Raw genomic sequence first — 56,559 nt, 5'->3', positions numbered from 1 at the left:
AGGTCTGGGGCAAGTCCGCGATCGTCGACGCCCACCAGGACGAGCTCAACCGTCAACTCGAGCAGCAGTGGGCCCAGCAGCCGACGGTCGGCCCCAGCGCCGCCGCGACGGCCGCGCCGATCAAGCCGGCCAACGGCGACGTCATCGCCTCCGTCCACATTCCAAGGCTGAAGAAGAAGTGGGCCGTCGTGCAGGGCGTGACCCCGGCCGACATCCGCTACGCGCCCGGACACTACCCCGACACGGCGCTGCCCGGGCAGATCGGCAACTTCTCCATGGCCGGCCACCGCACGCCCGCCATCTGGTGGGACCTCGACCAGCTCAAGGCCGGCGACGTGGTGGCGATCAAGACCGCCGAGACCTGGTACGTCTACACCGTCACCGGCCACGAGATCGTGCTGCCCACCGCCGTGCAGGTGGTCGCGCCCGTGCCCGACAAGCCGGGCGAGCAGCCGACCAAGGCCATGCTGACCATGACCACCTGCAACCCGAAGTTCAACAACTACCAGCGGCTCGTCGTGCACGCTGAGATGTCCCGGCAACAGCCCGTCACCGACGGCGATCCCGCCGAGCTGAAGGGCTGAGCGCGTGTACTCCTGGATCTGGCAGCACATCCCGTTTCGGCAGTGGCAGCTCAAGGCCCTCGTCTCCGGCGTGCTCGTCCTCGGCGTCGGCGCCCTGCTCTGGTATCAGGTGTTCCCCGCCGTCGAGCCGATCCTGCCGTTCGACGACGTGCAGGTGGAGACCAACGACCCCGGCGCCGACATCACGGTCGAGAGCCCGGCCCCGTCCCGCCCGCCGGCGGCCACCAGCGTCCCGACCGGCACCGCGCCCGCGGGGGTCCTGCCCAGCTAGCATGGGTCGGTGCGCGTACTCGTGATCGACAACTACGACTCGTTCGTCTTCAACCTCGTGCAATACCTCGGCCAGCTCGGCGTGGAGTGCGACGTGCGGCGCAACGACGAGATCAGCGTCGACGAGGTGGGCCGGATCGCGCCCGCGGGCGTGCTGCTCTCCCCCGGCCCGGGCACGCCCGAGCGGGCCGGGATCTGCATGGCGGTCATCGAACGCTACGCCGGCAAGCTGCCCATGTTCGGCGTGTGCCTGGGCCATCAGGCGTTCGGCGCGGTCTTCGGGGCCACCGTGACGCGCGCACCGGAGCTGCTGCACGGCAAGACGTCGCTGGTGACGCACGGCGGCCAGGGCGTGCTGGCCGGGCTGCCGGACCCGTTCATCGCGACGCGATACCACTCGCTCGCGGTGATCGAGGAGACGCTCCCGCCGGAGATCGAGGTGACGGGCCGCACCACCGAGTCGGGCGTCGTGATGGCCATGCGCCACCGCGAGCTGGCCATCGAGGGCGTCCAGTTCCACCCGGAGTCGGTGCTGACCCAGGGCGGCCACCAGATGCTGGCCAACTGGCTCGCCGTCTGCGGCCAGACCGAAGCTCTCGAACGCGCCCCAGAACTCGTCGCCGAAGTGGAAGCCCGGCGAATCGCCGCATTTGCCTAAAAAGCCAAAAACCGGCGAAAGCTCCAAAGCGCGGACTCGGGTCCGCCGTGGGCACGACCGTCGCTCCCGCCAGACACCGGTCGGCCCTGGCGGGCCTCCCTTCGGCGTCCGTATCAACAACGGTTCAAAGCCAAAAAGCCAAGACGCCGTGAACGGCGCCTAACCAATCGCGCCTAACGGCACGAAAAGGACAAAGACCTTGTGCACAACCCTGTGGATAACGACCAAGTTATCCACAGGGCACGGAGCAGCGTACGGAAAGTAGCGTCAGCCGCCGGCGCTCTTGCTCGGGTTGGCCGAGGCCGGGTTGGACGGCGTCGTGTCTTGCTGGCCGACGTTCAGCACGATCTTCTCGTTCTTGCTGTAGACCCGGCCGACCGCCTGCTTCGAGCTGACCACCAGCCCGACCTTCGAGTCGTCGGTGACCGTCACGGCCTGCTGCGAGATGTTGGTGAACCCGAGCGCCTGCAGCAGCCCCTGGGCCTCCGCGAAGCTCTTGTCCGCGACCGGCGGCATCACCGCCTGGTTGAACTTGGACACGAAGATGGTGACCGTCGACTTGGGGTTGACCTGCGTGTTGGCCGGCGGGTCGGACGACTGCACCTGGTCCTTGGGCTCGGTGCCGTCCTTCTCCGTCACCTGCACCGTCAGCCCGAGCTTCTGCAGCGTCGTGGTCGCGTCGGCCTTCGTCAGGTTGGTCACCGCCGGAACGGTGACCAGGGTCGGCGCTCCGCAGAGCACGTAGTCGACCTGCGAGCCCTTTTTGACCTCGACCCCGGGCGTCGGGTTCTGCTGGATGACCACGCCGGCCTGGCAGTTGTCCGAGGAGCCGGTCCGCGGGTCGCCGGTCAGGCCGAACTGCCGCAGCGTGGTGTCGGCCTCGTTCTGGCTGCGCCCGGCCAGCGACGGCACCCGCACCGGCGGGTCCTGGTTGGCCAGGTAGAGCCCGATCGACAGGGCCGCCACCGCGATCAGGCTCAGCACCGTGATCAGCACGATGATGCCGGTGGAGCTCTTCTTCTGCCGCTGGTTGGCCCGGGCCGGCTGCCGCGAGGCCGGCGGCGGACGGTAGGCGGTGGTCTGCTGGGCCATGACCGCGGCCATCTCGTCCTCGGTCATCACCGGCGGCGCGGAGACCGGACGGCCGGCCGCGGCGCGCATGACGTCGGCCCGCATCTCGCCGGCGGACTGGTATCGATTCAGCGGGTTCTTCGCCAGGGCCTTGAGCACCACCGCGTCGATCTCGGGGGTGACGTCGCGGTTGCTGGCGCTCGGCGGCCGCGGGTCCTCCCGCACGTGCTGGTAGGCCACCGAGACCGGGTTGTCGCCGACGAACGGCGGGTGGCCGCAGACCAGCTCGAACAGCACACAGCCGGACGCGTAGACGTCGCTGCGGGCGTCGACCGGCTCACCGCGGGCCTGCTCCGGCGACAGATACTGGGCCGTGCCGATGACCGCCGACGTCTGCGTCATCGTGGTCGCCCCGCTGGCCAGGGCCCGCGCGATGCCGAAGTCCATCACCTTGACCTGGCCGGTCTGGGTGAGCATCACGTTGCCGGGCTTGATGTCGCGGTGGATGATCCCGTGCCGGTGGCTGAACTCGAGGGCCGCGCAGATGTCGGCCGTGATCTCCAGCGCCCGCCGCGGGGTGAGCCGCCCCTCGGCCGCCAGCACCTCTTTGAGGGTGCGGCCGTTGACGAACTCCATGACGATGTACGGCAGTTCCTCGCCCGCCGGCCCCCGCTCCTCGCCGGTGTCGTAGACGGCGACGATCGCGGGGTGGTTGAGGGAGGCCGCGTTCTGGGCCTCCCGGCGGAACCGGAGCTGGAATGTGGCGTCCCGGGCGAGGTCCGTCCGCAGCGTCTTGATGGCGACGTCACGGCCGAGCCGCAGGTCACGACCCCGATGCACCTCGGCCATGCCGCCATAGCCGAGCAGCTCCCCGACCTGGTAACGGCCGCCGAGGAGGCGTGGCTGGGCGGTCATGTCGTGTCGTCCTTCGGTCATCGACTATCTACCTTGCCACGTCATGCGACGCGAGCACATTCCAGCTGCTTGCGGCGTATCGCCCATCACGCCCCGAGGCACTGACCGGCGACGATCACCTTCGGCGGCTCACAGGTCTGGCTGGCCTTCGGCGCGCCCGAGGACGGCGCCCCGGTCGTGGGGCCGGCCGTGGTCGGCGCCGGCTCGTCGTCGATCTGGCCCTGGTTGACCGTCACGTTGATGGTGCTGCCGGCCGGGATGTCCTTGCCGCACGGGTCGACCTTGGTCACCGCGTTGGGGAAGGCGCCCTTCTTCGGCTCCGGGATGATGTTGACCTTCATGCCGGCCCGCTCGAGGTCGCGCTTGAAGAAGTCGCCAGTGGTCCCCAGCCCCGGGTTGCAGGGCACGTTGACCGCCTTGCCGGTGGCCTTGGCCGTGGTCGGGGCGACCGAGGGAGCCGAGGACGTCGGGTTGTCGCCGACCGGATTCGGGGTCTCGTCGTTGCCCTTGGTCGCCAGGTAGATGCCGCCGATGCCGACCAGCACCAGCAGGACGACCGCGGCGATGCCGACGAGGACCAGGTTGTTGTTGCGCTTGCCGCCCGAGCCCGAGCCCGAGCCGCCGGGGCGCGGCCCCGGGGGCTCCGGCTGGTAGCCGCCGGTCGAGCCGAGGTAGGTCGCGGTGTCGTTGGACGGCGGCGGGGGCACGCCGGCCGCGCCGCGCGCCTGGTGGCCGCCGAGGCCCGCGGCCGCACCGCCGGCCGCACCGGGCACGGCGCCCGGCATGATCCGGGTGCCGCCCGCGCCCGAGGTAGGCGGGCCGGACATCGGCGAGCCGGACATCGGCTGGTTGCCGTAGCCGGGCGAGACGGGCGAGGCCGAGACCGGGCCGCCGGACACGGGGTTGCGCCCCGTCGGCGAGCCGGGCGGGCCCATCGGGGCCCCCAGCGGCGGGACGGCCGGGCCGGTGGCGGTGCCGCCGGAGAGCTGGGCCGAGACCCGCCGGGCGGCCTGGGCCATCGCCGCGGCGCTGGGCCAGCGGGCGCCCGGGTCCTTGGCCATGGCCCGCTCGACGAGCTGGGCCACCGGCGGCGGGATGTCGGCCGGAAGCGGCGGCGGCAGGTCGCGGACGTGGCGCATGGCGATCTCGAGCGGGTTGTCCCCCTCGAACGGCCGCGCGCCGGAGAGGCACTGGTAGGCCACGACGCCGAGCGCGTAGACGTCGGACAGCGGGGTGGCCTGGGAGCCGGAAGCCTGCTCCGGGGAGATGTAGGAGGCGGTGCCGAGCACCGAGCCGGCCGCGGTGAGCTGCGCGACGGCGGCCGAGCGGGCGATGCCGAAGTCGGTGAGCACCAGCGTGCCGTTGGGGCGCACCAGCAGGTTGCCCGGCTTGACGTCGCGGTGGATGACGCCCTTCTCGTGGGCGGCGTGCAGCGCGTCGGCGGCCTGGGCGATGAGGGCCATGGCGCGGGCCGGGGTGAGCCGGCCGACGCGCGACAGGGTGCGGGAGAGCGCGTCGCCCTCCACATACTCCATGATCAGGAAGGCGGTGCCGTTCTCGCTGCCGTAGTCGTAGATGTCGACGACGCCAGGGTGGTTGATGGTGGCCATGGTGCGGGCCTCGCCCCGGAACCGCTCGGCGAAGCCGGGCTCCTCCATCAGGGCGGAGAGCAGCACCTTGATCGCGACCGTGCGGCCGAGCACCTCGTCGGTGCCACGCCACACGTCACCCATACCGCCGCCGGCGATGCGCTCGTCCAGGCGGTAGCGACCGCCGAGGGTGGTGCCGGCGCTCAACATGTCGCGCACCTCATTATCGAATGCCCTTTTCGTCCGCGTATGCCTTCATGATCAGGCCGGCAATCCGAGCCGCCTCGCCGCTGCCACCCTTGCCAGCGTTCTCGAGGAAGACCGCGACCGAGACGATCGGCTTGCCGTCCTTGAGCGCGAAGCCGATGAACCAGCCGTGGTCCTCCGACTCCTCGCCGTTCTCCGCCGTACCGGTCTTACCACCCACTTCCAAACCCGAGATGCGGGCGCTGCGGCCGGTGCCGTCGCTCGACGTCACGACGCTGAGCATCAGGGTCTGCAGCTCTTGCGCGACACCCTCACTGACGGGCGTGCGCAGCAGCTTGGGTTCGGTGTGGTCGGCGATCGACAGGTCGGAGTTCTGCAGACGGTCGACAATGTAGGGGCGCATCTGCTTGCCGTTGTTGGCAACCGTCGCCGCAATCATGGCGCCTTGCAGCGGGGACATCTTCACCTCGCGCTGTCCGATGCTCGACTGAGCGACGGCGGGCGGGTCGACGCGGTTGTCGGTGCCGGCGGTCATCGGGCCGGTGTGGCTGGCCACGATGCCGCAGTAGTTCTTCTCCTGGTCCTCGATCAGGCGGGGCTCCTGCTCGAAGCCGAAGGCCTGGGCCATCGACTTGAGCTTGTCGGCACCCACCTTCTCGACGCCCATCCGGGCGAACACGGTGTTGCAGGAGACGGTCAGTGCCTGCTTGATCGTGATGTTGTCCGGGCAGACGCCCTCGTGCGAGTTCTTGATGCGGAACGACGAGGTCTCCGGCGGCTGGTAGAACTCGCCACCCTGCACGTTCGAGTCCGGCGTGAGGGATGAGTCGGCGGTGAAGGCCGCGGCCGAAGTGATGAGCTTGAAGGTCGAGCCGGGCGGGTAGATCTCCGAGGTCGCCCGGTTGAGCAGCGGCTTGTTGGTGTCCTTGTCCAGCGTGTTGTAGTTGGCCAGGGCGCCCTTGGTGTCGTGCGTGCTCAGCAGGTTGGGGTCGTAGCTGGGCATCGAGACCTCGGCCAGGATCTGGCCGTTGGTCGGGTCGAGCGCGATCGCCGCGCCCTTCTTGATGCCGAGCTTGTTGGCTCCCAACTCCTTGTAGGCGGAGTCCTGGGCCGCCTTGGAGAGCGTCAGCAGCACGTTGCCGCCGGCCGGCTCCTTGCCTGTGAACATTCCGGCGATCCGGTCGGCGGCCTGCTTGTCGGAAGTACCCACCAGGAAGTCGTTGTTGAGCTTCTCCAACTTCGTGGAGGCCAGGTTGACCGGCTTGTAGCCGAGCACCGAGGCGTATTCCGCATTGAGCGGGTAGGTCCGCAGGTACTTCAGCGAGTCGCCGGTGGCCTGCGCGTCGGCCAGCACGTTGCCCTTGGCGTCGACGATCTTGCCGCGCGGCCGCTCGTATTCGGTGGCCTGCACCCGGTTGTTGCGCGGGTTGGTGCGGTAGTCGTCCGCCTTGACCACCTGACGGTAGTTCAGGTTCAGGAACAGCATGGCGAACAGCACCATGACCGCGACACCGACCCGGCGCAGCGGGGCGTTCATCGCACGACCTCCGTGGGCATCTCTTTGATCTGGACCGGTGCGCCGCCGCCCCCGCCGGGTGCGCTGCCACCGGACGCCGAATTGCCGACGGCCGGCCGGCGGGCCGCGTCGGAGATGCGCAGCAGCAGGCCGATCAGCAGCCAGTTGGCCACCAGCGACGAGCCACCGGCCGAGAGGAACGGCGTGGTCTGCCCGGTCAGCGGGATGAGCTGGCTGATGCCACCCACAATGACGAACACCTGCAACCCCAGCGTGAACGACAGGCCACCGGCGAACACCTTGCCGAAGAGGTCCCGGACGTTGATCGCGCTGCGCAGGCCCCGCTCGACCAGCAGCAGGTAGGTGACCAGCAGCGCGGTCAGCCCGAACAGGCCGATCTCCTCGCCGAGGCCGGAGAAGATGAAGTCGGTCCAGACCTCGGGCACCTTGGTCGGCTGCCCCGCGCCCGGGCCGGTGCCGGTGAGGCCGCCCGTGCCGAGCCCGAACAGCGACTGCACCAGCTGGTAGCCCTTGTCGTCGGCGTCGCCGAACGGGTCGAGCCAGGTGGTCGCGCGCTCGGAGAAGTTGAGGAAGGGCCCGCCGACCGACTTGCCGAGGAAGTAGGCCAGGAAGACGCCGCCGAGGAAGAAGGTGAGGCCGATGATCAGCCAGCTGGCCCGCTCGGTGGCGACATACAGGGTCACGATGAAGAGCCCGAAGTACATCAGCGAGGTGCCGAGGTCCTTCTCGAACACGAGGACCATCAGCGACATCAGCCAGACGGCCACGACCGGGCCGAGGTCACGCGGGCGCGGGAACTCCAGGCCCAGGAAGCGCGGGCCGGCCAGGCCGAGCACTTCGCGCTTGCGGACCAGGTAGACGGCGAAGAAGACCAGCAGAAAGATCTTGGCGAACTCGCCCGGCTGGATCGTGAAGCCCGGCAGGATGATCCACAACTTGGCGCCGTGGATGGCCGAGTACTTCGCCGGCAGCACCGCCGGAATGAGCACCAGCACGATACCGGCCAGGCCGAACACGTATGGGTAGCGCGACAGCGACCGGTGGTCCCGCACGATGATCAGCAGCGCGACCGCGCCGACCACGGCCACGGCGGTCCAGCCCAGCTGGCGGAAGCCGAAGCCGGCGAAGACGCTGAAGTCGGCCCGGTCGGCCGCCGGCAGCTTCGAGTTGGCGTAGTCGAGGCGGCGCAGGAAGCCGACGCCGATGCCGTTGATCAGCGCGACGCCGGGCAGGATCACCGGGTCGGCGTAGGGCGCCAGGAACCGGATCGCCATGTGGGCCGCGCCGAAGAGGATCGCGACCATCGCGGGCTGGACCCAGAAGTCGCCCGTGACCTCGCCGACCGCGTTGCCCTCGACGACCGCCGCGTAGATGGTGAGGATGGCGACCACGAAGATCAGGAGGCCCAGCTCGACATTGCGCCGGGTGGGCATGCGGGCACCCGCTCCGCCACCCGAGGGCGGCGGAGCCGGAATGGCGGTGGCGGTCACGATCGGCTTCCTTTACGCCTCAGCACGTCAGCAGCTGGCGCCGGCGGTCGGGGTCGACGTCGCGGACAACGTCGGCGCGGTAGTAGGCGAAGGTGGAGAGGCGGGATCGCCGCCGACCGGTGGAGTCGTCGCGGTGACACTCGGGTCCGTCGTGGCCGACACGGTAAGAGACGCCGAGGCGGTGTCCGAAGGTTGCCCCGTCGGGCACACCTGCTTGCGCGCGGGGTTGGCCGGGTTCTCGAGCTGCTCCAGCTTGTCCTTGGCCTGCTGCAGCGTGTCGACCGTGATGCCCTGGCGGACCGTGCTCTGCGCGGCCGGCGTCAGGTCGTCGATGGTGAGCGTCGAGCTCTCCATGTAGACCTCGCCCAGCTTCAGCCAGGCGATCTTGCCGGGCGAGCCCTTGAAGATCGCGACCCGGCCGGCGTCCGTGACGCCCACGAAGTAGCGCGACTGCGTGTAGGACCAGCCGTACCAGAGCGCGCCGCCGAGCAGGCCGAGCAGGACCACGAGGAGGATCGTGGTGCGCACCGGGTGGCGGGAGCGCCGCCGCCCCTCGTCCTCGTCGCGCGTGTCGGCGTGGCCGCGGGCCGGCACCTCGTCCTCGGGCACCGGCGGGCGCGGCGCGGCCAGCGCGGCGCCCCGGGCCGAGGACATCGACTGGTCGGCCGAGGTCGCCATGCCGCGGTCCTGAGCGGCCGCACCGCCGACGATCGGCCGGGCCTCGACGATGTCCTCGTCGGTGATGTCGGCGACGATCACGGTGATGTTGTCGGGCCCGCCCCCGCGCAGTGCCAGCTCGATGAGCCGGGCCGCGCACTGGTTGGGGTCGACGTACTCCCGCAGTGTGGACTCGATGGTCTCCGCGCTCACGACACCCGAGAGCCCGTCACTGCACAGCAGATACCGGTCGCCCGGCTTCACCTGCCGCACCGAGTATTCGGGGTCGGCGTCACGGCCGTCCAGCGCCCGGGTCAGCAGGGAGCGCTGCGGGTGGCTGTTGGCCTCCTCGAGGCTGATGCGGCCCTCGTCGACGAGCATCTGGACATACGTATCGTCCTTGGTGACCTGGGCGAACTCCCCGTCGCGCACGAGATACGCGCGGGAGTCGCCGATGTGCACCATGCCCATCTTCGTGCCGGAGAACAGCATGGCGGTCAGGGTCGTCCCCATGCCCTCCATGGCCGGGTTCTCCTCGACCGCATCGCGGATCTGCTGGTTCGCCAGGTCGACCGCACCCCGGAGGGTGTCGATCATGGCGTTGCCCGCGACATCCTCGTCGAGCGGCGCCATGGTGGCGATGACGATGTTGCTGGCGACGTCACCGGCGGCCATGCCGCCCATGCCGTCGGCCACGGCCAGCAGCCGCGGTCCGGCGTAGACGGAGTCCTGGTTACCGCTCCGGATCAGACCGCGGTCACTGCGGGCCGCATAGCGCAATGTGAGGGTCATGGCCGTAACTCGATAGAAGTGCGGCCGATGCGAATCGGCACGCCGAGGGGGACGGGGGTAGGCGCGCCGACCTTGGTCTTGTCGAGGTAGGTCCCGTTGGTGGAGCCCAGGTCCTCGAGATACCACTGGCCGGCGCGAGGTACGAGCCGGGCGTGCCGCGACGAGGCGTAGTCGTCCGTGATCACCAGCGTCGAGTCTTCGGCCCGCCCGATCGTGATCGGAGCCTCACCCAAGGTGATGCGGGTGCCCGCCAGCGAACCGGCGGTGACGAAGAGCTGGTTGGCGGTCTTGCCCCGCTTGACCTTCGCCGGACGGCCAGGAGCCGTCACCGCACCAACCCCCCGGGGTGCGGCGACGATCCGGCTCGAACGCGAGCCCGCGAACAGGTCCCGGCGGATCACTCCCACCACCGTGAATACAAAGATCCACAGCAGCACGAGCAGCCCGTATCGGGCGACCGTGATGACGAAGTCCATCTACGACGCGCTCATTCAGATTCCGCCTACGTGAAAGTACGGTCATCCATCCACGCGGTAGGTCAGCGTGGTCGTGCCGAGCTGGATCATGTCACCCGGGTTCAACGCGACCGCGGAGACGCGTTGACCGTTGACCATCGTGCCGTTCGTCGAACCGAGATCAGTCAGCACGACCTGAGCCCCGTCGAAGTCGAGCCGCGCGTGGCGACGCGAGATTCCGACGTCGGGAAGCCGCATGTTGGCCTGGTCGCCCCGGCCGATCACGGTCGATCCGATCGACAGAGGGTAGCTTCGCCCGTCGCCGGACACCAGTCGAACGTTGCGAGCCGGTCCACCGGGTCCACCCGGCGGCGGGCCGTAGCCCCCGGCCGGCTGCTGGTTGTAGCCACCGTAAGGGTCCGGAGCCGGCGGCGGCGCGACGTCGGCACCCGTGTAGACCTCGGCGGTCACCCGGAACATGCCGGTGTCGAGCCCATCGCCGCGCTCGATCTCGACGATCACGTCACCATAGACCGTCCAGCCCTGCTCACCGATGAACTCGGCCTGCGACTGGGCCAGCTCCTGGGCGAGCGCGGCGGCATAGGGCGCCAACCGGCTGTGGTCATAGGGAGACAGGTCGATCACGTAGCGATTCGGCACGAGCGTGCGCCCGCCGGCCAGAATCGCCTTGTGGGCTTCCGCCTCCCGTTGCATGGCGTTGAGGATCTCCACGGGGTGGACGACCCCCTTGAAGACCTTGGCGAAGGCCCCCTCGACCAGGCCCTCTAGGCGCTTCTCGAAGCGCTGCAGCACACTCACCGGTTCCTCCTCGGGTTCCGAGGTCATGATGGTATCCGGACGTCGCACGCCCGTATGCAAGCTGACCGGTCGGCCCGTGCTACTCTTCCGTGGCGCCCAGGGAAGCCTAGTGCCTACCCGGTGATTCTGCCGAGTGGGAGTGAAGTTATGCTCTGGAGCGCCGGATCAACAGGAGCTAGTCTCCTAACTGGTCCAAGGGGAAGTGGCGGAATGGCAGACGCGCACGGTTCAGGTCCGTGTGCCCGAAAGGGCGTGGGGGTTCAACTCCCCCCTTCCCCACCGCTGAGGGGTCACCATGCTCATGGTGGCCCTTTCACCATTTCGCCTTGCAGCGGTGGCATTCCTCGCGCTCGCGCTCCGCGCTTGCTCCCCAGCAGGGGCTTCGCCACCCGCACCCCCATCGCACTCCTCCGTTGCGGATCGTCGGCGCTGGGCCCCGGGTGGGAGGTGCGGTCCGCGGGCGGGTGGGAGTTGTCGTTCGCGTTTGGCTGGAGGTTGCGGTCTGCGTGCGTCGGTGTTCCGTCGGGTTGTTGACTCCACGCGCCGCGATCGGACCCTTATCTGGGCGCGGGTATGCTGCCGTTCCGTGAGTGTTGCACTGGTAACTGGGTCAGCTGGGCTTATCGGGTCCGAGGCGGTTCGGCACTTTGCCTCGCTGGGGTTGGATGTCGTCGGGATCGACAACGACATGCGGGCCCGGTTCTTCGGGGCTGAGGCGTCCACGGCCTGGAACGTTGTCCGGCTTACGAGTGACCTCGGTGAGAGCTACACCCACCATGATGTGGACATCCGGGATCGGGACACGCTCGCCTCGATCTTCAAGCGGTACGGCAAGGACATCTCGGTTGTCATCCATACGGCGGCGCAGCCGTCCCACGACTGGGCGGTTCGCGACCCGTTCACCGACTTCGACGTCAACGCCGGCGGGACGCTCAACCTGCTGCAGAACGTCCGCGAGCACTGCATCGACGCGCCGTTCATCCACTGCTCCACCAACAAGGTCTACGGCGACCGGCCCAACTCGCTGCCGTTCGACGAGCTCGAGACCCGGTGGGAGATCCAGGCCGGGCACGCCTACGAGAACGGCATCAAGGAGGACATGTCGATCGACGCCTGCCTCCACTCCGTCTTCGGCGCGTCCAAGGTCGCGGCCGACGTCATGGTGCAGGAGTACGGCCGCTACTTCGACATGAAGACCGCCTGCTTCCGCGGCGGCACCCTCACCGGTCCGGCGCACTCGGCCACTGAGCTGCACGGCTTCCTGGGATACGTGATGCGCTGCAACATGGAGCGCCGCACCTACAAGATCTTCGGCTACAAGGGCAAGATGGTCCGCGACGCGATCCACTCGCACGACGTCGTCGCCGCCTTCGAGGCCTTCTTCCGCAGCCCCCGCTCAGCGGCGGTCTACAACCTCGGCGGCGGCCGGCACTCCAACACCTCGCACCTCGAGGTCTTCAAGCTGGCCGAGCAGATCACCGGCAATGAGATGGTGACCGAATACCACGAGGCCAACCGGGTCGGCGATCACATCTGGTGGATCGGCTCCAACGAGCGGTTCCAGCTGGACTACCCGGAGTGGAAGCAGGTCTACGACGTGCCCATGATCTGCCAGGAGATCTACGAGGCCAACGTCGGCAAGTGGACGCCGGCAGCCTGACGTGATCGATCAGGGCAAGCAGAACGTCCTCGGGGTCGAGGTCAGCGCGGTCGACTACGACAGTGCCGTCGACACGGTGCTGCGGGCCGCCCGCGAGCAGCGCTCCCTGGCCGTCACCGCGCTGGCGGTGCACGGGGTCATGACCGGGGTGCAGGACAAGGCCCACGGCGCCCGGCTCAACTCGTTCGATCTGGTCACCCCCGACGGTCAGCCCGTGCGGTGGGCGCTCAACCTGCTGCACCACGCGCAGCTGGCCGACCGCGTCTACGGCCCCGACCTGACCCTCAAGGTCCTGGCCGCCTCGGCCGCGGAGGGCCTGCCGGTCTACTTCTACGGCTCGACCCAGGAGACGCTGGACCGCCTGGCCGCGAAGCTGCACGAGCGCTTCAGCGACCTGAAGATCGCCGGGATGGAGCCGTCGAAGTTCCGCCCGGCCGCCGACGGTGAGCCGGAGGAGATCGCGGCCCGCATCAAGTCCTCGGGCGCCCGGGTCGTCATGGTCGGGCTGGGCTGCCCCCGCCAGGAGGTCTTCGTCTACGCGATGAAGCACCTGGTGGACGCGCCGATGCTGGCCGTGGGGGCCGCCTTCGACTATCACGCGGGCGGTCTGAAGAACCCGCCGGCGTGGATGCAGCGCTACGCCCTGGAGTGGCTGTGGCGACTGGGCCTGGAGCCGAAGCGCCTCTGGCGCCGCTACATCCTCCTGAACCCCAACTACCTGGCCCGGCTGGGCGCTCAGAAGGCCCGCCTGTGGCGCGCCGCCCCGCCGCCCCCGGCAACCGAACCCCTGCAGCACTTCGCCGTCTAGCGCGGTCTGGCCGGACATGCCGATGGGCGCCCCAAGAGGCGCCCATTCGCGTTGGATATCTCACATCAGGCGATTTGTCCGCCTGGTGGGACGTCCGCGTAGTCGGAGGATCAGCGGCCGGTGATGGCGTCGACCTTCGTGGCGCGGCGCTTGAAGGTGCCACGCTTCTCGAAGGCCTGCTCGGCCGGCCACAGCATCAGGGCCAGCGGGGCCGCGATGTACCAGCGGTCGAGCATCACGTAGGCGACAATGTTGGCCGTGACGCCCACGGCGTACAGGGTGACCAGCCAGTCGACCCGCCTCTCCCCGATGCCGCGCTTGTGGTAGGCGTCCAGGACGCCGAAAGCGCCGACACTCAGGGCCAGCAGGCCGAACCCGCTGACGCAGGCGAAGATCAGATCGGTCACGTCACTCTCCCTTGCAGCCCGGTACACCGGCAAACTTTGACCAAAGCTAAGCGGACATTTCAAGATCGACCATCAACTTTGCGACACCGCCCCTGGCCTGAAGGTGGCGCGACCAATCGGGCATTCGGCCGATATGACTGATCTTGCTCACCGACAAGGATCGGCTGCCGCGCGGTCGTCTTGAGCCGGTTCGCCGGCTTCTTTGCCGGTTGGCATGACGGGCTCCGGAGACACGGTCCGCGCACCCGGAGCCCGTCCGACCTCCCCAGGTCGAGTCCACCCTGTTTCTACAGGGTGCGGATCGACCTGTCGATAGACAGGCAAAGGCGCGCCAGGGCCGCGCGACGGCCTACTTCAGCTGCCGGGACTCCTGGGAGTAGATGAGCTCGATGATGCTGCGGGCGGCCTCGAACCAGCGGTCCAGCCACTCCTGCTGCGGCATCGTGCCCTTCGGCGGGAGCTCCATGAGCAGGCCCCGCAACAACGGGTGATCGGCCATCGAGGCGCTCGGCGCGTCCAGCCAGGAGTCGCGGCCGAACATCGGCTCGGGCAGCGGGCCGTCGAGCGGGTTGGAGCTCAGCGACCCGGAGCTCAACGAGCCGCCGGTGAGCGGGCCGAGGTCGGCGACGAGGGAGGACTCGGGGAGCTTGGGCGGCGTCATGTCCAGCGGCATCGACGCCCGGTCCAGCGGCGAGCCGTTGCGGGGGGACAGGTCGTCGAGCGGCCCGTCGCCGATGCCGTCCCGGCGACCGCCCGGACGGTAGCTACCCAGTTGCCCGGAGAAACGGTCGTCGGTCTTCGACGATCCGTTGCCGAAGTTTTCGGGGCCAATGTTCACGGTAGGAAGCCTTATCTCACTCGGGGGGAAGTGACGCAATCGGTGCGATTCGCGGCACTCATATCTACAACGACGTTGCTGGTGGAACGCCACGCCTCGACGTCCCCTGGCCCGCGCAAAGGCCCCGGAAGACCACCCACCCGGAGAGGGAATTCGGCCGTAAAACGAACCGGCCCGTCCCGCGGGCGAAACCGCGGAACGGACCGGCTGGTTAAGACGGCGTGTTGTCACGCCAGGTCGAACTCGCCGTCCTTGGTCCCGCCGATGAAGGCCAGCCACTCCTCCGGGGTGAACAGCAGTACCGCCCCGGCCTTGTCCTTCGAGTCGCGGAGGGCCACCGCTCCGCCGACGAACGCCACCTCGACACAGTTGTCGGAGTAGGGCCCGCTACGAGTGCTCTTGCGCCAGGCGGCACCCTCGAGGTTCACGCTGAAGCCCTTGGCCTCGATTTCCACTACAGCTCCTTTGTCAGCTTCACGAACAATGACACTGACTCGTCCGGACGGAGTGCGTTGGCGCGCAAGTAGTCAAAGATGAATCCGTAGCGCTGCAGCTCGTCGTCCTTCTCGAGAAAGAGACCCCCGGCCGCGTTCGAAGCGAACACGAAGTTCTGCCCGGCAGACTCGTCATACAGCAAAATCGTGAATGCCCCGTCCATCCCGGCGTGTGAGCCGGCGGAGAAGGGCAGGACCTGCAGGGTCACGTTGGGCCAGCTGGCCGCCAGGCTCAGGTGCTCGAGCTGGCGGCGCATGACCGCCCTCCCACCGACTGGGCGGCGCAGGACGGCCTCGTCCAGCACTACCCAGAGATCGATTGGGTCATCCTGAGTGAGTAACGACTGACGGCCCATTCGGACACGCACCCTTTTCTCGACATCGTTCGCGCCGATGTCGGGCCGGGCGGCGTGGATCATGGCCTGCGCGTACTCCTCGGTCTGCAACAGCCCGGGAACGACGAGCGCCTCGTAGGAGCGGATGTGGTCGGCTGCGGCCTCCAGGCCGACGTAGGCGCTCGTCAGCACGTCGCCGTACAGCTGCCACCAGCCCTTCTGCCGTGCCTCGCGAGCGATTTTGAGCAATTGATCGGCATATTCCGGATCTACGCCATAAATGTCCAACATGTCGCGAACGTCCCGTGGCGTGACACCCGTCTGGCCGGTCTCGATCCGAGAAATCTTGGAGCCGGAACATTCCAGCCGATCCGCGACCTGGTCGATGGTGACGTGCGCGGCCTCCCGCAGCCGGCGCAGCTCCATGCCCAGCTGGCGGCGCCGGAGGGTCGGACTGCCTCGTCGACTTGCCACGTCTGTCGTACCTCCACGCCACGAGATCTACGTAGATGACTTACGTATAGATCAGCGCAACATCGTAAAGCCGCGCAAGGCGACTGGGCACAACATTCTGTGACTCATACCTGCGGTGGAAACTTCGTCTTGCAAGTTGCATTGATCACCGTTGTACGGCAACCTGTCCGTGTGGCTGGGGTCACGGATTGTTCATTTGGACGACCAATCCCCCTCAGGTGGACGCAGCGACAAACGATCGAACCCGATCGGCGGTTACGGACAAGCCCTCGCGAAGGGCCCCGTGACCGGCCTTCCCCACAAGCCGACGGAAAAGACGGGAGTCCCACGGTGTTACCCAGGACTGGTGATGTGCTGCGCGTGACGAAGACCGCGAGTGTGCAGTTCACGCAGCCCATGCTGTTCCGAGTCATCCGCGTTCACGACTGGCAGACCTACGACGGCTGGGCCTGGCTGGACGGATACCAGCTCAACGCCTCGGGCGACGCTGTGGAGCGCCGCTCGATCTTCGTCCTGCTCCAGGGCCTGCAGCCGGGCTTCGTAGCCCGCAATCAGCGCTCGTCCGCTGTTCCGATCCGCAGCGGTCTGCCGGTAGCCGTCGGCTGACCTCCGCCCTCAGAAAGACGATCGCCCCCTCCGCCGGTTGCTCCACGGACCGGCGGAGGCGTCATTTCCAGAGGTCGCAGAGGCGTCATCGGCAGAGGTCATCGGCTCGCTGACGCGCTTGGGAGCGGTACCGCCGGCTCCGTAGTCACCGGCGCGGAGATCACGAGCGTGACCGTCTCGCCGGGCAGCACGGTCTGCCCTTCACCCGGCCGCACCGACAGCACCTCGCCGGGTGGCAGCGAGTCATCGGGCGTGCGCTCGACCTTCACGTTGAGCCCGAGCCCCTGCAGCTTCACCGTCGCCTCGGCCAGGGTGTTGCCCCGCAGCGGCGGAATCACCACCGGGTCGGGCCCCTCGCTGGGCGGCGCCTCCGAGGAGGGCGGTGCGGACGACGGCGGCGCGGCGCTCGACGGCGGTGCGGACGAGGCCGCGACCGGCGACGACGACTCGACATCGCCGGGCGCGTTCTGGCCGTCGGCCGTCGCGCGGTAGATCAGGTACAACCCGAGGCTCAGCGCGCCGACCAGCACCAGCGCGACAACACCGACGATCACCGGCATGAGCCAGGAGCGCCCCTGATACGGGTCCTCCTCCGGCTCTTCCTCCTCCGCCCACTCCGGCGGCGCGGGCCGGCGCACCGCGGGGTCGCCGGGCGCGGGCACCCCGGCCCGCGCCGACCATCGCTCCCGCTCGCCGTCCTCCACGATCCGGGCGGTCGGCCGCACCCGCTGCGTCGCGTCGACCGGGCGCTGGAGCTGGGTGGCGTCCGGGTCGGGATCGTCGTCGCCGTGCTGGAACGGCCAGAACTGCCGGGTCGCGGACTCGTCGTCGGGCCGGTCGGCTTGGTTCGCCATACCTCCCAGTTCACCACCTTGTCCGACCGGCCGGCCGGTACGCCGCGACATGCCCACCCGCGCCGGAGGAGTAGCGCGTTGACGTACCCCCGACAACAACTCGCCGGGGTGGACCGTGAGGCCTATAGTGCGCGGCATGGCGGCTCGAAGCTGGGTGACCTCAATATTCACGGCGGTCGGCGTCGCGGCCGGCGCGGGTGCCGCGCAGCTCGGGCTCGGCTACGGGCTCGGCATCATCTCCTGGCAGCCGACCGGCAGCAGCGCCACCGTCTGGGTGAGCAGCCTGGCCTGGGTGGCCTGGCTGGCCGCCACGTCGACGGTCATCGGCGCCATCTGCGCCGATCGGCTCGCCGGCGCCGGCGCCCCGGTCCCCGCCAACCCGGACAGCGTCAGCGGCCAGGCCCTGATCGTCGCCTGGCGCGTGGTCGTCGCGCTGGCCGCGGCCGTCGGCTCGCTGATCGTCGTGCCGCTGGTCGCGATCCCGTCCCGGGCGCCGCGGCCGGACAACGCGGCCCCCTACTTCACCGCGGGCGGCTACGCCATCGCCGGCCTGATCGTGGGCCTGCTCGTGGCCATCGCCGCGCTGGCCGCCCGGGCCATCGCGGCCAACGTCATCGCCTCGTCGGCCTGGCTGTGGACCCTGGCCGTGGTGGCCGTGGCCGACGTGGTCCGCGTCGACGGCGACACCGCCACCGCGGCCCAGCTCGGCACCTGGCAGTTCACCGACGCGACCTGGATAAACGGCATGGTCAACCTGCCGGGTGCCCTGCTGATGATCCTGATCGCCCTGATCATCGGTGCCCTGGCCGCCTGGCCCGCCGCCCGCCGCGGCGACCACCGCGTCGGCGTCGCCGTCTCCGGCCTGGCCGGTCCGCTGCTGGTCGCCATCGCCTACTTCCTGGCCATGCCCGCCCTGGGCGAGCACGACCAGCACCTGTCCGCGTTCGTCATCGCCCCCTACGCGGTCCTGGCCGGCCTGGCCGGCTCGGTCATCGTCTCCTCGATCGGCCCCCGCGGCTCCCGCGCACAGGCGCGCGCCAACCGCCGGGCCGTGGCCGCGGAGCGCGACGCCCGCTCGGCCGCCCAGTACTCCGAATGGACCGCCGCCCTGGCCGACGCCGACGACGCCAAGTCCCGCCGCGGCGCCGAGGACGACGAGGCCCCGATCACCACCTCGAGCTCGTCGTGGGCGAAGGAGCCGGTAGCCGTCGGCGCCGCGTCCGTCGGCTCCGCGTCGGTGCCCGAGCTCGACTCGGCCACCGACCTGGAGTCGGATGCCTACGCCCCGTCCCGCGCCTACGGCAAGAGCGAGGCGGCCGGCCGCACCTACACCTCGGACTCGGCCAACCGCGCCTACGCCGAGGACACCGAGCTCGACGAGCCCGACGCCGCGGCCACCGCGGAGGCCAAGCCGGCCGCCACGGGCACCGCCCGCCCGGCCGTCGCGCCACTTTGGCCGACCGAGTCGACGACCGAGGACGCACCGTCGACCGCCAAGCCGTCCCGCGGCCGCGGCCGGGGCCGGGGCAAGCCGGCGGAGTAGCGCTAATGGCCGGGGCCGGGGCAAGCCGGCGGAGTAGCGCTTAGGCCGATGCCGGGCGCGCGGAAGGCGTGCTTGCATACGGCGATGTTCGCGAAACTCGGCGCGCTCATGGTGCGCGGCCGGTGGGTGGTTGTGGCGGTCTGGCTGGCGGTGACCGTTGCCGGGGCGGTGTTCGGCGGCGGGCTGTTCGATCGGCTCGCCACCACGAGTACCAACCGGGCCGACAGTGAGTCCGCGGCCGGGCAGCGGCACATCGACGAGATCGCACCGACCGGTGCGCTGGTGTTCGCGGTCATCGACGGGGTCGAGCCCTACGACCCGGCGCTCGTCGCCGGTGTGAGCTCGGCGGCCCAGGACATCCGCGCCATGGCCGGGGTCAAAGAGGTCAACGATCTCTACACCGGCCAGGGCGGCCGGATCGGGGCCGACAACCGCAGCGTCAGCGTGCAGGTCGAGCTCCAGCCGGGGCTGGCCGAAGGGCCGCGCGAGGCCCTCGAGGACCGGGTCCGGGCCCGGCTCCAGCGGATTGCGGCGCCCACGGTCGAGGTCGGCGGGACCAAGCTGGCCGAGCGCGCCTTCGCCGACCAGTCCGTCCACGACCTGGCCATCGGTGAAGGGGTCGCCTTCGCGGTCCTGCTCGTCGCGCTGTACCTCTTCTTCGGCGGCTTCCTGGCCGCGGCCGTCCCGCTCGTCGTCGCGGCCGTGAGCGTCAGCGGTTCGCTGCTCGTCCTGCTCGGGTTGAGCCACGTGACCAGGGTCAGCGAGTACTCCCTCAACGTCGTCACCCTGCTCGGCATCGGCCTGGCGGTGGACTACTCGCTGCTCGTGGTGGCCAGGTATCGCGAGGAGCAGGACCTCGAGGTGGCCATGCACCGGGCCGGGCGGGCGGTCGCGATCTCCGGGCTGGCGGTCACGCTGACCCTGGCCGGGCTGACCGCGTTCGCCGAGCCCCTGCTGGCCGCGGTCGCGTTGGGCGGAGCCGCGGTCGTGGCGTTGACGACGATCGTTGCTTTGTCGTTGGTACCGGCACTGCTCGCCCTCCTGCCGATAAGCCGGCGACCGCACAGCAATCGGCTCGCCGGACTCCTGCCCCGCCTGGCGACCCGCGCGCAGCGGGAGCCCGCGAAGACCGCCCTGCTCGCGACGCTCGGACTGCTGGTGCTCGCCGCACCGCTGCTGGGCGCGAACCTGGCCAACTCCGACGCCCGTGCACTCCCGCGGTCGAACGAGGCGCGCCGGGCGTACGACATCCAGGAATCGAAGTTTCTCAACGGCGAACCGCAGCCGGTCTCGGTGCTGATCCAGGCCGGGCCGGAGCGGGCCGAGGTGCGCGACCTCATGAACCGGATCGGCAACGAGCTGCAGGCCTCGGTGCTGCGCCAGTCCCTGCGCGGCGATGTGCCCGCGGGCTGGACGATCCTCGATCTCACGCCGAAGGGCGGCCCCGGCGAGCGACCCGGGTACGACATCGTGCGCCACGTCCGCGCGATGGGCACGCCGTTCGCGAAGTGGGTGACGGGTCCGGCCGCGGAGGTGGTCGACTACCGCGACTCCCTGGCCCGTCGCCTCCCCGCGGCCGCCGGGATCGTGCTGCTGGTCTCGTTCGTCCTGCTCTTCGCTCTCACCGGCTCGGTCGTGATCCCGCTCAAGGCCGTCCTCATGAACCTGCTGACCCTGGCCGCGACGCTCGGTGTGCTGGTCGTGGTGTTCCAGTGGGGCTGGGGCGCGGTGCCGCTGTTCTTCGACTCGTGGGGCGGGCTCGACCTGACCACACCGGTGCTGCTGTTCGTGTTCATCTTCGGACTGTCGATGGACTACGAGGTGTTCCTGCTCGCGCGGATCAAGGAGGAGTACGAGCGGCGGCCGGAGACGGACCGGGCCGTCCTGCGCGGTATCACGCACTCGGGTCCGGTGGTGACGGCGGCCGCGGTCTGCATCGGGATCGTGTTCCTCGGGTTCGCGGCGGGCGGTCTGGTCGCGGTGAAGGAGATCGGCGTCGGCATGACGGTGGCGATCCTGATCGACGTGACAGTGGTCCGTGGTCTGCTCCTGCCGGCGCTGATGGCGATGTTGGACCGCTGGAACTGGTGGGCCCCGCGGTGGTCACTGCCGTTCTCGCGGACCGGCCGGTGAGATATTGACAAGGGTCGTGGTTCCGACGCCCGGCTGTCGTGTTGAGGGTTGTCTCAGTAACCTTCCACAACATGTCTCCAGTGGCGGATCATGATCCGCGCAACTCCGGGACTGGTTTCGCGCACACGTTGCGAGCCAGCCGCCTGGCCCGGGGACTGACGCAGGACGAACTCGCCACCCGGGCCGGGCTGGGCGTGCGCACGCTGCGGGAGCTCGAGCGCGGCCGGGTCGCCCGGCCCCAGCGCACCACGGTGTCGCTGCTGGCCGACGCGCTCAACCTGACCGGCTCCGACCGCGAGGCGTTCCTGACCTCGGCCGTGAACCGCCCCATGCTCGCGCCACCGGATCTGCGGCCCGGCAACACGCGATACCTGGACACGGCCGGCCGGATCGTCCGCGGCCGCGGAGCACTACGCCGGGAGCCGCCGCCACCGGTCCCGCCCGGGCCCCCGCCGGCGCCGAGCACCCCCACCCGGACCGCGCTGCCGCTGCCGACCATGACGCCGCTCATCGGGCGCGACGCCGACATCGCCGAACTGCTCACGCTTTTCAGCACCCGGCGGCCACAGGCGGTGGGCGAGGTCGTGGCACTGATCGGGATGGCCGGCGTCGGCAAGAGCGGGCTCGCGCACGCGGTCGCGCACTCGGCGGTCGCGGCCGGCTGGACCGCCGTCTCCGTCACCGTCACGAACGTATCGCAGACCACCGACATCTTCTCCGCCATCGCCGCCGTCTTCGGCGTGGCCCGAGCCGAGGAGCTGAGCGAGACCCCGGAGCCGGTCCTGATCGTCCTGGACGGCGTCGACCGGGCGCCGCGCGCCGCGCTCGAGGCCATCACCTGGCTGCGGGCGCGCATTCCGGCCGCCCGGCTACTGCTCACCAGCCGGCGGCCGCTGGCCGGGGAGCTGCCCGGGGTCGTCGACTGGCAGGTGCACCCGCTGGAGGTGCCCGGCGGGCGAAGGCTCGACGCCGGTTCGCTGCGGCAGGTGCCGGCGGTGGCGCTGTTCGTGGAGCGGCTCCGGGCCGTGCGGCGCGAGCCCGCCCGCGACGACGAGCTCCCGACAATCGCCGAGCTGGTCCGCCGGCTCGACGGGCTGCCGCTGGCGATCGAACTGGCGGCCGCGCGGGGGCGGGTTCTGGAGCTGGTCGAGCTGCTCGCGCGGTACCAACACCGGATCTTGGATCTGGCCGCCACGGACCCGCCCGGGCGCCGGCTGCGCGATGCCGTGGCCGACAGCTATCAGCTGCTGGCCGAGCACGAGCAGGCCGCGCTGCGCCGGCTCTCGACGTTTCGCGGGAAGTGGTCCGTGGAGCTGGCCGAGCTGCTGCTCGACGGGGTGGTCGACGACGTCGAGGCGGTCCTGGACCGGCTTGTCGGGCTGGGGCTGGTCAGCGTTCGCGGCCCCGGCGACCTGCGGTTTCGGCTGCTCGACGTGGTCTTCGACTTCGCCGCCGAGCGGTGCGCGGACGCCGGTGAGCTGCGGGCCGCCCGGCTGCACCACGCCGAAGTGGTCATGCGCACGGTGACGCGGACCTCGGCCGAGCTCACCGGGCCCGGGAGCGCGGCGGCGATGCTGCGGCTCGACTACCTCAACAGCGACATCCGTACGGCATTGCGGTACACCTCCGTGCGCGAACCCGAGACCGCCCTGCGCATCGCCGGGGCCATCCCCCGGTGGTGCCGCCTGCGCGGGCGCGACGTCGAAGGTCACCGGCTCCTGCGCCGGCTCCTCGACGATCGGCGCACGCAGGCCTGCGACCCCGCGACCCGGGCGTGGGCCCAGGTCGGGGCGGCGATGCTGGCCACCGCGCACGGGCGCGGGGCCGAGGAGCTGTGCGCGACCGAGTCCGCGCTGCGGGTGCTGATCGAGCGCGGCGACGTCACCGGCGAGCTCACCGCGCGGGCGCTGCTGGCCGGGATCTGGCAGGCGCTCGGCGGCAGCGACGAGGCCCGCCGGCACAACGAGGCCGCGCTCGGGCTGGCCGTCCGGACCGGGCGGGGCCGGGACATCGCGGTCGTGCAGAACAACCTCGCCTGGCACGACGTGCTCGTCGGCGACCTCGGCACGGCGGCGCGGCGGCTGGAGGGGTCGGCGCGGCGGGCGTCCGAGGCCCGGGACGCCCGGCTCGGTGCGATCACGGAGGCCAATCTGGCCGAGATCGCGCGGCTGGACGGGCGGTTCGACGCGGCGATCGCGCTGGGCCGCCGGGCCGCGACCGTGATCGCCGAGGTCGGCGACCCCGCGCACCGGGTCCGGGTGCTGGGCACGCTCGGCCAGGCCTTCGCCGAGACGGGTCAGCCCGGTGAGGCATCCGCGGTGCTGGCGGAGCTGGCGGCGGTACCCGGAAGCGCCGGAACGGCCGCCCTCGTCAACGGCTATCTGGCCCTGGCTCGCGGCGCCCGGGCGGCGGCGGCCAAGGCGTTCGAGTCGGCCGCGGACCTGCTGGCCGGCCGCGACGACATCCGTGACGTGCTCGAAGCGCTGGTCGGACTGGCGGTGAGCGCCGAACCGGCGACCCGCGACCGGGCCCTGGAGGACCTCGCCGGCCTGCGTGAACGCGGACGCATCCGGCTGCTCCCGCGCGAGCATCGGCTGCTGGCCAGGCTTGAGGGCACGGACGAAGACTCCCCCTGGGTGCGTTGACACGCCGGCCCACCTAGCTTCGCCCGTGCTGGGAGAGGCTATGCCCGGACAAAAGCCTCAAAAGCGATTTTTCCGATTTGTACAGTCAGCCACGCGCGGACCTGCCGGTAGTTCTGCCGGTGCCAACCATTGCCGACTCAACCGGCCGGAGCAGTAGGTTTGAGTCGGTGCTCGATCAGGCCGCAGTGCGCATCGTGGGGACGCCGGACGTCGCGTCCGGCCGCACCGCGTCGCGGATCTTGCGCAGGCTCCGCAGCAGCCCGTCGAGCTCGTCCGGGGTCAGCCGGCCGGTGAACCACTCGTCGATGAGCGCGAGATGGTCGGGCAGGACCTCGTGCATCTTCGCCAGGCCGGCCGGGGTGATCACGGTGAACGAGCCGCGGCGGTCGGTCGGGCAGGCCCGGCGCGTGGCCAGGCCGTCGCGCTCCAGGCGGTCGACGACTCGCGTGACGCCGCTGGTGGACAGTCCCGTCTGCGCGGCCAGGTCGGTCATGCGCAACTCGCCGCCGGGCGAGCGGGCCAGGCGCATCAGCACCTCGAAGTCGACATTGCCCAGGCTGTGCTCGGCGAGCTGGGCGTTGAACCGCGCGTTCAGCCCGGAGAACGCCTCGACGAAGAGGCCCATGGCGGTGATTCGCGGATCTTCCAACATCTCGTCGCTCACAGTGCGAGTCTAACAGAGAACTTGACGTACGAGAGTCTGCCGAGTGTATATTTGCGTCGACAATCTTCTTCACCACCGCACAACTGAGGGAGTCACCATGACGGCACCCGCCAACACCCGCGAGTACAACGGCCTCACCATCCCGACCGCCGGCAAGTTCGAGATCGACCCGGCCCACACGCGGGTCAGCTTCGTCGCCCGGCACATGATGGTCAGCAAGGTGCGCGGCGGCTTCACCAGCGCATCCGGCAGCATCGTCATCGCCGAGGACCCACTGGAGTCGACCGTCGAGGTCAGCATCGACGCCGCCAGCATCGACACCGGCGTGGCCGACCGCGACGGCCACCTGCGCAGCCCCGACTTCCTGCACGTCGAGCAGTGGCCGACGCTGACCTTCAAGAGCAAGCGCGTCGTCGGCCTGTCCAGCAACGAGTTCAAGCTGGTCGGCGACCTGACGATCCGCGACGTCACCAGCGAGGTCGAGCTGGACGTCGAGTTCGAGGGCCACGCCAAGAGCCCGTGGGGCCAGGAGGTCATCGGCTTCTCCGCGACGACCGAGATCGACCGCGAGCAGTTCGGCATCACCTGGAACCAGGCACTCGAGACCGGCGGCGTGCTCGTCGGCAAGAAGGTCAAGATCGAGATCGGCGCCGAGGCCGTCCGCCAGGCCTAATTCGGATATTTCCGAATTGCCGAAGTGAGACCATCGTGCAGAGGGTGGGCGAAATCTCCCACCCTCTGCAAGGTTTCAATCACCGTCGGCAGCTTTGTGTCCCATTTGTCCCTAGCGGTACCTACGGACTACTCCTAACGTGGGTGGTCCAAGTAGGGGACCAGGGGGCATGCGTGGGCCAGGACGTCACACGGGGAGCATTCTCGCGTGAGGACCGCGCACGCTATCGGCGCAAGGTCCGCCGCTGCCTCGACGTCTTCGCGCTCATGCTCAACGACTTCCGCTTCGACTCCGACCGCCCGACGACGGGCCTGGAGATCGAGGTCAACCTGATCGACCCGGACGCCCAGCCGGCCATGCGCAACGCCGAGGTGCTGGCCGACCTGGCCGACCCGTCGTTCCAGACCGAGCTCGGCCAGTTCAACCTCGAGATCAACGTCGCGCCGCGGGTCATCGAGGGCGACGGCCTCGACGTGTATGAGCGGGAAGTCCTGGCCAGCCTCGTCCACGCCGACGAACGGGCCCGCAAGTCCGACGCCCGCCTCGTGCTCATCGGCATCCTGCCGACGCTGCGCCCCGAGCATCTCGTGCTGGCGAACATGTCCAACGATCCGCGATACCGCCTGCTCAATGACCAGATCATCAACGCCCGCGGCGAAGACATGGCGCTGGACATCCGCGGCCACGAACGGCTCGAGGCCCAGTCCGACTCCATCGCCGGGGAGTCGGCCTGCACCAGCGTGCAGTTCCATCTGCAGGTCGCGCCCGAGGACTTCGCCCGGCACTGGAACGCCTCCCAGGCCATCGCCGGCATCCAGGTCGCGGTCGGCGCCAACTCACCGTTCCTGTTCGGCAAGCGCCTCTGGGCCGAGACCCGTATCGCCCTCTTCGAGCAGGCCACCGACACCCGCCCGGAGGAGCTCAAGGCCCAGGGCGTCCGCCCGCGGGTCTGGTTCGGCGAGCGCTGGATCACCTCGATCTTCGACCTGTTCGAGGAGAACGTCCGCTACTTCCCGCCCCTCCTGCCGATCACGGAGGAGGAGGACCCGGTCGCGGTCCTGGAGGCCGGCGGCGTCCCTCGCCTGGGCGAGCTGCGCCTGCACAACGGCACGATCTACCGCTGGAACCGCCCGGTCTACGACATCATGAACGGCCGCCCCCACCTGCGTGTCGAGAACCGCGTCCTCCCGGCCGGCCCGACGGTCGTCGACCAGCTGGCCAACGCCGCGTTCTACTTCGGCCTGGTCCGCGAGCTGTGCGAGCAGGACCGCCCGGTCTGGACGCAGATGTCGTTCTCGGCCGCGGAGGAGAACTTCCACCTGGCCGCCCGCGAGGGCCTGGACGCGCAGGTCTGGTGGCCGGAGGTCGGCGAAACCCCCGTCGGCACCCTGGTCCTGGACGAACTGCTCCCCCTGGCCGCCGCCGGCCTCGACCGCTTCGGCGTCCAGGCGACAACCCGCGACCGCCTCCTGGGCGTCATCGAGGGCCGCTGCCAGACCGGCCAAAACGGCGCCGCCTGGCAGACCCGAGTCGTCCAGCACTTGGAGGAGCACCACAACCTCGACAGAACAACGGCACTGCAAAAAATGCTGCAGCGGTACTCCGAGGGCCTGCACGAAAACGTCCCCGTCCACACCTGGCCAACGTGACGAGCCGCCACTCCCCAACGGCACCGTCCGTGTCTGCGGTGTCGTGCACCGGGACAGCCGTCAGCGGCTTCGCAAGCGGAAGCAGCAGGCCGCCGCGGCCGGTCACGGGACTGAACATCGCGGCGGCTTACTCACGAAAGCAGCCCCATCGAGCGCGAAATGATCATGCGCTGGACCTCGGAGGTGCCTTCGCCGATCTCAAGAATCTTGGCGTCTCGGTACATGCGGCCGACCGGGGTCTCGTTCATGAAGCCGTAGCCGCCGTGCACCTGGGTCGCCTCGCGGGCGTTGGCCATGGCGGCGTCGCTCGAGGCCAGCTTCGCGATCGCGGCCTGGCGTTTGAAGTCGTGGCCGTTGACCAGGCGACTCGCCGCGTCGTAGTAGGCGAGGCGGGCGGTGTGGGCGCGGCTCTCCATGTCGGCGATCTTGAACTGGATCGCCTGGTGCTGGCTGATCGGCTGGCCGAAGGCGTGGCGCTGGCGGGCGTAGGCGACCGATTCGTCGACGCAGCCCTGCGCCAGGCCGACACCGAGCGCGGCGAACGCCACCCGGCCCTCGTCCAGGATGCGCAGGAACTGGGCGTAGCCGCGGCCGCGCCGGCCGAGCAGGTTGGCGGCCGGCACCCGGACGTCGTCGAAGCTCAGCTCGTGCGTGTCGGAGGCGCACCAGCCGACCTTCGAGTAGCCGGGCTGCACGGTGAAGCCGGGAGTGCCGCTGGGGACGATGATCGCGGTGAGCTCCTTGCTGCCGTCCGGGTTGACGCCGGTGACCGCCGTGACCGTGACCAGGGCCGTGATGTCGGTGCCGGAGTTGGTGATGAAGGCCTTCGAGCCGTTGATCACCCACTCGTCGGTGGCCTCGTCGAGCACCGCGCGGGTCTGTGTGCCGGAGGCGTCGCTGCCGGCGCCGGGCTCGGTCAGGCCGAATGCGGCGAGCGCCTCGCCGGACGTGAGCTTCGGGAGCCACTGGTCTTTCTGCGCCGGCGTGCCGTACCGATAAATGGGCATTGCTCCTAGCGAGATGCCGGCCTCCAGCGTCACCGCGACCGAGGAGTCGACCCGGGCGAGCTCCTCCAAGGCGATGCACAGGGCGAAGTAGTCGCCGCCCATGCCGCCGTGCTCCTCCGGGAAGGGCAGCCCGAACAGGCCCATCTTGCCCATCTGCCGGATCAGGTCATAGGGGAAGGCGTGCCGCTCGTAGTAGTCGCCGATGACCGGCGCGACCACGTCGTGGGCGAACTCGCGGACGCTGGCCCGCAGCGCCTCCAGCTCTTCGCCGAGGGTGAAGTCAACCATGATGCAGAGCCCCCTTTACACCGGTGTCACGCCGTGGCGGCGCCGGGAGAACGTGCGGTCCTTGGTCGTGGCCGCGGCGAAGCGGCGGATCAGCTCGCCGCGCAGGGCCGCCGGCTCGATGACGGCGTCGATGACGAGCTCGCTGGCCAGCCGCATGATGTCGATGTCGCGCTCGTAGTCGGCGCGCTTGGCCGCGACGAACGCGGCCCGCTCGGCCTCGTCGGCGATCGCGGCGATCTTGTTGGCGTAGACGGCGTTGACGGCGGCCTCGGCGCCCATCACCGCGATCTTGGCGGTGGGCAGCGCGATGGTGGCGTCGGGGTCGAAGCCGGGGCCGGCCATCGCGTAGAGCCCGGCGCCGTAGGCCTTGCGCACGACCACGCAGATCTTGGGCACGGTCGCCTCCGAGATCGCGGTGATCATCTTGGCGCCGTGGCGGATGATGCCCTGCTTCTCCACGGCCGAGCCGACCATGAAGCCGGGGACGTCGGACAGGAAGAGCAGCGGCACGTTGAAGGCGTCGCAGAGCTGGACGAACCGGGTCGCCTTGTCGGCCGAGTCGACGAACAGCACGCCGCCCTTGAACATCGAGTTGTTGGCGACCACGCCGACCACCCGGCCGTCGAGGCGGCCGAAGCCGACGGTGAGCTCGCGCGCCCACAGGGCCTGGATCTCGAAGTAGGAGTCCTCGTCGAGCAGGCCCTTGACGACCTTGCGCATGTCGAAGGCCTGCCGCTCGCTGACCGGGATCTCGGGCATCCCGGTCTCGGCCCGGGCCGCGGCGACCGGCGGCTCCGCGGTCCAGTTGGACGGCAGGTAGGAGAGGTATCGCCGCACGGTCTCGATCGCGTCGTGCTCGGTCTTGCACAGGAAGTGCCCGACACCGCTCTCGGCGCAGTGCACCCGGGCCCCGCCCATGGCCTCCAGCGTGGTCCTCTCGCCGGTGACCATCTCGACCATGCGATCGGAGCCGAGGTACATCGAGGCGTTGCCCTCGACCATGGCGACGACGTCGCAGAAGGCCGGGATGTAGGCGCCGCCGGCCGCGGAGGGGCCGAACAGCGCGCAGGCCTGCGGGATGCTGCCGCTGGCCCGGACCTGGGTGTGGAAGATCTTGCCGGCACCGCGGCGACCGGGGAAGAGCTCGACCTGGTCGGTGATGCGGGCGCCGGCGGAGTCGACGAGGTAGACCATCGGGACCCCGGTCGCATAGGCCTGCTCGATGATCCGAATGATCTTCTCGACGGTCCGGGCCCCCCAGGAGCCCGCCTTGACCGTGGAATCGTTGGCCATGAGGCAGATCGGCCGGCCGTCGACGGCGGCCCGGCCGGTGATCACACCGTCGGCCGGCAGCCCGTCGGCCAGCGCGTTGGCGAAGAGCCCGTCCTCGACGAAGGAGCCGGCGTCGACCAGCAGGTCGACCCGCTCGCGGGCGAACAGCTTGCCCTTCGCGGCGTTGGCCGCGTGATACTTCTCCGCGCCGCCGGCCTCGACCCGCTTGCGCATGTCGTTGAGGGCGTCACCCTCCATGAAGCGACCTCCGCGTCGGCTGCCTGAACGATCGTTAACCCCTAACGATCGTTCAGGTTAGCCGACGCGGAGGTGAAGTTCCAACTCAGCGACGGGACCACTTCCGGACACGGGTCGGCGTGTGCTGGCAGTGCCCGGGTACCCCCTGTGGATCAGGGGGTACCGCTATCGCATCAGCAGGAGATGGCGGTCGCCCCACCCGAGCTCTGGGCCTGCGAGAAGCCCAGGAGCGAGACGGCGTTGCCACTGACGTTGATCGGCACCTGCAGCGTGGTGTCGAACTGGTTGCCGTTGAGCAGGCCGGCGTTGAACCCGGTGGTCCAGTCGCCGCAGCCGCCCTTCACCGCGGTGGCCCCGCCGTTGCCCATGCCGTTGCCGTTGCCGCGACCGTCGTGGTGACGGTGGTGACGACGGCCGCCGTTGTCCCAGCCGCCGTTGTCGTCGCCACGGCCGTGGTCCCAGCCGCCGTTGTCGTCGTCGCCGGCACCGTTGGCGTTCGCGCCGCCGTAGCCGTTGTCGCCGTTCGCGGCGGCGTTGCCGTAGCCCGCGTCGTTGGCGGCGGCCAGACCCGAGCCGTTGCCCTTCGGGTCGTGCTTCTTGTTGTGCTTCTTCGTGGCGTGCTCGCCCAGGTCGATCGACTTGTGCGACTTCTTGCTCGCCTTGTGCACCTTGGAGGCGTTGTTGGCGTTGGCGTTCATGTCGCTGGCGTTGCCGTTGGCGTTGGCGTAGGCGCCGGTCGGGGCGGCGTTGGCGTTGCCGCCGTAGCCGTTGTCGCCGTTGGCGTTGGCGTTGCCGCCGTAGCCGTTGTCGCCGTTGGCGTTGCCCTGGCCGCCGTAGCCGTTGCCACCGTTGGCGTTGGCGTTGCCGCCGTAGCCGTTGCCACCGTTGGCGTTGCCCTGGCCGCCGTAGCCACCGTTGCCGTTGCCGTTGCCGTCGTTGTCGTCGTCGTCCCAGTCACCGTCGTGCCCGTGCCCGTGGCCACGGCCGTGGTCCCAGCCACCGTTGCCGTTGCCGTTGCCGCGGCCGTCGTCCCAGCCGCCGTTGCCCCGGCCGTGACCGTCGTGGTCCGAGCCCAGGTCGCCCTTGTAGGCGACCGCGCCGCCGCCGCAGCTGGCGGAGGAGAAGCCGAGGATGGCGATCGAGTTGCCGCAGAGGTTGATCGGCAGCTGGAGCGTGGTGTCGAGCTGGTTGCCGTTGAGCAGGCCGGCGTTGTAGCCGGTCGTGTGGCTCGCCTCGGTGGTCGCGCTCTCGGTCGTGGCGCTCTCGCCCTTGACCGCCCACGCGCCACCCTGGCTCTGGGCACCCGCGAAGCCGAGCAGCGCGATCGCGTTGCCGGAGACGTTGATCGGGGCCTGCAGCGTGGTGTCGAACTGGTTGCCGTTGAGCACGCCCGCGTTGTAGCCGGAGGTCCAGTCCTCGGTGCGGTTCGCGGCGCTCTCGGTGTAGTCGCCGTTGGCCTGGGCGCCCGGGTAGGAGCTGTTGGCCGCGGCGTTGTAGTCGCCACCGTTGCTGTTGCCGTTGCCGTTGCCGTTGCCACCGTTGTGGTGACGGTGGTGGCGACGGCCGCCGTTGTCGCGGCCGTCGTTGTCGTTGTCCGAGGCGACGTTGCCCTTGACGGCGGTCGCGCCGCCGGACGAGGACGCGCTGGAGAAGCCGAGCAGCGAGACGGCGTTGCCGCTCACGTTGACCGGCACCTGCAGCGTGGTGTCGAGCTGGTTGCCGTTGGCGACACCGGCGTTGTAGCCGGTGGTCCAGTCCTCGGTGGTCGCGCTCTCGGTGGAGCTGGCGCTCTCGGTCTTGATGGCGGTCGCGCCGCCGCCGCAGTTGGCGTCGGCGAAGCCCAGGATGGCGATCGAGTTGCCGCAGACGTTGACGGGCACCTGCAGCGTGGTGTCGAACTGATTGCCGTTCAGGAGGCCGGCGTTGTAACCCGTCGTCCAGTCGGCGTGCGCGGCCCCGCCCGAGACGAGCAGGACACCCGCGGACAGCACACCAACGTTGAGCGACTTACGAACCCACGTCTTCATGGGAAAGTGTGACCCTTCGGTAGTTATCAATCTCGGTACTGCAAGGAATGGGCGCGGCACGAAGCCTCCGAGTCCGCGTGCGGGCAGACTCTTCCCGGCTCCGCCCTGTCGACGTGCGCCCTTTGTTGTTGCTGTTTGCTCGTTACAGATGCCGCGATGTGGTCGATGCGGGTCCGTGGGACCAAGGCGAGGTTCCGTTGGCCCGCAACGCGTCGCGTCGGCTGGCCGGAACCGCCTCAGTCGGGTGAGACTGTCGGCTTCTCGGCTGCTAGCAGCCGCAATTCGACGTCCTCGACCGCGTCCGGCCGGAAGGTCAGTACCTTCGTGCCGGCCGGTGCGGCGGGCAGCACGGCGGCGCCCTCGTGGTTGAGGCCCGAACCGGAGCTCGGTACCCCTGTGGCGAGGCCGGCCGCCGGCGGTGCCGGCATGGGCTCGGGCCGGGGCAGCAGGGGCACGTGGTTCGTGCCCTGTGCAACGTTCCGGTTCACGACCGGCTTGGCGTGCTCGCCGTCCAGCGCCTCGGCCACCCTCAGGGCGCGGAGGCGGTCGGCGGCCCGTGCGGCCGCGACCGTGTCGACGCCGGCGCGAATGGTGCCGGTCGCCGCGGCGGTCACGTCGCCGCTGGACCCTGTGCGGACCGGCACGGCCTGGACGGCCGGCTCCTGCGTCCGATGGTGGTGGGTCCGGGTGATGCCGGCCTTTGCCGGCCTCTTGGTGCTCGCGTGCTTGGCGCTCGACGCGTCTGCCGACGCCGAGCGGTGGCGGTCCACGGTTTGGACCGGCGCTTTTGTGAGTGTCACCGTCCGGTGCACGGTCCCGGTCACGGCCCCGGTGACCGTACCGGTCACGGGTGCGGCGGCCTTCGCCACGGGGCTCAGCACCGTGAACACGCTGCTGCTCAGCAGGTCACCGCGCCGGCGGTCCGGAACCGGCGGCTGCCGGTCCGGCCGGTGCTGGAAGACCCGTTGCTGGTCGCCGCTCATGCCGGTGTGCCGCGCGCCGCTGTCGCCGATGAGCAGGTTGGTCACCGGGGCGAGCAGCGCGGGCTGGTCCGAGCCGTCCGTACCGGAGGCCTGCGCGGTGGAGGCCGACAGCAGCCAGGCGACACCGGCAAAGCCGGCGACGACCAGGCCGCGAACAGCCCACTTCGCGCAACGGCGGGACACGGCCGGCAGCGAAGGCTTCGACTCGGCCATGTCCACCCCCTCAGTACGGTTCAATGTCGGGCATACGCCCCACATGTGACTCTTTCCGTACTGAGCAACGAACCGCCCCGGCCGGGGACACGGACGAATCGGACACAAGCCTCACAGGGGGATTCCGAGTGCCGATTACAGCGGGATGCGGGGACCCGCCTTGAGCACTCCGGAAGGCAGCTCGCGACCCACGATCTCCTGAGCCAGCCGGGCCGCATCGAGCAGTTCGCCTAGGTCAATGCCGGTGTCGTACCCCATGTCCGCCAACATGTGCACGACTTCCTCGGTGGCCACGTTGCCGGTGGCACCCGGCGCGTAGGGGCACCCGCCGAGCCCGCCGATGCTCGCGTCGAACTCGGTGATCCCCAGGCGCAGCGCGGTCAGGATGTTGGCCAGCGCGGTGCCCCGGGTGTTGTGGAAGTGCAGCAGGACCGGCAGGTCCGGGTGCCGGTCGCGGACCGGGCCGACGACGTCCTCGACCCGCCGCGGCGTGCCCATCCCGGTGGTGTCGCCGAACGCGACCCGGTCGGCGCCGTCGGCCACCACGCGATCGACGATCCCGGCCACCCGCAGCGGGTCGATGTCGCCCTCGAACGGGCAGCCGAAGCTGGTCGCGATGATCACCTCGGCCGTCGCGCCCGCGTTGTGCAGCAGGTCGATCAGGCCGGCGATGTCGTCCAGCGACTCGTCGGTGGAGCGGTTGACGTTGCGCCGGTTGTGCGTGTCCGATGCCGAGACGACCACCTCGATCTCGGTGAACCCGGCGGCCAGCGCCCGTTCGGCGCCCTTGGTGTTGGGCACGAGCGCGGAGTACCGCACCCGCGGGTTCTTCTTCGCCCGTTGCCACACCTCGCCGGCGTCCGCCATCTGGGGGATCGCCTTGGGATGCACGAAGGAGACCGCCTCGATGCGCCCGACGCCGGTGCCGGACAGCGCGTCGAGCAGCCGGACCTTGGCGTCGGCGGGCACCGGGTCCTCGTTCTGTAGCCCGTCGCGGGGCCCGACCTCGCGGATGGACAGTACGGTCATCGCATTCGCCCCACAATGCCGGTGTCGTAGTCGCCGGAGACGAACTCGGGGTTGTCCAGCAGCTCGGTGAAGAACGGCAGGTTCACCTTCGGGCCGGCCACCACAAAGCCGGTCACAGCGTCGCGAAGCTTCCGCAGCGCGTCGGCCCGGTCGGTGCCGTGCACGATCAGCTTGGCCATGAGCGAGTCATAGCTCTGGGTGACGACATTCCCGGCCGTGTAGCCGGCATCGACCCGCACGCCGTCGCCGGTCGGCTCGGTCCAGGTCGTGATCGCGCCCGGGCCCGGGAAGAACTTCTTCGGATCCTCGGCGTTGACCCGCACCTCGATCGCGTGCCCGGTGACCGTGAGCGCGGCCGGGTCGAACGTCGGTGCCAGCCCGGAGGCGACGCGCAGCTGCTGCTCCACCAGGTCGATGCCGAACACGGCCTCGGTGATCGGGTGCTCGACCTGCAGCCGCGTGTTCATCTCCAGGAAGAAGAACTGGCCCGCGGCCGGGTCGAACAGGCACTCGACGGTCCCGGCGTTGCGGTAGCCGACCGCCTCCCCGGCTCGCACGGCCGCGGCGAGCAGCTCCTGCCGCTGCTGCGGGCTCAGCGCGGGCGAGGGCGTCTCCTCGACGAGCTTCTGGTTGCGCCGCTGCACGGAGCACTCCCGCTCGCCCAGCGCGACGACCCGCCCGTCCGCGAGCCCCAGAATTTGTACTTCAATGTGCCGCACCCGCGGGAAGTAGCGCTCGACCAGCACGGACCCGTCGCCGAACATCCGCTCCGCGAAGGTGCGCACCTTGTCGTACTCGGCCCGCAGCCGATCGGCGTCGCCGGCGACCGCCATCCCCATGCCGCCGCCACCGGCCGCGGCCTTCACCATGACCGGGAACCCGATCTCCCGGGCCGCGTCGAGAGCCGCCTCAACACTGGAAGCGGGATCTTTCGTTCCGGGCGCCACGGGTACCCCCGCCGCCGCCATCAGATTCCGAGCGTTGATCTTGTCGCCCATCGCCGCGATGGCGTCCGGACCGGGCCCGACCCAGATCAGCCCGTTGTCGATCACCGCCTTGGCGAACGCACCGTTCTCCGACAGGAACCCGTATCCGGGGTGGATCGCCTCGGCCCCGGTCGCCTTCGCCGCGGCCAGCACGGCCTCGGCATTGCGATACGACTCCGCCGGGTTGGCCGGACCGATCGGCACCGCCTCGGTGGCCTCGCGCACGAACGGCAGGTCGGCGTCGGCGTCGGAGTGCACGGCGACCGTCCGGACCCCCAGGCGGTTCGCGGTCCGGATCACCCGGCGGGCGATCTCCCCTCGATTCGCCACGAGCAGCGAACTCAACATTGAGTCGACTCTCCTGTGGATAACTCTGTGGAAAGGAAGGCGAAGCCCCTGTGGATAACAGTGTTATCCCAGGTCGCGTCGAATGACGGAGGTTTATCCCTGCAGGGCCGAGAGCGTCGCCGCGCGCAGCAGCTCGGCCCGGCGGGTGCGGTCGACCTCGCCACCGAGGAACGGCGTCGAGTTCATGAGACCGAAGGCCGCGTGGGCCAGCACCCGGGCCTCGCCGGCGCTGAGCTCGTCGGCCCGCAGCGCCGTGAGGGTGTTGACCCACTCCTCGACATACAGCCGCTGCAGCCGCCGGATCTGCCGCCGCGGCTCCTCGGGCAGCCGGTCGAGCTCGTGCAGGTGCAGGGCGATGACGGCCGGGTTGGCCAGTGCGAACTCGACGTGGAAGTCGACCAGCGCGGCGAGCGCGGTCCGCGGGTCGTCGCCGGCCTCGGCGATGTGGGCCTGGCCGCCGGCGAGCAGCTGCTCGCTGACCGGGATGAGGGCCGCGGCCAGCATGGCCTCTTTGCCGGCGAAGTGGTGATAGAGCGCGGGCCCGGTCACGCCGGCGGCCGCACCGATGTCGTCCATGGAGACGCCGTGATAGCCGCGGGCCGCGAAGAGCCCCACGGCGATCTCGAGGATCTCGTCCCGCCGGGACCGCCGCCGTGGCTGCTGCGGACCGGCCGGCTGACCAGCGGGCCCAGCACCGCGGGACTGCGCGGGCGGACGTACGGCTTGCCGTTCCAGCGTCATGTGGAAAGCCTAACCGCATGTCAAGCCCGCTACTGAACGATCGTTAAGTTCGTCACTGCGGCAAATACTTGCCCCTGATCTCCTCAGCCTCGTCGGAGCGCCCCTGGGCCTCCAGCGACTCGGCCAGCATCCAGGCCGAGTTGTGCTCCAGTTGTGACCCCCGCGGCACCGCACCGAGCACCGAGCGCAGCCGCACCTCGGCCCCGGCCGGGTCACCGGCCCGCATCAGCGCCTCGGCGTGCAGGAAGTCGGCGTCGAGGGCCTCGCCGAGCGAGCCGATCGAGCGCAGCGCCTCGGCCGCGCTCGCCGACCGGGCGGTGGCCTCGTCGAGGCTGCCCGCCCCGATGTGGACCCGCGCCGCGTCGCTGTCGAGCATGGCCCGCTGCCACACCACCCAGGGCTCGGCCGGGTCGACCGAGTCGTCAAGCGAGCGGGACAGCGCGTCGGCCTCGGCCAGGGCGCTCAGCGAGGCCGGGACGTCGCCCGCCCAGCGCAGCGACAGGGCCCGCAGGCGCCGGGCGAACATCTCCGACTGGATGTCGCCGGCGGCGCGGTAGGCCTCCGCGGCCGCCGCGAACCGGTCCGCCGCCTGCGCGTCCCGGTCGGCCTCGTAGAGCAGCTGGGCCGCCTCCTGCAGCATCCGGCCCCGCGCGGGCAGGTTGTCGAAGCCGTTGAGGTTGGCCGCGAGTGTGTCCAGCAGGCCGAGGGCGAGGTCCAGCTCGCCCAGGTCGCGGTAGACCCGGGAGAGCAGGTAGCGGGTCTGATCGGCCTGCTCCTGGGCACCGGCCCGGTCGAGGGCGTCGAGGGCGCTCTCCGCCGCCTCGGCCGCGTCGCTGGGCTGGTCGGCCCGGTAGTAGGCGACGGCCAGGTCGTAGCGCAGCAGCGCGGCCGGGCTGTCCTCGCCGTGCGCCACGTGGTCGGCCACGGCCTCGACCAGGTCGTCGATCGCCTCCGCGGGCCGGTCGGCGGCGAGGTGGGAGCGGGCCCGGCCGACCAGGGCCGAGAGCCGATACATGCGCTCGTCGGCGAGGTCGAGGGCCTGGCCGAAGCCGGCGATCGCGTCGTCGAAACGCTCGAGGTTGCCCAGCGCGTGCGAGCGGACCAGGGCCGGGATGGCTGCGGCGGGCGGGGAGCCGAGCTCCGCGTATTGCCGCAGCGCCTCGTCGCCGGCTTCCACCGCCTCCTCGTGCCGGTCGACCATCAGCAGGAGCCGGCCCCGCCGCGCCGCGAGCTCGGCCCGCAGCGTGGCCCGGTCCGGCTGCTCGGCGAGGGCGGCGTCGACCGCGGCCAGGGCGTCGTCCGGCCGCTCCAGCCGCAGCAGCGCCGACTCGGCCCGCATCCGCGCCTCGGTCCGCACGTCGGCGTCGGCCCCGGGGTGGGCCAGGATTTGCTCGGTCAGGGCGGTGAGCTCGGCCAGCATGTCGTCGTCGGCCTCGCGGGAGAGCACCGCGCGGGAGTCGGCGCCGAGGGCCTCGAGCTCGTGGCCGAGCGCCCGGTGCGCCGCCGCGGCCTGCTGGAACAGGGCCTCGGCGACCGGGCCGCCGTCGTCGCGGATGGCGGCCAGGCGGGCCCGGCCGTCGAGGCGGCGCACGGCCAGCTCGGCCGGTGGCTCGGGGTGCAGCTCGTCGAAGCGCGCGAACGCCGCCGCGGCCGCCTCGATCCGGTGCTCGTGGTAGAGCGCCCAGGCCCGGTCCAGCAGGGCCTCGGCGTCGGCCGGCAGCGCCTCGACCGGTGCCGCGCTGACCGAGGCGGGCGTCTTCGTCCGGGCGACGGCGCTCAGCGGGAGCTGCTCGATCAGCGGCGGCGCGGCCAGCAGGGCCTCGATCCGCTCGGAGACGGCGGTGGACCCGTTGCGCTCGTCGAACTTCGCGGCCCAGTCGCGGGCCCGGACGGCGAGCCGGTCGCCGAGCTCGCCCGCGGTCGACTCGCCCAGCGGCAGTCCCGGGTCGAGCCGGCCGAGCAGCAGCGCCGCCGCGGCCGCGAACCACATGTCGGCCTGGGGACTGGGCGAGCGCTCCAGCCACGGCAGGTGCCGCTGCACCATCTCCAGGCCGCGGGTCTCGTTGCCGGTCCGGGCGCAGAACTCGATGTGGTCGGCGACGCTCTGCATGTCGGCGAGGTTGCCGCGCAGCCGCCGATAGGCCTGACGGTGGGCGTCGGCCGCCTCGGTCAGCCGCCCGGTCCGCACATAGGGCACCATCAGCGACGTCAGGATCGACTGCGGCTGCTCGACGCAGGTGAGCCGGCCGGCCAGGACCGGCGCGGCCATCGCCACCGCCTCCTCGTCGCGGCCCCGGCTGACCAGGTGGTCGACCTTCTCCCCCGGGTCGCAGCCGGCGCAGTCGGAGTTGTGGTCGCGGGGTGCCGCGTTCCACTTCGCATACCAGTCGTCGGCCGACGGGTCGCCCACGTGCGCCGCGACCTGGTAGCGGTAGGCGTAGACGGCGTGCAGGCTGTGCCCACCGGCCCGGAACCGGCGCTCCATGTCGTCGAGCACGTCATAGGTGCGCCCGAGCGGCACGGCCGGAAACTTCAGCAGCCCGTTGACCATGTACTTGAAGTGCCACAGCAGCGTGTGCTCGTCGTGCTCGTCGAACCGCTCCGGATGCGTGTCGTACTCCGACCGGCACCACGAGAACGTGACGAACGACTTGGCCGTCTCCCCGCCATGCACATAGGCCGTCGTCGCGAACAGCCGCGAGGCCAGCCGCAGCTCGTCGTGCTCGCCCGCGTCGGCGTGGGCCATGACCTGCTCGACGAGCGCGATCTGGGCCCCGCCGTATGGCATCTGATAGGCCTCACGCAGCAGCGTCCACAGCTCGTCTTCACTCTTCATGTCCGACCGCCTTGTTGAGCAGGCCCAGGAACGAGCCGTTGAGCAGCGCGGCGTCGGCCGGCCGCAGCGGATGGTGGCCGAGCAGGAGGGCCTGGCCGTAGAGCCCCTCGACCGCGAGCCGGACCAGGTCCGGGTCGGGGATCTCGGTGACCCGCCGCACGAGCGGGTTGCGGTAGTTGAGCACCAGCTGGGAGCGGTCCTGCTCGTCGGAGCGGGCCAGGGCGTCGAGCACGTCGGCCCACACGTCGTCGACGCGCTCGCGGGTCGCCCGCAGCTCGGCCGCGAACGACGCCGAGCGGCTGGTCAGATACATCGCCGGCACCCCCGCCGGGTCGAACGCGCGCAGCACCACCTCGCAGCCGAGGCGGTCCAGGGCCCGCTGGGCCAGCTGCACGAAGGGCCGCTTGGCCAGCTCGACCTCGGGCTCGAGGGCGTCGAACGCGGTGCTCAGGTCGCCCGGCTCGACCCGCTCGATGAGCGCACCCGGCTCGACCTGCGGCAGCCGCTCGATGATCTCGGTGTCGTAGATGTAGCCGGCGTTGACCAGCGGCAGCCCCTGCGCCGCCGCGACCGCCCCGATCTGGCGGAACTCGTCGAGCTGGGCGGAGTAGCGCACCAGGCCGTGCTGGGCCCGGAAGTCCGCGAGCGTCATCCGGCCCGCGTTGGTCTCCATCGGCCACCAGCGCTCGACCAGCCGCAGCATCTCGTCGTCGTGCATCGCGAGCGCCTTGACGCCCAGGTGGTGCACGTCGAGGAACTCGCCGAGCCGCCGCGGGTTGCGCCCGGCCAGCTTCATCAGCCAGCCCCGCAGCTGGTCACCGAGCGCCTCACGGGTCGCTTCCAGCAGCGAGTCCTCGTAGAGGGCCTCCCGGCTGGCGGTCGGCCGCAGCTCACTGGTGTCGATCACGCAACGGGCGAAGAACGCCCACGACGGCAGCACGCCCTCGGCCCCCTCGGCCAGCAGCATGCGCTTGAGGTAGACCCGATGGCCGGCCCGGGCGGCCGGATTGGCCGGCGTGGGCAGCACGAACGCGACCCCGGTCAGCCCGGACTCCGGCACCGCGAGGTCGATGATGTCGAAGGGCACAAAGCCGAAGACCTCGCGACAGTACTCACTGAGGCGCTCGCGCTGCTTCTCCCCCGCGCGCCACGGCAGCCCCTCGCCGCTGACCGGCACGCCGGCGACCTCGACCCGGAACGGCAGCAGCGAGCCATACAGCTCGGCCAGCTCGACGACCGTGCGGCGCTGCAGCCAGTCCTCGGCGTCGCGGCGCGGGACGAGCGTCACCGTCGTCCCGGTCTCCGCCCGGTGCTGCTCGAAGCCGGCGCCGGCCGATTGCGCCCTCGCCGACAAGGTCTGTGTCGCCTGACTGCTTTCGACGCTGTAACGGCCGTCGGCGTAGCCGCGCCACAGCACGGCCGGGCCGTCCTGGGCCCGGGTCAGCACCCGGATCTCGTCGGCGACGAGGAAGCAGGACAGCAGCCCGATCCCGAACTGGCCGAGGAAGTCGTGGCGGGCGAACCCGAGGTCGTCCCGCTTGGAACTCCGCCCGATCGTGGCGAGGAACTGGTGCACCTGCTCCTCGGTCAGTCCGACGCCCGTGTCGTGCACCCGCAGCGTGCCGTCGCCGGTGATGTCGGGCGTGTCGATCCGGATCGCCGCCGGTGCCGCCGGATCGGCCGCGCGCCGGGCCGTGATCGCATCGACGGCATTCTGCAGCAGCTCCCGGACATACACCCGGGGGCTGGCATAGAGGTGGTGACTGAGCAGGTCGACGATGCCGCGCAGGTCCACTTGGAACGTCCGGTCCACGCCGCGCACGCTACCTCGTAGGTGTGACATTTTTGATCCCAGTACATTCGGCCGGTGAATGTTCCCGCCGCCGAAGCCAGCCTGACCGGCCTGTCCGTGGGGGACGCGCTCGGCGCCCCGTTCGAAATGAAGCCGGCGATGCCCGACGGCGCCGCGTTCGAACTTCCGCCCGCGCCCTGGCGCTGGACCGACGACACCGAGATGGCCTGCTCGCTCCTGCTGGCCCTCGAGCGGGACGGCCGGGTCGACCAGGACCGCCTGGCCCAGGCGTTCGCCTCGCGGTGGAGCGCCGACCGGGGGTACGGCCGCGGCGCCGTCGCTCTGCTGCAGAGCATCCGCGAGGGCGTGCCGTGGCGTTCAGCGGCCGGCGCCCTGTTTTCCGGGCGCGGCTCGGCCGGCAACGGGGCGGCGATGCGAGTGGCGCCGCTGGGCGCGTTCTTCAGCGCGGACCCGGACCTCGCCGCCCGGGAGGCGGTGCTGCAGGCCGAGGTGACCCACCGGCACCCCGAAGGCGTGGCCGGGGCGGTCGCGGTCGCACTGGCCGCCGCCCACGCCACTACCGGCACCGACAACCTGTTGCGCCAGGTGCTGCACTACCTGCCGCCGTCGGACGTCCGCGACGGCATCGGCCGGGCAGTCCGGATCGCGCCGGGCACGGACCCGCGGGAGGCGGCGGCCGATCTCGGCAACGGCTCACACGCGCTCGCGCAGGACACGGTGCCGTTCGCGCTGTGGGTGGCGGCGGCGCACCCGGACGACTACCCGGGCGCGCTGGAGGCCTGTGTCCGGGCGGGTGGCGACGTCGACTCGATGTGCGCGATCGTCGGTGGGATCGTCGCGGCTCATGTCGGTACACCCGGAATTCCCTCTGCATGGATCGGCGCCCGTGAACAGCTGCCCGATTGGTTCCAGAGGCCGGAGTAACACTACGTGAGCATTGGCGGTTTCGCAGGACAATGCCATAGATTGACGAATATGTTTTAAACACGATGGGTGATATCGGGCATGAGCTGCATATGTGTCCGATCGAGTGGTAGTCCCTCATCCCGGCGAATGAAGGTTTTTCGGGGTTTCTGGGGGTAACAATGTGGTCATGCCACACCCTGCCGCGACCTATCGACTCGGTATCGTGTCGACCTATCTGCCGCGCCAATGCGGACTCGCGACCTACACCGCGGATCTGCGCGAGGCACTGGGTGTCGCCACCGACGACCTGGAATCAGTCGTCGTGGCCATCGACCGTGACGGGCACACCTACGGCGACGAGGTCGTCGCCACCATCACCCAGGACCGCATCGAGGACTACTCGGCGGCCGCCCGCGAGCTGCGCGAGGCCGGCGTCCAGGTCGTGCTCATCCAGCACGAATACGGGATCTTCGGCGGACCCGACGGCTCCCACCTGCTCGAGCTCACCCGTGCGCTCAACGCGTGCGGCATTCCGTACCTGCTGACGCTGCACACCGTGCTGACCCGGCCGTCGCCAGGGCAGGCCGCCACGCTGCGCGCACTGTGCGCCCGCGCCGCCCGGGTCACCGTCTTCACCGAGACCGCTCGCCGGGTCGCCATCCGCACCGGGATCGCCGCCGGCCACCAGCTCGTGGTGGTGCCGCACGGTGCGCCCGACGCCATGCGCCGCCCGCCCGAGCCGGCGACGCTGCGGCCGGAGCTGCGCGAACTGCTCGACAAGGTCCGGGGCAAGCCGACACTCACCACGTTCGGCCTGCTCAGCAAGGGCAAGGGCATCGACATCGCGATCGACGCGCTGGCCGAGGTCGTGCGCAAGCACCCGGACGTGCAGTACATCGTGGCCGGGACGACGCACCCGGAGATCAAGCGCCAGGAGGGCGAGGTCTACCGGGAGGGCCTGCACGAGCAGGTCCGGCGGCTCGGTCTGGCCGGCAACGTACACTTCGTCGACGCCTTCCTGGCCCTCGACGAGCTCTCCGCGATCCTGCACGCGAGCACCCTGTTCGTCACGCCGTATCGCCAGCCCGAGCAGATCTGCTCCGGCGCGCTGACGTTCGCCCTGGGTGCGGGCCTGCCGGCGGTCTCGACGTCCTACAGCTACGCCGAGGACATGCTGGCCGGCGGGGCCGGTCGGGTGGTGCCGATCGGCGACGGGGCGGCGCTCGCGGCCGAGATCATCGACCTGCTCACCGACTCCCGGGCCCTCGCCGCGGCCAAGGCCGTCGCCGAGGCGTGCGCGTCATGGCTGCCGTGGCCGGCCGTCGCCGCCCGCGAGGCCGACCTGGTCGCCGACGTCGTGCGCCAGGCCGAGTCGGCCACCGCCCGCCCCGGCCACGCCACCGCCACCGTGCCGCCGCTCAACCTCGACCACCTCGCCCGGCTCACCGACGAGATCGGGATCATCCAGTTCGCCAGCGGCCCGAACCCGGACTCCACGTCCGGCTACTGCGTCGACGACGTCTCCCGGCTGGCGATCGTCGCCGCCGACCTGCTCGCCGTCGGCACCGACGCGAAACAGACCGCCGTCGCGACCCGCTGGCTGCGCCAGTCGATCCGGTTCCTGACCGCCGCCTACGACCCGTCCGGTGCGATGCACAACGTGCTGAGCTACGGCGGGACCTGGCAGGACTGGCCACACATGGGTGATCACGTCGGGCGCACTGTCTGGGCTTTGGGGGTACTGGTCGGAACTCCGGCGGTTCCGGACGACATCCGAAGGCCGGCCGCCGCGCTGCTGGACGAGCTCGGCCCGCGCACCGAGTCGCTGTTCGGGCTGGGTCTGCGCTCCGCCGCCTACGCGCTGATCGGCCTGGCCCGGGCCGGCCGCACGGAGCAGGCCGCGCCGCTGCTCGCCCGGCTCGACGAGTCCCTCATCGAGACCTCGGCGGCCGACCCGGCCTGGCGCTGGTTCGAGGACGAGCTCACCTACGACAACGCCCGGCTGCCCCAGGCCATGCTCCTCGGCGCGGCCCTGCTGCAGGACGACGCGGCCGCGGCCCGGGCCCTGGGCGCCCTGGACTGGTATGCCCAGCACGTCGGCCTGGCCGACGGCACCCTGCGCTGCGTCGGCAACAAGTGGCACCACCGCGGCGCGACCTGGCTGGCCGATGACGGCGACGAGCAGCCACTGGACGCCGCCGCGATCGCCGAGGCCCTGGTCGACGCCTGGCAGCACACGGCCGACCCGCACCACGCGAAGCTGGCCGGCTGGGCCTACTCGTGGTTTCTCGGCCGCAACCGGGCCGGCGCCCGGCTGTATGTCGACGCCACCGGTGCCTGTCACGACGGTTTGTCGGCCACTGAGCCAAATGGGAACCAAGGCGCCGAGTCCACGCTAGCCTATTACCAAGCGCTCCTAAGCCTGATCAGGGCCGGTTTGGCCGCTCTGCCACACCCGGTGGCAGCCACGGCTCCGGTCCCGACCTCCCTGCCGACCACCGCGCTGACCAAGCCCACGAACAAGGGCCGCGTGGTGGGGCGGGCGTCAGCCGGTTTCAGCGCGACCGCCACACCGCCCCGTCTGCGCAACACGGAGGACCATTCCGATGCACTTTGACGCGGAGCTGTTCCACCGGGAACCAGCCAACCCCATGCTCAGCGCCGGGGACTGGCCGTATCCGATCAACAGTGTCTTCAACCCCGGTGCCGCGATGCACAACGGCGACACGGTCCTGCTCTGCCGGATCGAGGACCGACGCGGCATCTCCCACCTGACCGTCGCCCGTTCGAAGGACGGCCGCTCCGACTGGGTCGTCGAGGGCAAGCCCCTCATCGCCGACGACCCGACCGACGCCCACAGCTGCTGGGGCGTGGAGGATCCGCGGATCACCTACGTCGAGGAGCTCGGCGGCTACGTGATCGCCTACACGGCCTACGGCCCCGGCGGCCCCTGCGTCGCCCTGGCCCGGACCGAGGACTTCCTGACGGTCGAGCCCCTGGGCATCGTCATGCCGCCCGAGGACAAGAACGCGTCGCTGCTGCCCCGCCGGATCAACGGCGACTACGTCCTCTTCCACCGCCCAGTCTCGGTCGTCTCCGCACGCGCCGACGTCTGGCTGTCGAAGTCGAAGGACCTGCGCTCGTGGACGACCCCCGAGCCGGTCATGCAGTCCCGCTCCGGCCCGTGGTGGGACGCCACCCGGATCGGCATGGGCCCGCCGCCGATCGAGACGCCGCACGGCTGGCTCGCGGTGTACCACGGCGTCAAGCAGATGGTGGCCACGTCGATCTATCGGGTGGGCCTGGTCCTGCTCGACCTGGACGACCCGACAAAGGTCATCCGTCGTACTCCCAGCTGGGTGCTCGGCCCCGACGCGGAGTACGAACGCGTGGGCGACGTGCCGAACGTCGTCTTCCCCACCGGCCTGGTCCACGACGAGGCCCGCGACGAGCTGCGCATGTACTACGGCGCCGCGGACCTGACGGTGGCTCTCGCCTCGGCCCGCTTCTCCGAGGTCGTGGACTACCTGGTGTCGCTGCCACCTGAGGACGAGTGATCGTGGGGGGCCCTCGGGCCCCCCTTTTCACTTACTTAGGCTGCTTCCCTTGTACTACCGGCACGCGCACGAGGTTGCCCCACTCGGTCCAGGAGCCGTCGTAGTTGCGCACGCGCTCGTAGCCGAGCAGGTGGGTCAGCACAAACCAGGTGTGCGACGACCGTTCACCGATGCGGCAGTACGCCACGATGTCGTCGTCCTTGCCGAGCTCGCCGTAAAGCGTGGCGAGCTCGTCGGCCGGCTTGAACGACCCGTCCTCCCGGGCCGCCTGCTTCCAGGGCCGGTTGACCGCACCGGGAATGTGCCCGCCGCGCAGCGCCCCCTCCTGCGGATAGTCGGGCATGTGGAGCAGTTCACCGGAGTACTCACCCGGCGACCGCACATCCACCAGCGGCCGGTCGGCCTTGATGTGCTCCAGCACGTCCTCGCGGAACGCTCGAATTCGTGCGTCGTCTCGCTGTACCACCGGATAGCTTGTCGCTTTTGCGGTTGGCCCTTCTTTGGTCAGCTCGCGCCCCTCGGCGACCCACTTGGCCCGCCCACCGTCGAGGATGCGAAGGTCACGGTGGCCGAAGAGCTGAAACACCCACAGCGCGTAGGTGGCCCACCAGTTGAAGTTGTCGCCGTAGAACACGATGGTGTCGTCCGGCCCGATACCTTTGGCCTCACACAGCGCCGCGAACCCTTCGGCGTCCAGATAATCGCGGGTGACCTGATCGTTCAGCTCGGTGTGCCAGTCGACTTTGACCGCCCCGGGAATGTGCCCGGTCCCGTAGAGCAACACATCTTCGTCGGACTCGACGACGACGAGCCCCGGATCATCAAGGTGAGCAGCCAGCCACGCAGTGGTAACGAGCCGTTCCGGATGCGCGTACGCCGCGAGCTCGGGCGCTGGATCGGAAGCAACAGCCATACGCTAGCTCTACCTCCAAAAGCAGCGGGGAGACAAGCTGTGCCTCCTAAAAACAGGCGGGGAGACAAGCCTCCACCGCACCCCTCACAATCCGCGCCTGCCGGTGCGGCCTCAAAGGGGTTGAGCCACGATCCACACCGCGCCTTCCGCGCCGGCCGCTGCTGGTGGGCACAGGTCCCGTGACCGCGCCCCTGTGTGCGCCAACGGCGGGCGCCCACCCACATCCGATCTCGCCCGCTGCGCGCTAGCCCACCCCGCTACCCCTCTGGCTTGATCCCCGCCAGGCGCGGACGCTGGTGGGCCTTGATCACGGCCGCCGCGGTCCTGGTGAGCGCGTCGCACTGGTCGGCAGCGAGTGGTACGGCCGGTCCCGCGAGGGGCCCGGCACGCTGCTGTCGAAGCGGAGCGTCACGCTGCCGTCGGCGTTGCCGATCTCCACCAAACCCGGTTGGAGTTCGATTCGCGGCACAACACCAGCCGCGTGTCGACGCCGATGTAAGCGCTTGCGGTTACCGAAGCGGTGCTCATTTGCTGCTCCTGCCCGCCGGCGCGCGGAAGCCCGTTGCCCGCAGCCTTTGCTCAATCTGCCAACTCGACGGGATTGGGCAGAGTCGAAGCGTTGGTTAGGTAAGCGGGAAGGAGTCCTCGAACTCCAGTCGGCCGGGTGGCACCGCAAGGTGGATGACGAACGCGGGCACGTCGTCCACGGTGGTGACACGTAGCAGCATGGTCAGGACCCAGCCGCTGTCGTCGAGGGCCAGCAGCTGCCGTTCCTCGGGCGTGGCCGGGCGGGTTGAGATCCGCTCGCGTGCATGGCCGAACTGCATGCCCTTGCGAGCGTGCAGGTACTCCTTCAGTCCACGCGGCAGCGGGTTCGGCGTCGTGAGGTTGGTCCCGGCGGCCACGTCCGTTGGGACGTACGTCGTGCGCAGCTCGGTCGGGCCGACGCCGTCGAGACTCATCAGGTGGCGGCGGGCCACCACCGGTGCGCCTTCAGGGAGCCCGAGCTCTGCGGCGATCCGCGGCGGCGCGGGGACCTCGGCGACGTCAAGCATGCGCACCTGCCCCTCTACGTCGTCCGCCAGAAGCGCGGCGGCGTGCGCCGGCATCGTCCGGAGCGCTGGGGGCTTGCCTCGCGCGAAGCGGCCCTTGCCCTGCTGTGAGTTGATCCAACCGTCCTGGCGCAGGATCTCCAGAGCGCGCACGACCACCGGGCGGGACACGTCGAACTCGCCCATCAGCACTGTCTCGCTGGGCAGCATCGTGCCCGGCGCGTACGTTCCGTCGCTGATGCGGGTCTGCAATGCGTTGACGATCTGGACGTACTTGGGCGGCACATACTCGATCGGCATCGAGACCGGCCTCCACGGAGACGACAACATAGCTTGTCAAGAGCTTGTAAGCACGGGTAGGTACATATCGATACAGCCTTCCGCCGCCGGTCCGCCCCGTCCGGGTCCGACAGCTCAACCCTGCTCGACGTAGTCCACTGCTAGCGCTCTGCTACCTGACGCTTGAGGCGCTGCAGGATCGCGGTGCCGCCGCGGACGCGTAGCGGGCTGATCGCCTGGGCCAGCCCCATGCGCTGGTAGAGGTCGGCCGGCACCGCCAGGACCTCGTCGGCGGAGGCGCCCTCGAGACCCTCGCTCAGGATGCCTGCGAACGCTCGCGTTGTTGGCGCTTCCGGCGGGCACTGAAAGTACAACCGGACCGTCTTCTGCTCTGTCACCTCGGCCTTGAGGAAGAACGGAGTCTGGCACTCGGGCACCTGCTCCATGCCCTCGAGGCCCTCCAGCTCCGGCGGGAGCGGCGGGACGGCGTCGGCGTATTCGAGCAGCATCTCGAGCACCACGTCGCGCGGGGCGGAGGCGAACTCCTCGACGATCGCGGCCAGCTTGCCGGGCATCTCCACCTTGCTAACGTACCGCTGTGCCGAGTCTCGTCGCCGATGTGGTGCAGCCCGGAACCCTGGCCGCGCTCAGGCAACCCACCCTGTCCCATGACGGTGTCGTGCTGCGCCCGTGGCAGCTCGCTGACCAGCCCGCGGTCGTCGCGGCGTATTCGGATCCGGACATTCAACGCTGGCACTGCCGCTCGATGGACGACAGCGAAGCGGCCGGATGGCTGGCGGGCTGGCCGGAGCGTTGGAGCACCGAGGCGCGGGCCGGCTGGGCGGTGACGCTCGACGGGGCGGTCGCGGGGCAGATCGGTCTGCGGACGCTGAATTTCGTCGATGGCGAGGCCGAGATTTCGTACTGGACGCTGCCGCTCTATCGCGGCCGGCGGATCGCGCCGCGGGCATTGTCGGCGCTTTCGGACTGGTCGTTCGGAACGTTCGGACTGCATCGGCTCGTGGTGCGGCATTCGATGGACAATCCGGCGTCCTGCAAGGTCGCGCTCGGTGCGGGTTTTCCGGCGGAGGGCGTGCAGCGCGGCGCGTTACTCCACACTGACGGCTGGCACGACATGCACCTGCACGCCCGTCTCGACACGGATTCCTAGTTGTTCGGTTCGGCTTTGCTTATGCCACCGAGTACTGAATCGGGGTCGATCTCTTCGGCCAAGTCGCCGATGGACACGATCCCGACCAGCCCGTTGTTCTCGTCGCAGACCAGCACCCGGCGCACGGCCTGATCCCGCATGAGCAGCGCGGCCGAATGGATCGAGTCCTCCGGCCGCACTGTCACGAGTTCCTTGGTGAGAATCTCCCCGATCGTCGTGGCGGCCGGGTCACACCGCTCCGCCACGGCGCGTACAACGATGTCCCGGTCGGTGACCAGCCCGGCAAGCTCCGGCCCGTCCGCCACCACCACATCGCCGATATCCTGCTCCCGCATGGTCCGCGCCGCCTCGGCGAGCGTGGTCTCACTCGGCAGGTAGACCACATTTGTGGTCATCACATCCCGGACCGTCTGCATCGTCATCGCACGACCTCCCGACCTCGATGCAGAAGTGTTACCCAGACCACCTTTCTCGTAACGATCACTCCAGGTGGTCGGTCCGTTCCGCTTTGAGGAACAGCATCGCGCCCTGCACGACCCCGGCCTGGTCAACCTCGTCCCACGCCAGCAACACACCCGTCTCGGGCTCGAAGACGAGAATTTCCGTCATTTCCTTCGTCGGTACCTTCACCCCGATGCCCACCCGCCCGGCCCGATCGGTCGTCATGCCGATCCACTCGGCGCCCGCGGTTTTCGTGAGGCGATTGATGAGCAGGGTGCGCATCTCGATCGGCAGCAGGTAGATGCTGGACAGATCGACGAGCAGCGAACAGATCCCTCGCGGGTCCTTCGGGTCCCGCTCCTTGGCGAGCCGTTCGTCGATGTCCGCGTCGGTCGTGAGCAGCGGCCGGGAAGCGGGCAGTTCACCGGGCCCGAAGTCGTTGGCATCAGGGGCGCCGGTGGCCGTGGGGTGCGCTTGCGGGTGCTTCTGGTAGTACTGCCGGGACTGCTCGTTGGGAAAGACCGGCGGCAGCTGCTTGGTGACGATCCGCCGGACCCACTCCGCGTCGAACCAGGTGTCCCGCTCCTGCGGCCGGATGATCGTGGAGTTTCCTCCGGGCTCCTCGTCGAACACCTGGTTCCACGAAATCACGCCGATGTGGCTGTACTGCCCTTGCTGGCTCTCGTACGCGGCGGCTTTGAGCGGCAACGTGATCTGGCTTCCTTGCTGGAAGGCCATGGGTGCGACGATGGGCCCGAACGGGAACCCCGCTGTCTGCTGTTGCTGCTGGTCGCCACGCCGGTCGCCGGCCTGGTCGGCTCCGACCCGGACCGCGACCGCCGTCCCCACGAGCACGACCAGCGCGGCCGCGGCGACGAGCACGAACTTTCCGTACCGGCGCCTGGGTTCGGTCCCGGTCATCAAGCTCTGCGGCGAGACCCGCGTCGAGTCGATGCGCAGCTCCCGGGCCGGGTCGAACTGCTGGAGCATCGCGCGGACCACCTCTTTGTCAGTGTCAGACATGGCTAACCTCACCGTTCACCGAAACCCCGAGCCGCGCTTGAAGCCGTTTCCGCGCCCGATGCAGCCGAACTGCCGCCGCCGACTTCGAGCACCCGAGCACGATGGCCGCCTCTTTGAGGTCGAGCTCCTCCCAGCCGATGAGCCGGAGAATCTCCTGATCCCGCTCGGGCAGCGCCTCGATGGCCCGAAGCATGTCCACCATGACGGCGGAGTGCTCCTCGAAGTTCACCGTCCGCTCATGCGCCACCCCGGCCTGATGCCGGTCCCGGTCCTGGTCTCCGCCTTGCTCGCGGCCGTGATCTCGCCCGAGGTCCAGATGTCGTCTTCGCCGATGCCGATGGTTGGCAACCAGGTTCCGAGCCACCCCGTAGAGCCACGCCAGCTCCCGCTCGGGAACCTCCCCCCGCCGCCGCCAAGCCACGATGAACGTCTCCTGTGCCAGGTCAGTGGCAAGATTGGCGTCAAACACCCGCCGAAACGCATACCGCACCACAGCGTCGAAGTGCGCGGCGAACAACCCCGTGAACCACACCTCGCCCCGCTCACCCATAGGCCCTCCCTAAGGCTCTCGACCGGTATATGTCGAGCCACCCCGGGCCGATTACACCCATCTTTCTCTTCGCCCCGTGTCCCTGGCCGCAACGCCGGAACAGCGCCCGCCGCGCAATTAGGAACGATCGAGTTCCACTACGCCATGGCCCAGTTCGAGCCAGCCGACCGCCCGATCGGGCCGGCCGGCCGGGCGCGACCGCGCACGCGGCGGCGTCGAACGTGACCCCGCGGGCGCTGTGCCGGAGCCCGTGGGCCGCCTCGGCCCAGCGCCCCTTGCCGCCAGCCGCACGGAAGCGGACGCCGCGGCTGCGGTAGCGGCCAGGCGCGCGGTCGCCTCGGGCGTGAGGTCGGCCCGCGCCAGCCGGTCGGACACGATCGGGTCGCTCAGCCGGCGAGGCCCTCGACGACCGTCGCGCCGGGGATCGTGGACAGCACCGCGCCCGGGAGCACGATCTTGCTGGCCCGCAGGCCGCTGCCGATGACCGCGGACTCGACCGGCACCACGCGGGCGTCGATGTAGACGGGCCAGTCGGAGGGGAGGCCGATCGGGGTGATGCCGCCGTACTCCATACCGGTCAGGTTCACCGCGTCGTCCATCGGCGCGAAGCTGGCCTTGCGGGTCCCGAGGAGTCGGCGGACCGCGCCGTTCACGTCGGCGCGGGTGGTTGCCAGTACTACGCACGCGCAGTACACCCCGGATGGTTTGCCAATGACGATGACGCAGTTGGCGGATTGTTCGAGGGCGACGTCGTAGGCCGCGCAGAAAGCCGCGGTGTCGGCGAGCTCGGGATCGATCGGGGCGGCCTGGACCCGGTCGGCGCCGGGAATCGAGGACAGCGCCGCGAGGACGGGGGCGGCCAGCAGTTCCGGTGCGGAAAGCGCCGGCGCGAGTTCGAGTTTCAAGGACGGAGACCTTGTCTTCTGATCGGTGCCGTGGACCGGCGCTTTCAGCGTCCGTCGTCCAGAGCGAGTGCCTTCATGAAGATGCCGCCGATTTTAGACGGGTCACTCGCGATGAAGACCGCGCCGCCCGTGGCATCGACGATGCGCTGCATCTCGGCCTCGTTCACTTCGGTGCCGACGCCGATGATGATGATCTGCACCGGCTGGTCGGCCTTCTCGGTCCGCTGCAATGCGGTGATCAGACCGTCGAGCGAAATGCCGCTCGGGTCGTTGTTGCGGCCGCCGGTCACCACGACGACCGAATTGCCGCGGCCGGAATCCCAGCCCTGTTGCACGTTTTGATACGCGGCCAGGATCGTGTCGTACAAACCACTCCCGCCCTTGGGGTTTGGTTTCAGACCCCCGAGGGCGCCGCGTAACTGGTCGCGCTGGGTCGTGAGCGGGCCGATCGGCACCAGCTGCTGATAGTCGTGGCCGCCGGGCATTTCCGTGGAGAAGCACCACAGCCCGACGGCCCACGTGTCGGGGAACAGGTCCAGGCCGCCCGTCGCGGCCTGGACGGCCACCTGCGACTTGGTCAATCCGCCGGCGGTCGGCACCGGCTTGCTCATGGCCGACGACACGTCGACGACGGCCAGCATCCGTGACGGCTGGGTGATCTCGATCCACATCTGCATGGCCTTGTTGATCACTCCGGCCTCCGGCACCGGGGTGACCTGCCCGCCGGGGGGTGCGCTCGGGCTCAGCGTCATGCCGGTGCCGACCGTGCCGTCGTTGCCGCGCAGCTGGTGCTGGGCCAGCTGGTTGCGGAACGCGGCCCCGGTGAGCTGCTGACGGAACGCGTCGGCGGCCGCTTCGCGGTCCGGTGCGAGCCGCGGCATGGCAGCGTAGGGGAAGTCCAGGGCGATGGGGGCCGGGTCGGGGTACACCGCGATGAGGGGCACGGCCGGTCCGGTGGCGTTGTAGGCGTGCAGCGCCTGTTCGGAGAGTGGCGCCAGGGTCACAGAGGTGGACAGGGTCCGGGGGTCGGCGTCCCGCGGGAAGCGCCCGATCAGGCCGGACTGCTGCTCCGACTTGCCCGACATCAGCGACTTCACGGCGCCGACGGTCAGCGAGTCGCCCTGCGGGCCGAACTGGTCCTTCACCGAGGCCATCGCCACCAGCGTCGACACGCCGACCGAGTCGCGCTGCGGGTCGACGATGCCCGGCACGATCCGGGTGTCGCCGACGATCTGCTCGAGCACCTGCTTCCAGGTGACCTTGTTCTCGATCCAGCCGAGCTGCTTCGCGGTGGGCTCAGGCACCGCGAGGACGATGGGACTGCGCGCCAGCGACGGCGCGGCCAGGGCCACGAGGTCCTCGCGGGCCGCGCGCATGCGCTGCAGCCAGATCGAGGAGTCGGGCACCCAGACCTGGGGCACCTGCGTCTTGCCGTCCGCCTGGCCGAGCCCGGGCATCGTTGCCCCGCTCTCACCGGCGATGGCGGCGGCGACCTCACTGGAGGCGACCGAGACCACGTCGACCGCGACACATTCGTCGTTGACACGAGGGTTGGTCTTCATCCACTGGGCCGCGACGTCCTTGATCACCGGCGCGATCTCCGGGCTGGCCGCGACGGACAGGCGCACCGTCCCGGAGCAGCCCGACGTCGACATGGCCCGGTATCCGCCGTAGACGGCACCGATGGCGACGAGGGGAAGGATCGTGCCGGCCGCGATGGCGACGAACCCGTTGCTCCTCAGGTCCGTAGCCCGATGCCGTCCTCTCACGGGTACCAATATTCCCTAGATAAGCGCTTCGTGGGTCACGCGTTCGGCCAATCGTGAAGGTGTTTCGCGGGCGTTCGGCACACTCCGTCTGCACGTTCTCACGGTGAGTTGCGAAGACTTTGCACAGTCTTAAAAAGCGCATTCCGGCCTTGGTACCGCATGAGCGTAGCTCGGGTTCATGAGCGATCTTCACGGCGTCGGTCCGGCCGCGGGCGCTCGGCGGTTTGCGAAAGGTGTGGTCTACAGCAAAGTCGCTTTCGTGCGCCGGAAGCCCCTGACAGGATGCGAAACGGGGAACGGGAGGAACACGGTGGCGAAGTACGCGAGCTTTGTGGCGGTGGGTGACAGTTTTACGGAGGGCCTCGACGACCCCAGACCGGACGGCGTCGGGTACCGCGGCTGGGCCGATCTGGTCGCCGCCTGTCTCGCGGCCTCGTGTCCGAATTTCCGGTACGCCAACCTGGCCGTCCGCGGCCGCCTGTTCGACAACATCGTGGCCGAGCAGGTCCCGCTGGCCATGGCCATGAAGCCGGACCTGATCAGCTTCGCCGGCGGCGGCAACGACGCGATGCGCCGCACGTTCGAGCACGAGGTCCTGATCACCCGCTTCGACCGCACGATCGAGAAGCTCCGTGCCACGGGCGCCGACGTCGTCATGTTCCGCTGGGCCGACCTCTCCGGCCGCATGCCCGGCGGCAAGATCCTCCGCCCGCGCGTCGACCTCCTGAACAACGCCATCGAGGAGGTCGGCCACAAACACGGCGCGCACGTCGTCAGCCTGTGGGACGACCCGGAGTTCGCCAACCCCCGCCTGTGGGGCATCGACCGCCTGCACCTGTCCCCATCCGGCCACCGCCGCGTGGCCGCGCACGTCCTCACCGAGCTGGGCATCACCTGCGACCCCGAGTGGCTGGCCGCGCCGGCGCCGCCGGAGGAGCTGTCGTGGATGTCCCGCAAGGCCGCCGACGCCAAGTGGGCGACCCAGCACCTGGCCCCCTGGGTGAAGCGCCGGCTGACCGGCAAGTCCTCCGGCGACATGGTCACCGCGAAGCGCCCCGAGCTCGCCCCGCTCAACGAGTAGCGCTTTACTTCTGCGCTTCGTAGTACTCCTTCATCGACGGGTAGTAGTCGTTGAAGTCCGGCGTCGGGGCGTCCTCGCGCGCGGCGACCAGCGCGTCGAGGTAGAACTCCCAGCCCGGGCCGAGGTCCTCCACGCCGGCGCCCTCGGCCCCGGTCAGGTGCTGCGTGAACCGCAGCTCGGTGCGGCCGTCGCGCTCGGTCAGCTCCAGCTCCAGGCGCCACTCACCGGCGGAGAGCGCCAGCCGGCGGGGCGGCTCGCAGGCGTCGATCGTCATGTCCGTCCAGGGCTGCGACTCCTCCTGGACCATCTGGACCTGGATCGTCCGCCCCGGGCCGGGCTCACCCTTCCAGGGGCCGTACCAGCGGGCGGTGCGGTCGGACTCGGTGACGCTGGCCCACACGTCGTCCACGGGCGCGCGGAACGTGCGGGTCAGGACGAGGTCGTTGCCGAACAGGCGTCCGGTGGGGGTCAGGCTCATGCGGTTCTCTCCTGGTCTTCTCGATATTCGGCGGGCTTGCGCAGCCGCTCCCGGCGGGTGCGGTACACCTCGGTTTCGAGCGCGTCGAAGTGCTGCTGCCACCCGGTCGGCTGCCGCAGCCGCTCCAGCCATTGGGCGAGCTCGTCGAGCGGCGCGGTGACCAGTTCGTAGACGCGTCGCCGGCCGTCGGCCGTGTCGCGGACGAGCCCGGCTTCGCGCAGCACGCGCAGGTGGCGGCTGACGGCCGGGCGGCTGATCGCGAACCGCTCGGCGATCTCGCCGGCGCTCAGTGCCTGGTCGCGCAGCATGAGCAGGATTTCCCGCCGCACCTCATCGGCGATCGCTCCGGCTACGTCGTCCACGCTGTTGGCGCTTTTGACGCCTTCGGCGTTGGGCGCGTTGGTCACGCTGTCCACGCTGTCCACGCGGGGAAGCGTAACCGGTGTGTTACGCGTCAGGCAACGGCCCGGAGGAGTTCATCAGCGGCGGCGCGGGCCCGCTCGTCGGTGAGGTCAAGCTGCATCAGCAGGCTCTTGAGGAACCCGATGACCAGCACCGCGGCTGCGTCGGGGTCCAGATCGGCGCGGAACTGGCCCCGCTCGACACCTTTCGCGAACACGGTGTATAGGAAGCCGGCCCAGGCGGCGTCGTTGGCCTGGAGGGTGGCGCGCAGCTCGGGGTCCCGCCCGGCCCGCGCGTACAGCTCGTTGAGCACGACGAACTCGGCCCGCTCGGCCGCGAACCGGGTCAGGATGTGCTCGAGGTGCTCGGCCAGCACGGTCCGCGGCTCCCGCTCCGGCCCGCTCGGCGGCACCCGGTCGAGCCGCCCGACGATCTGCTGGGCGACCGCCGTGACGAGGGCCTCCTTGGTCGGGAAGTAGTAGTGCAACGTGGCGATGTTGAGCCCCACCTGCTCGGCCACATCGCGCACCCGCAGCCCCTCGAACCCGAGCGTGGCGATCGCGTGCTGAGCCGCGGCCACGATCTGCACCCGCCGCTGTTCACCGTTGACCGCCGTACGCTTCCTGGCCGGCATCCGCGTTCATCTCCCCTGAGAGCCTGCGAGCGCGGCGCGAAACCGTGCGTAACGGGGCGCGCCGACGAAGCGCCACACTAGCCCGGCCGGCCCCGGCATGTGCTTCTTCAACCAAGCCGCCCCGCCGTCCGGCTGCGCGGCCAGGATCGCCCCGATCATGTTCCAGGCCTGCCCCTTCGGCGTGGCCTTGCGCCCATGGACAGCGAACCAGTTCACCTCGCGCTGGGTGACGACCTGCTCGATGACGGGCACGATGGTGGCCTCCTCGTCCGGGAAATGCGCCGCCAGCGCCGCACAGACCCCTTTGAGCGCGTCCGTGATCGGCTGCGCGTCGGCCCTTGCGGCGCTCCGCTTCCATGCCGGCACCGCACGGTCGAGCGCCTGTAGATGCACCAGCATCTCGGCGTGCTGCGTTTTCATCCGCTCGACATGCAGGAAGCAGGCCGGCGCCCGCTGATCGATCAGGTCCCAGAGCCGCGAGTCCTCACCCTGGTGGTGCGCGTGCAGCGCGTTGGAGATGAGCTCCAGTTGGATGGCGACAACCTGCGCGTGCCCGGCGTCGCGCTCCCGAACTCCATCGACGAGCCCAGCGGCTTCTTCGAACGACCGCAGCAGCATCCGATGGATCTCGAACATCCCACTGGCATCACAGGTCTTGGGCAGCGTGTTTTCCATGCGTTCGACGGTATCCATCAAGCACTTGATGGACAACACCCAGACAGTCGACCAGACCAGCCTCACGCGGCAACGAACCGCCTGACGGAGGCGGG

Annotated in this window: 50 protein-coding genes and 1 tRNA gene (1 of these 51 only partly in view); 17 read left to right on the top strand and 34 right to left on the bottom strand. The window is 70.1% G+C overall.

The features are described from left to right. The 3 genes in view from ACIA8L_RS41340 to ACIA8L_RS41330 are tightly spaced (at most 9 nt apart) and all read left to right on the top strand, a layout consistent with a single transcriptional unit that may run on beyond the window. Window positions 1-584 carry the 3' portion of a class E sortase gene (locus ACIA8L_RS41340; protein WP_395913298.1) on the top strand. Its footprint begins 406 nt before the window's first position, so only the last 584 of its 990 coding nucleotides appear in the window; its start codon lies off the left edge, out of view; the stop codon is at window positions 582-584. Between the two features lie 4 nt (window positions 585-588). Then, a complete protein-coding gene (locus ACIA8L_RS41335) occupies window positions 589-855 on the top strand; it encodes a hypothetical protein (RefSeq protein ID WP_395913296.1) in 267 nt (88 codons plus the stop codon). 9 nt (window positions 856-864) lie between these two features. Continuing rightward, a complete protein-coding gene (locus ACIA8L_RS41330) occupies window positions 865-1,512 on the top strand; it encodes an aminodeoxychorismate/anthranilate synthase component II (protein WP_395913294.1) in 648 nt (215 codons plus the stop codon). A 267-nt stretch (window positions 1,513-1,779) separates the two neighbouring features. Here the strand turns inward: ACIA8L_RS41330 and pknB are convergent, their stop codons facing one another. The 7 genes from pknB to ACIA8L_RS41295 form a co-directional block, all read right to left on the bottom strand. After that, entirely contained in the window at window positions 1,780-3,498 is a 1,719-nt protein-coding gene (pknB, locus tag ACIA8L_RS41325; protein ID WP_395913378.1) for a Stk1 family PASTA domain-containing Ser/Thr kinase, read from the bottom strand. An 86-nt stretch (window positions 3,499-3,584) separates the two neighbouring features. Next, window positions 3,585-5,297 (bottom strand): serine/threonine-protein kinase, encoded by a 1,713-nt coding sequence (locus ACIA8L_RS41320; protein WP_395913376.1) that lies wholly within the window; start codon window positions 5,295-5,297, stop codon window positions 3,585-3,587. Window positions 5,298-5,310: 13 nt separating this feature from the next. After that, complete coding sequence (locus tag ACIA8L_RS41315) at window positions 5,311-6,831, bottom strand: peptidoglycan D,D-transpeptidase FtsI family protein (protein WP_395913292.1); 1,521 nt, start codon at window positions 6,829-6,831, stop codon at window positions 5,311-5,313. Continuing rightward, a complete protein-coding gene (locus ACIA8L_RS41310) occupies window positions 6,828-8,264 on the bottom strand; it encodes an FtsW/RodA/SpoVE family cell cycle protein (RefSeq protein WP_395913290.1) in 1,437 nt (478 codons plus the stop codon). Before ACIA8L_RS41310 ends, ACIA8L_RS41315 begins: the two co-directional genes overlap by 4 nt. 84 nt (window positions 8,265-8,348) lie before the next feature. Then, the gene (locus ACIA8L_RS41305) at window positions 8,349-9,770 is read right to left on the bottom strand and encodes a PP2C family protein-serine/threonine phosphatase (protein WP_395913288.1); all 1,422 of its coding nucleotides are present in this window, start codon (window positions 9,768-9,770) and stop codon (window positions 8,349-8,351) included. Beyond that, on the bottom strand, window positions 9,767-10,246 hold the full coding sequence (locus ACIA8L_RS41300; RefSeq protein ID WP_395913287.1) for an FHA domain-containing protein: 480 nt from the start codon (window positions 10,244-10,246) through the stop codon (window positions 9,767-9,769). The genes ACIA8L_RS41305 and ACIA8L_RS41300 overlap by 4 nt, the downstream gene beginning before the upstream one ends. Window positions 10,247-10,288: 42 nt before the next feature. Continuing rightward, window positions 10,289-11,071 (bottom strand): FhaA domain-containing protein, encoded by a 783-nt coding sequence (locus ACIA8L_RS41295; protein ID WP_395913374.1) that lies wholly within the window; start codon window positions 11,069-11,071, stop codon window positions 10,289-10,291. Window positions 11,072-11,240: 169 nt separating this feature from the next. On the opposite strand from ACIA8L_RS41295, the gene ACIA8L_RS41290 reads away from it, so the two are divergent. From ACIA8L_RS41290 to ACIA8L_RS41280, 3 genes are all read left to right on the top strand, one after another. After that, window positions 11,241-11,323, top strand: a tRNA-Leu gene (locus tag ACIA8L_RS41290). Window positions 11,324-11,630: 307 nt separating this feature from the next. Then, window positions 11,631-12,704, top strand: a complete 1,074-nt coding sequence (locus ACIA8L_RS41285) for an NAD-dependent epimerase/dehydratase family protein (RefSeq protein ID WP_395913285.1) — start codon at window positions 11,631-11,633, stop codon at window positions 12,702-12,704. A gap of 1 nt (window position 12,705) precedes the next feature. Next, window positions 12,706-13,512 (top strand): WecB/TagA/CpsF family glycosyltransferase, encoded by an 807-nt coding sequence (locus ACIA8L_RS41280; protein ID WP_395913283.1) that lies wholly within the window; start codon window positions 12,706-12,708, stop codon window positions 13,510-13,512. A gap of 110 nt (window positions 13,513-13,622) precedes the next feature. On the opposite strand, the gene ACIA8L_RS41275 is transcribed toward ACIA8L_RS41280, so the two are convergent. The 4 genes from ACIA8L_RS41275 to ACIA8L_RS41260 all read right to left on the bottom strand — a co-directional run bounded on the left by ACIA8L_RS41275 (window position 13,623) and on the right by ACIA8L_RS41260 (window position 16,012). Further along, complete coding sequence (locus ACIA8L_RS41275; RefSeq protein ID WP_395913282.1) at window positions 13,623-13,919, bottom strand: hypothetical protein; 297 nt, start codon at window positions 13,917-13,919, stop codon at window positions 13,623-13,625. A 349-nt stretch (window positions 13,920-14,268) separates the two neighbouring features. Further along, on the bottom strand, window positions 14,269-14,757 hold the full coding sequence (locus ACIA8L_RS41270; RefSeq protein WP_395913280.1) for a hypothetical protein: 489 nt from the start codon (window positions 14,755-14,757) through the stop codon (window positions 14,269-14,271). A 227-nt stretch (window positions 14,758-14,984) separates the two neighbouring features. Continuing rightward, window positions 14,985-15,212, bottom strand: a complete 228-nt coding sequence (locus ACIA8L_RS41265) for a DUF397 domain-containing protein (protein ID WP_395913278.1) — start codon at window positions 15,210-15,212, stop codon at window positions 14,985-14,987. Further along, the gene (locus ACIA8L_RS41260) at window positions 15,212-16,012 is read right to left on the bottom strand and encodes a helix-turn-helix domain-containing protein (protein WP_395913277.1); all 801 of its coding nucleotides are present in this window, start codon (window positions 16,010-16,012) and stop codon (window positions 15,212-15,214) included. Before ACIA8L_RS41260 ends, ACIA8L_RS41265 begins: the two co-directional genes overlap by 1 nt. 378 nt (window positions 16,013-16,390) lie before the next feature. On the opposite strand from ACIA8L_RS41260, the gene ACIA8L_RS41255 reads away from it, so the two are divergent. Beyond that, window positions 16,391-16,666 carry a hypothetical protein gene (locus ACIA8L_RS41255; protein ID WP_395913275.1) on the top strand — a complete coding sequence of 92 codons (276 nt, stop codon included), beginning with the start codon at window positions 16,391-16,393 and terminating at the stop codon, window positions 16,664-16,666. A gap of 98 nt (window positions 16,667-16,764) precedes the next feature. Here ACIA8L_RS41255 and ACIA8L_RS41250 read toward each other — a convergent pair whose 3' ends face one another. Continuing rightward, entirely contained in the window at window positions 16,765-17,520 is a 756-nt protein-coding gene (locus ACIA8L_RS41250; RefSeq protein WP_395913273.1) for a PASTA domain-containing protein, read from the bottom strand. 136 nt (window positions 17,521-17,656) lie between these two features. Between ACIA8L_RS41250 and ACIA8L_RS41245 the strand changes: the two genes are divergently transcribed. From ACIA8L_RS41245 to ACIA8L_RS41235, 3 genes are all read left to right on the top strand, one after another. Continuing rightward, a complete protein-coding gene (locus ACIA8L_RS41245; protein ID WP_395913272.1) occupies window positions 17,657-19,063 on the top strand; it encodes a hypothetical protein in 1,407 nt (468 codons plus the stop codon). Window positions 19,064-19,147: 84 nt separating this feature from the next. Then, complete coding sequence (locus ACIA8L_RS41240; protein WP_395913270.1) at window positions 19,148-21,196, top strand: MMPL family transporter; 2,049 nt, start codon at window positions 19,148-19,150, stop codon at window positions 21,194-21,196. Between the two features lie 71 nt (window positions 21,197-21,267). Next, a complete protein-coding gene (locus ACIA8L_RS41235) occupies window positions 21,268-23,841 on the top strand; it encodes an ATP-binding protein (protein ID WP_395913268.1) in 2,574 nt (857 codons plus the stop codon). Window positions 23,842-24,016: 175 nt separating this feature from the next. Here the strand turns inward: ACIA8L_RS41235 and ACIA8L_RS41230 are convergent, their stop codons facing one another. Further along, complete coding sequence (locus ACIA8L_RS41230; RefSeq protein ID WP_395913372.1) at window positions 24,017-24,493, bottom strand: MarR family winged helix-turn-helix transcriptional regulator; 477 nt, start codon at window positions 24,491-24,493, stop codon at window positions 24,017-24,019. A gap of 109 nt (window positions 24,494-24,602) precedes the next feature. Between ACIA8L_RS41230 and ACIA8L_RS41225 the strand changes: the two genes are divergently transcribed. Together ACIA8L_RS41225 and ACIA8L_RS41220 are read left to right on the top strand one after the other, a co-directional pair. Further along, window positions 24,603-25,178 (top strand): YceI family protein, encoded by a 576-nt coding sequence (locus ACIA8L_RS41225; protein ID WP_395913266.1) that lies wholly within the window; start codon window positions 24,603-24,605, stop codon window positions 25,176-25,178. Between the two features lie 173 nt (window positions 25,179-25,351). Beyond that, a complete protein-coding gene (locus tag ACIA8L_RS41220) occupies window positions 25,352-26,827 on the top strand; it encodes a glutamate--cysteine ligase (RefSeq protein ID WP_395913264.1) in 1,476 nt (491 codons plus the stop codon). Between the two features lie 131 nt (window positions 26,828-26,958). On the opposite strand, the gene ACIA8L_RS41215 is transcribed toward ACIA8L_RS41220, so the two are convergent. The 9 genes from ACIA8L_RS41215 to ACIA8L_RS41175 form a co-directional block, all read right to left on the bottom strand. Continuing rightward, window positions 26,959-28,122 (bottom strand): acyl-CoA dehydrogenase family protein, encoded by a 1,164-nt coding sequence (locus ACIA8L_RS41215; RefSeq protein ID WP_395913262.1) that lies wholly within the window; start codon window positions 28,120-28,122, stop codon window positions 26,959-26,961. Window positions 28,123-28,137: 15 nt separating this feature from the next. Beyond that, window positions 28,138-29,652, bottom strand: a complete 1,515-nt coding sequence (locus ACIA8L_RS41210; RefSeq protein WP_395913260.1) for an acyl-CoA carboxylase subunit beta — start codon at window positions 29,650-29,652, stop codon at window positions 28,138-28,140. Between the two features lie 173 nt (window positions 29,653-29,825). Then, window positions 29,826-31,679 (bottom strand): chaplin family protein, encoded by a 1,854-nt coding sequence (locus ACIA8L_RS41205; protein ID WP_395913258.1) that lies wholly within the window; start codon window positions 31,677-31,679, stop codon window positions 29,826-29,828. Between the two features lie 236 nt (window positions 31,680-31,915). Beyond that, window positions 31,916-32,875, bottom strand: a complete 960-nt coding sequence (locus tag ACIA8L_RS41200; protein WP_395913257.1) for a hypothetical protein — start codon at window positions 32,873-32,875, stop codon at window positions 31,916-31,918. Window positions 32,876-33,010: 135 nt separating this feature from the next. After that, window positions 33,011-33,904 (bottom strand): hydroxymethylglutaryl-CoA lyase, encoded by an 894-nt coding sequence (locus tag ACIA8L_RS41195; RefSeq protein WP_395913255.1) that lies wholly within the window; start codon window positions 33,902-33,904, stop codon window positions 33,011-33,013. Beyond that, window positions 33,901-35,238, bottom strand: coding sequence for an acetyl/propionyl/methylcrotonyl-CoA carboxylase subunit alpha (locus ACIA8L_RS41190; RefSeq protein ID WP_395913253.1), 1,338 nt, complete (start codon window positions 35,236-35,238; stop codon window positions 33,901-33,903). The genes ACIA8L_RS41195 and ACIA8L_RS41190 overlap by 4 nt, the downstream gene beginning before the upstream one ends. Before the next feature lie 93 nt (window positions 35,239-35,331). After that, complete coding sequence (locus ACIA8L_RS41185; RefSeq protein WP_395913251.1) at window positions 35,332-35,979, bottom strand: TetR/AcrR family transcriptional regulator; 648 nt, start codon at window positions 35,977-35,979, stop codon at window positions 35,332-35,334. A gap of 52 nt (window positions 35,980-36,031) precedes the next feature. Further along, window positions 36,032-38,815 carry a hypothetical protein gene (locus tag ACIA8L_RS41180; RefSeq protein WP_395913250.1) on the bottom strand — a complete coding sequence of 928 codons (2,784 nt, stop codon included), beginning with the start codon at window positions 38,813-38,815 and terminating at the stop codon, window positions 36,032-36,034. Continuing rightward, window positions 38,805-40,628, bottom strand: a complete 1,824-nt coding sequence (locus tag ACIA8L_RS41175; protein WP_395913248.1) for an HSP90 family protein — start codon at window positions 40,626-40,628, stop codon at window positions 38,805-38,807. Before ACIA8L_RS41175 ends, ACIA8L_RS41180 begins: the two co-directional genes overlap by 11 nt. A 54-nt stretch (window positions 40,629-40,682) precedes the next feature. Here ACIA8L_RS41175 and ACIA8L_RS41170 point away from each other — a divergent pair, with 54 nt between their 5' ends. The 3 genes from ACIA8L_RS41170 (at window position 40,683) to ACIA8L_RS41160 (ending at window position 45,091) form a co-directional block, all read left to right on the top strand. Next, the gene (locus ACIA8L_RS41170; RefSeq protein WP_395913246.1) at window positions 40,683-41,552 is read left to right on the top strand and encodes an ADP-ribosylglycohydrolase family protein; all 870 of its coding nucleotides are present in this window, start codon (window positions 40,683-40,685) and stop codon (window positions 41,550-41,552) included. A 205-nt stretch (window positions 41,553-41,757) separates the two neighbouring features. Continuing rightward, the gene (locus ACIA8L_RS41165) at window positions 41,758-44,151 is read left to right on the top strand and encodes a glycosyltransferase (RefSeq protein ID WP_395913244.1); all 2,394 of its coding nucleotides are present in this window, start codon (window positions 41,758-41,760) and stop codon (window positions 44,149-44,151) included. Continuing rightward, window positions 44,141-45,091 carry a hypothetical protein gene (locus ACIA8L_RS41160; protein ID WP_395913243.1) on the top strand — a complete coding sequence of 317 codons (951 nt, stop codon included), beginning with the start codon at window positions 44,141-44,143 and terminating at the stop codon, window positions 45,089-45,091. Before ACIA8L_RS41165 ends, ACIA8L_RS41160 begins: the two co-directional genes overlap by 11 nt. Window positions 45,092-45,122: 31 nt before the next feature. Here ACIA8L_RS41160 and ACIA8L_RS41155 read toward each other — a convergent pair whose 3' ends face one another. The 3 genes from ACIA8L_RS41155 to ACIA8L_RS41145 form a co-directional block, all read right to left on the bottom strand. Next, on the bottom strand, window positions 45,123-46,004 hold the full coding sequence (locus ACIA8L_RS41155) for a sulfurtransferase (protein ID WP_395913242.1): 882 nt from the start codon (window positions 46,002-46,004) through the stop codon (window positions 45,123-45,125). Window positions 46,005-46,627: 623 nt separating this feature from the next. Beyond that, a complete protein-coding gene (locus ACIA8L_RS41150; RefSeq protein ID WP_395913241.1) occupies window positions 46,628-47,356 on the bottom strand; it encodes a GntR family transcriptional regulator in 729 nt (242 codons plus the stop codon). 140 nt (window positions 47,357-47,496) lie between these two features. Beyond that, window positions 47,497-47,910, bottom strand: a complete 414-nt coding sequence (locus tag ACIA8L_RS41145) for a SufE family protein (protein ID WP_395913371.1) — start codon at window positions 47,908-47,910, stop codon at window positions 47,497-47,499. 23 nt (window positions 47,911-47,933) lie between these two features. Between ACIA8L_RS41145 and ACIA8L_RS41140 the strand changes: the two genes are divergently transcribed. After that, on the top strand, window positions 47,934-48,506 hold the full coding sequence (locus tag ACIA8L_RS41140) for a GNAT family N-acetyltransferase (protein WP_395913239.1): 573 nt from the start codon (window positions 47,934-47,936) through the stop codon (window positions 48,504-48,506). Here the strand turns inward: ACIA8L_RS41140 and ACIA8L_RS41135 are convergent. The 5 genes from ACIA8L_RS41135 to ACIA8L_RS41115 form a co-directional block, all read right to left on the bottom strand. Then, window positions 48,503-48,928, bottom strand: a complete 426-nt coding sequence (locus ACIA8L_RS41135; RefSeq protein WP_395913237.1) for a CBS domain-containing protein — start codon at window positions 48,926-48,928, stop codon at window positions 48,503-48,505. The genes ACIA8L_RS41140 and ACIA8L_RS41135 overlap by 4 nt on opposite strands. A gap of 58 nt (window positions 48,929-48,986) precedes the next feature. Beyond that, complete coding sequence (locus tag ACIA8L_RS41130) at window positions 48,987-49,970, bottom strand: hypothetical protein (RefSeq protein ID WP_395913235.1); 984 nt, start codon at window positions 49,968-49,970, stop codon at window positions 48,987-48,989. Next, window positions 49,963-50,520, bottom strand: a complete 558-nt coding sequence (locus ACIA8L_RS41125) for an RNA polymerase sigma factor (protein ID WP_395913234.1) — start codon at window positions 50,518-50,520, stop codon at window positions 49,963-49,965. The genes ACIA8L_RS41130 and ACIA8L_RS41125 overlap by 8 nt, the downstream gene beginning before the upstream one ends. 386 nt (window positions 50,521-50,906) lie before the next feature. Next, the gene (locus ACIA8L_RS41120) at window positions 50,907-51,425 is read right to left on the bottom strand and encodes a YbaK/EbsC family protein (RefSeq protein WP_395913232.1); all 519 of its coding nucleotides are present in this window, start codon (window positions 51,423-51,425) and stop codon (window positions 50,907-50,909) included. 44 nt (window positions 51,426-51,469) lie between these two features. After that, window positions 51,470-53,194: a substrate-binding domain-containing protein gene (locus ACIA8L_RS41115; protein WP_395913230.1), complete on the bottom strand. Its 1,725-nt coding sequence runs from the start codon at window positions 53,192-53,194 to the stop codon at window positions 51,470-51,472. A 337-nt stretch (window positions 53,195-53,531) separates the two neighbouring features. On the opposite strand from ACIA8L_RS41115, the gene ACIA8L_RS41110 reads away from it, so the two are divergent. Then, window positions 53,532-54,275 carry an SGNH/GDSL hydrolase family protein gene (locus tag ACIA8L_RS41110; RefSeq protein WP_395913228.1) on the top strand — a complete coding sequence of 248 codons (744 nt, stop codon included), beginning with the start codon at window positions 53,532-53,534 and terminating at the stop codon, window positions 54,273-54,275. A 4-nt stretch (window positions 54,276-54,279) separates the two neighbouring features. On the opposite strand, the gene ACIA8L_RS41105 is transcribed toward ACIA8L_RS41110, so the two are convergent. From ACIA8L_RS41105 to ACIA8L_RS41090, 4 genes are all read right to left on the bottom strand, one after another. Next, window positions 54,280-54,753 carry an SRPBCC family protein gene (locus tag ACIA8L_RS41105; RefSeq protein WP_395913226.1) on the bottom strand — a complete coding sequence of 158 codons (474 nt, stop codon included), beginning with the start codon at window positions 54,751-54,753 and terminating at the stop codon, window positions 54,280-54,282. Beyond that, window positions 54,750-55,115 carry a metalloregulator ArsR/SmtB family transcription factor gene (locus ACIA8L_RS41100; RefSeq protein WP_395913369.1) on the bottom strand — a complete coding sequence of 122 codons (366 nt, stop codon included), beginning with the start codon at window positions 55,113-55,115 and terminating at the stop codon, window positions 54,750-54,752. The genes ACIA8L_RS41105 and ACIA8L_RS41100 overlap by 4 nt, the downstream gene beginning before the upstream one ends. A 92-nt stretch (window positions 55,116-55,207) precedes the next feature. After that, window positions 55,208-55,789: a TetR/AcrR family transcriptional regulator gene (locus tag ACIA8L_RS41095; protein WP_395913224.1), complete on the bottom strand. Its 582-nt coding sequence runs from the start codon at window positions 55,787-55,789 to the stop codon at window positions 55,208-55,210. 6 nt (window positions 55,790-55,795) lie between these two features. Then, window positions 55,796-56,464: a hemerythrin domain-containing protein gene (locus ACIA8L_RS41090; protein ID WP_395913222.1), complete on the bottom strand. Its 669-nt coding sequence runs from the start codon at window positions 56,462-56,464 to the stop codon at window positions 55,796-55,798. Window positions 56,465-56,559 lie beyond the last annotated feature (95 nt).

This window comes from Dactylosporangium sp. NPDC051541 (assembly GCF_044454505.1).
GTDB lineage: Bacteria > Actinomycetota > Actinomycetes > Mycobacteriales > Micromonosporaceae > Dactylosporangium.
This window is presented reverse-complemented; position numbering and strand designations above follow the sequence as displayed.

What these genes read in the sequence shown, in the direction of transcription:
- pknB (WP_395913378.1), bottom strand. Translation starts at nt 3,498, where the DNA reads ATGACCGCCCAGCCACGCCTCCTCGGCGGCCGTTACCAGGTCGGGGAG.
- ACIA8L_RS41320 (WP_395913376.1), bottom strand. Translation starts at nt 5,297, where the DNA reads ATGTTGAGCGCCGGCACCACCCTCGGCGGTCGCTACCGCCTGGACGAG.
- ACIA8L_RS41315 (WP_395913292.1), bottom strand. Translation starts at nt 6,831, where the DNA reads ATGAACGCCCCGCTGCGCCGGGTCGGTGTCGCGGTCATGGTGCTGTTC.
- ACIA8L_RS41310 (WP_395913290.1), bottom strand. Translation starts at nt 8,264, where the DNA reads ATGCCCACCCGGCGCAATGTCGAGCTGGGCCTCCTGATCTTCGTGGTC.
- ACIA8L_RS41305 (WP_395913288.1), bottom strand. Translation starts at nt 9,770, where the DNA reads ATGACCCTCACATTGCGCTATGCGGCCCGCAGTGACCGCGGTCTGATC.
- ACIA8L_RS41300 (WP_395913287.1), bottom strand. Translation starts at nt 10,246, where the DNA reads ATGGACTTCGTCATCACGGTCGCCCGATACGGGCTGCTCGTGCTGCTG.
- ACIA8L_RS41295 (WP_395913374.1), bottom strand. Translation starts at nt 11,071, where the DNA reads ATGACCTCGGAACCCGAGGAGGAACCGGTGAGTGTGCTGCAGCGCTTC.
- ACIA8L_RS41260 (WP_395913277.1), bottom strand. Translation starts at nt 16,012, where the DNA reads ATGGAGCTGCGCCGGCTGCGGGAGGCCGCGCACGTCACCATCGACCAG.
- ACIA8L_RS41250 (WP_395913273.1), bottom strand. Translation starts at nt 17,520, where the DNA reads ATGGCGAACCAAGCCGACCGGCCCGACGACGAGTCCGCGACCCGGCAG.
- ACIA8L_RS41245 (WP_395913272.1), top strand. Translation starts at nt 17,657, where the DNA reads ATGGCGGCTCGAAGCTGGGTGACCTCAATATTCACGGCGGTCGGCGTC.
- ACIA8L_RS41240 (WP_395913270.1), top strand. Translation starts at nt 19,148, where the DNA reads ATGTTCGCGAAACTCGGCGCGCTCATGGTGCGCGGCCGGTGGGTGGTT.
- ACIA8L_RS41235 (WP_395913268.1), top strand. Translation starts at nt 21,268, where the DNA reads ATGTCTCCAGTGGCGGATCATGATCCGCGCAACTCCGGGACTGGTTTC.
- ACIA8L_RS41230 (WP_395913372.1), bottom strand. Translation starts at nt 24,493, where the DNA reads ATGTTGGAAGATCCGCGAATCACCGCCATGGGCCTCTTCGTCGAGGCG.
- ACIA8L_RS41225 (WP_395913266.1), top strand. Translation starts at nt 24,603, where the DNA reads ATGACGGCACCCGCCAACACCCGCGAGTACAACGGCCTCACCATCCCG.
- ACIA8L_RS41215 (WP_395913262.1), bottom strand. Translation starts at nt 28,122, where the DNA reads ATGGTTGACTTCACCCTCGGCGAAGAGCTGGAGGCGCTGCGGGCCAGC.
- ACIA8L_RS41210 (WP_395913260.1), bottom strand. Translation starts at nt 29,652, where the DNA reads ATGGAGGGTGACGCCCTCAACGACATGCGCAAGCGGGTCGAGGCCGGC.
- ACIA8L_RS41205 (WP_395913258.1), bottom strand. Translation starts at nt 31,679, where the DNA reads ATGAAGACGTGGGTTCGTAAGTCGCTCAACGTTGGTGTGCTGTCCGCG.
- ACIA8L_RS41200 (WP_395913257.1), bottom strand. Translation starts at nt 32,875, where the DNA reads ATGGCCGAGTCGAAGCCTTCGCTGCCGGCCGTGTCCCGCCGTTGCGCG.
- ACIA8L_RS41195 (WP_395913255.1), bottom strand. Translation starts at nt 33,904, where the DNA reads ATGACCGTACTGTCCATCCGCGAGGTCGGGCCCCGCGACGGGCTACAG.
- ACIA8L_RS41190 (WP_395913253.1), bottom strand. Translation starts at nt 35,238, where the DNA reads ATGTTGAGTTCGCTGCTCGTGGCGAATCGAGGGGAGATCGCCCGCCGG.
- ACIA8L_RS41185 (WP_395913251.1), bottom strand. Translation starts at nt 35,979, where the DNA reads ATGACGCTGGAACGGCAAGCCGTACGTCCGCCCGCGCAGTCCCGCGGT.
- ACIA8L_RS41180 (WP_395913250.1), bottom strand. Translation starts at nt 38,815, where the DNA reads ATGAAGAGTGAAGACGAGCTGTGGACGCTGCTGCGTGAGGCCTATCAG.
- ACIA8L_RS41160 (WP_395913243.1), top strand. Translation starts at nt 44,141, where the DNA reads ATGCACTTTGACGCGGAGCTGTTCCACCGGGAACCAGCCAACCCCATG.
- ACIA8L_RS41155 (WP_395913242.1), bottom strand. Translation starts at nt 46,004, where the DNA reads ATGGCTGTTGCTTCCGATCCAGCGCCCGAGCTCGCGGCGTACGCGCAT.
- ACIA8L_RS41150 (WP_395913241.1), bottom strand. Translation starts at nt 47,356, where the DNA reads ATGCCGATCGAGTATGTGCCGCCCAAGTACGTCCAGATCGTCAACGCA.
- ACIA8L_RS41145 (WP_395913371.1), bottom strand. Translation starts at nt 47,910, where the DNA reads ATGCCCGGCAAGCTGGCCGCGATCGTCGAGGAGTTCGCCTCCGCCCCG.
- ACIA8L_RS41135 (WP_395913237.1), bottom strand. Translation starts at nt 48,928, where the DNA reads ATGACGATGCAGACGGTCCGGGATGTGATGACCACAAATGTGGTCTAC.
- ACIA8L_RS41130 (WP_395913235.1), bottom strand. Translation starts at nt 49,970, where the DNA reads ATGTCTGACACTGACAAAGAGGTGGTCCGCGCGATGCTCCAGCAGTTC.
- ACIA8L_RS41125 (WP_395913234.1), bottom strand. Translation starts at nt 50,520, where the DNA reads ATGGGTGAGCGGGGCGAGGTGTGGTTCACGGGGTTGTTCGCCGCGCAC.
- ACIA8L_RS41105 (WP_395913226.1), bottom strand. Translation starts at nt 54,753, where the DNA reads ATGAGCCTGACCCCCACCGGACGCCTGTTCGGCAACGACCTCGTCCTG.
- ACIA8L_RS41095 (WP_395913224.1), bottom strand. Translation starts at nt 55,789, where the DNA reads ATGCCGGCCAGGAAGCGTACGGCGGTCAACGGTGAACAGCGGCGGGTG.
- ACIA8L_RS41090 (WP_395913222.1), bottom strand. Translation starts at nt 56,464, where the DNA reads ATGGAAAACACGCTGCCCAAGACCTGTGATGCCAGTGGGATGTTCGAG.